The sequence below is a fragment of the Pseudomonas sp. CFBP 8771 genome, assembly GCF_014841695.1.
Classification (GTDB): Bacteria; Pseudomonadota; Gammaproteobacteria; order Pseudomonadales; family Pseudomonadaceae; genus Aquipseudomonas; species Aquipseudomonas baltica.
In genome coordinates this window covers 170,803-227,381 of the sequence record NZ_JACYUJ010000008.1, presented here as the reverse complement: position 1 = coordinate 227,381, position 56,579 = coordinate 170,803, and the positions used below count along the sequence as shown (strand labels likewise).

The 56,579-nt window shown below is 62.4% G+C and carries 54 protein-coding genes (2 of these 54 only partly in view); 41 read left to right on the top strand and 13 right to left on the bottom strand.

Features of this window, described 5'->3' with window-relative positions:
* Together IFT80_RS19375 and IFT80_RS19370 are read left to right on the top strand one after the other, a co-directional pair.
* On the top strand, positions 1-371 hold the 3' portion of the coding sequence (locus tag IFT80_RS19375; RefSeq protein ID WP_192102497.1) for a TIGR03364 family FAD-dependent oxidoreductase. Its footprint begins 769 nt before the window's first position; the window shows 371 of its 1,140 coding nt (coding positions 770-1,140); its start codon lies beyond the left edge, outside the window; its stop codon occupies positions 369-371.
* 107 nt (positions 372-478) lie between these two features.
* On the top strand, positions 479-808 hold the full coding sequence (locus tag IFT80_RS19370) for a hypothetical protein (RefSeq protein ID WP_185794259.1): 330 nt from the start codon (positions 479-481) through the stop codon (positions 806-808).
* On the opposite strand, the gene IFT80_RS19365 is transcribed toward IFT80_RS19370, so the two are convergent.
* The 4 genes from IFT80_RS19365 to map form a co-directional block, all read right to left on the bottom strand.
* Positions 805-1,539 (bottom strand): M12 family metallopeptidase, encoded by a 735-nt coding sequence (locus tag IFT80_RS19365; RefSeq protein WP_244652488.1) that lies wholly within the window; start codon positions 1,537-1,539, stop codon positions 805-807. The genes IFT80_RS19370 and IFT80_RS19365 overlap by 4 nt on opposite strands.
* A gap of 66 nt (positions 1,540-1,605) precedes the next feature.
* Positions 1,606-2,802, bottom strand: coding sequence for a succinyldiaminopimelate transaminase (dapC, locus tag IFT80_RS19360; protein ID WP_185794261.1), 1,197 nt, complete (start codon positions 2,800-2,802; stop codon positions 1,606-1,608).
* A 1-nt stretch (position 2,803) separates the two neighbouring features.
* Entirely contained in the window at positions 2,804-5,506 is a 2,703-nt protein-coding gene (locus IFT80_RS19355) for a [protein-PII] uridylyltransferase (RefSeq protein WP_122476591.1), read from the bottom strand.
* Positions 5,507-5,559: 53 nt separating this feature from the next.
* Positions 5,560-6,342: a type I methionyl aminopeptidase gene (gene map, locus IFT80_RS19350; protein WP_122476589.1), complete on the bottom strand. Its 783-nt coding sequence runs from the start codon at positions 6,340-6,342 to the stop codon at positions 5,560-5,562.
* Positions 6,343-6,688: 346 nt separating this feature from the next.
* Here map and rpsB point away from each other — a divergent pair, with 346 nt between their 5' ends.
* The 23 genes from rpsB (at position 6,689) to ispD (ending at position 32,672) form a co-directional block, all read left to right on the top strand.
* The gene (rpsB, locus tag IFT80_RS19345) at positions 6,689-7,429 is read left to right on the top strand and encodes a 30S ribosomal protein S2 (RefSeq protein ID WP_049862289.1); all 741 of its coding nucleotides are present in this window, start codon (positions 6,689-6,691) and stop codon (positions 7,427-7,429) included.
* A gap of 179 nt (positions 7,430-7,608) precedes the next feature.
* Complete coding sequence (gene tsf, locus IFT80_RS19340) at positions 7,609-8,481, top strand: translation elongation factor Ts (RefSeq protein WP_122476588.1); 873 nt, start codon at positions 7,609-7,611, stop codon at positions 8,479-8,481.
* A gap of 192 nt (positions 8,482-8,673) precedes the next feature.
* Complete coding sequence (gene pyrH, locus IFT80_RS19335; RefSeq protein ID WP_049862287.1) at positions 8,674-9,417, top strand: UMP kinase; 744 nt, start codon at positions 8,674-8,676, stop codon at positions 9,415-9,417.
* Positions 9,414-9,971, top strand: coding sequence for a ribosome recycling factor (gene frr / locus IFT80_RS19330; protein WP_122476572.1), 558 nt, complete (start codon positions 9,414-9,416; stop codon positions 9,969-9,971). Before pyrH ends, frr begins: the two co-directional genes overlap by 4 nt.
* Positions 9,972-9,987: 16 nt before the next feature.
* On the top strand, positions 9,988-10,743 hold the full coding sequence (uppS, locus tag IFT80_RS19325) for a polyprenyl diphosphate synthase (protein WP_122476571.1): 756 nt from the start codon (positions 9,988-9,990) through the stop codon (positions 10,741-10,743).
* Complete coding sequence (locus IFT80_RS19320; protein WP_192052794.1) at positions 10,743-11,558, top strand: phosphatidate cytidylyltransferase; 816 nt, start codon at positions 10,743-10,745, stop codon at positions 11,556-11,558. The genes uppS and IFT80_RS19320 overlap by 1 nt, the downstream gene beginning before the upstream one ends.
* Positions 11,555-12,745, top strand: coding sequence for a 1-deoxy-D-xylulose-5-phosphate reductoisomerase (gene ispC, locus IFT80_RS19315; RefSeq protein ID WP_192102496.1), 1,191 nt, complete (start codon positions 11,555-11,557; stop codon positions 12,743-12,745). The genes IFT80_RS19320 and ispC overlap by 4 nt, the downstream gene beginning before the upstream one ends.
* Before the next feature lie 30 nt (positions 12,746-12,775).
* The gene (gene rseP / locus IFT80_RS19310) at positions 12,776-14,125 is read left to right on the top strand and encodes a sigma E protease regulator RseP (protein WP_122795109.1); all 1,350 of its coding nucleotides are present in this window, start codon (positions 12,776-12,778) and stop codon (positions 14,123-14,125) included.
* Positions 14,126-14,198: 73 nt separating this feature from the next.
* Positions 14,199-16,574: an outer membrane protein assembly factor BamA gene (gene bamA, locus IFT80_RS19305; RefSeq protein ID WP_192138109.1), complete on the top strand. Its 2,376-nt coding sequence runs from the start codon at positions 14,199-14,201 to the stop codon at positions 16,572-16,574.
* Positions 16,575-16,618: 44 nt separating this feature from the next.
* A complete protein-coding gene (locus tag IFT80_RS19300; protein ID WP_049862282.1) occupies positions 16,619-17,134 on the top strand; it encodes an OmpH family outer membrane protein in 516 nt (171 codons plus the stop codon).
* A gap of 1 nt (position 17,135) precedes the next feature.
* Positions 17,136-18,191 (top strand): UDP-3-O-(3-hydroxymyristoyl)glucosamine N-acyltransferase, encoded by a 1,056-nt coding sequence (gene lpxD / locus IFT80_RS19295; RefSeq protein WP_122476563.1) that lies wholly within the window; start codon positions 17,136-17,138, stop codon positions 18,189-18,191.
* Between the two features lie 111 nt (positions 18,192-18,302).
* On the top strand, positions 18,303-18,743 hold the full coding sequence (gene fabZ, locus IFT80_RS19290; protein ID WP_043185101.1) for a 3-hydroxyacyl-ACP dehydratase FabZ: 441 nt from the start codon (positions 18,303-18,305) through the stop codon (positions 18,741-18,743).
* A complete protein-coding gene (gene lpxA / locus IFT80_RS19285; RefSeq protein ID WP_122476561.1) occupies positions 18,740-19,516 on the top strand; it encodes an acyl-ACP--UDP-N-acetylglucosamine O-acyltransferase in 777 nt (258 codons plus the stop codon). Before fabZ ends, lpxA begins: the two co-directional genes overlap by 4 nt.
* Positions 19,516-20,661, top strand: coding sequence for a lipid-A-disaccharide synthase (gene lpxB / locus IFT80_RS19280; RefSeq protein ID WP_185794265.1), 1,146 nt, complete (start codon positions 19,516-19,518; stop codon positions 20,659-20,661). The genes lpxA and lpxB overlap by 1 nt, the downstream gene beginning before the upstream one ends.
* A gap of 22 nt (positions 20,662-20,683) precedes the next feature.
* Entirely contained in the window at positions 20,684-21,313 is a 630-nt protein-coding gene (gene rnhB, locus IFT80_RS19275) for a ribonuclease HII (RefSeq protein ID WP_163007437.1), read from the top strand.
* 71 nt (positions 21,314-21,384) lie between these two features.
* A complete protein-coding gene (gene dnaE, locus IFT80_RS19270; RefSeq protein WP_122476557.1) occupies positions 21,385-24,906 on the top strand; it encodes a DNA polymerase III subunit alpha in 3,522 nt (1,173 codons plus the stop codon).
* A gap of 127 nt (positions 24,907-25,033) precedes the next feature.
* Positions 25,034-25,981 carry an acetyl-CoA carboxylase carboxyltransferase subunit alpha gene (locus tag IFT80_RS19265; RefSeq protein WP_122476555.1) on the top strand — a complete coding sequence of 316 codons (948 nt, stop codon included), beginning with the start codon at positions 25,034-25,036 and terminating at the stop codon, positions 25,979-25,981.
* A 210-nt stretch (positions 25,982-26,191) separates the two neighbouring features.
* Positions 26,192-27,496 carry a tRNA lysidine(34) synthetase TilS gene (gene tilS, locus IFT80_RS19260; RefSeq protein WP_192138108.1) on the top strand — a complete coding sequence of 435 codons (1,305 nt, stop codon included), beginning with the start codon at positions 26,192-26,194 and terminating at the stop codon, positions 27,494-27,496.
* A gap of 169 nt (positions 27,497-27,665) precedes the next feature.
* Positions 27,666-29,297 (top strand): CTP synthase, encoded by a 1,632-nt coding sequence (locus IFT80_RS19255; RefSeq protein WP_122476552.1) that lies wholly within the window; start codon positions 27,666-27,668, stop codon positions 29,295-29,297.
* Positions 29,298-29,302: 5 nt separating this feature from the next.
* Complete coding sequence (gene kdsA, locus IFT80_RS19250) at positions 29,303-30,148, top strand: 3-deoxy-8-phosphooctulonate synthase (RefSeq protein WP_192138107.1); 846 nt, start codon at positions 29,303-29,305, stop codon at positions 30,146-30,148.
* Positions 30,149-30,301: 153 nt separating this feature from the next.
* Complete coding sequence (gene eno / locus IFT80_RS19245; protein ID WP_192138106.1) at positions 30,302-31,591, top strand: phosphopyruvate hydratase; 1,290 nt, start codon at positions 30,302-30,304, stop codon at positions 31,589-31,591.
* A 98-nt stretch (positions 31,592-31,689) separates the two neighbouring features.
* The gene (gene ftsB / locus IFT80_RS19240; protein ID WP_043185120.1) at positions 31,690-31,968 is read left to right on the top strand and encodes a cell division protein FtsB; all 279 of its coding nucleotides are present in this window, start codon (positions 31,690-31,692) and stop codon (positions 31,966-31,968) included.
* The gene (ispD, locus tag IFT80_RS19235; RefSeq protein ID WP_122476547.1) at positions 31,965-32,672 is read left to right on the top strand and encodes a 2-C-methyl-D-erythritol 4-phosphate cytidylyltransferase; all 708 of its coding nucleotides are present in this window, start codon (positions 31,965-31,967) and stop codon (positions 32,670-32,672) included. Before ftsB ends, ispD begins: the two co-directional genes overlap by 4 nt.
* Before the next feature lie 38 nt (positions 32,673-32,710).
* Here the strand turns inward: ispD and IFT80_RS19230 are convergent, their stop codons facing one another.
* Positions 32,711-33,604 carry a LysR family transcriptional regulator gene (locus tag IFT80_RS19230; RefSeq protein WP_342214299.1) on the bottom strand — a complete coding sequence of 298 codons (894 nt, stop codon included), beginning with the start codon at positions 33,602-33,604 and terminating at the stop codon, positions 32,711-32,713.
* A 107-nt stretch (positions 33,605-33,711) separates the two neighbouring features.
* On the opposite strand from IFT80_RS19230, the gene IFT80_RS19225 reads away from it, so the two are divergent.
* From IFT80_RS19225 to rpoS, 8 genes are all read left to right on the top strand, one after another.
* A complete protein-coding gene (locus tag IFT80_RS19225; protein WP_192138105.1) occupies positions 33,712-34,824 on the top strand; it encodes an S-(hydroxymethyl)glutathione dehydrogenase/class III alcohol dehydrogenase in 1,113 nt (370 codons plus the stop codon).
* Between the two features lie 8 nt (positions 34,825-34,832).
* On the top strand, positions 34,833-35,675 hold the full coding sequence (gene fghA, locus IFT80_RS19220) for an S-formylglutathione hydrolase (protein ID WP_122476543.1): 843 nt from the start codon (positions 34,833-34,835) through the stop codon (positions 35,673-35,675).
* Positions 35,676-35,796: 121 nt separating this feature from the next.
* Positions 35,797-36,270 (top strand): 2-C-methyl-D-erythritol 2,4-cyclodiphosphate synthase, encoded by a 474-nt coding sequence (gene ispF, locus IFT80_RS19215; RefSeq protein WP_122476541.1) that lies wholly within the window; start codon positions 35,797-35,799, stop codon positions 36,268-36,270.
* Positions 36,267-37,325: a tRNA pseudouridine(13) synthase TruD gene (gene truD, locus IFT80_RS19210; RefSeq protein ID WP_122476540.1), complete on the top strand. Its 1,059-nt coding sequence runs from the start codon at positions 36,267-36,269 to the stop codon at positions 37,323-37,325. Before ispF ends, truD begins: the two co-directional genes overlap by 4 nt.
* The gene (surE, locus tag IFT80_RS19205; RefSeq protein WP_122476538.1) at positions 37,313-38,062 is read left to right on the top strand and encodes a 5'/3'-nucleotidase SurE; all 750 of its coding nucleotides are present in this window, start codon (positions 37,313-37,315) and stop codon (positions 38,060-38,062) included. Before truD ends, surE begins: the two co-directional genes overlap by 13 nt.
* A gap of 35 nt (positions 38,063-38,097) precedes the next feature.
* Positions 38,098-38,733 (top strand): protein-L-isoaspartate(D-aspartate) O-methyltransferase, encoded by a 636-nt coding sequence (locus IFT80_RS19200; protein ID WP_163007435.1) that lies wholly within the window; start codon positions 38,098-38,100, stop codon positions 38,731-38,733.
* A 150-nt stretch (positions 38,734-38,883) separates the two neighbouring features.
* Positions 38,884-39,738 carry a peptidoglycan DD-metalloendopeptidase family protein gene (locus IFT80_RS19195; protein WP_192138104.1) on the top strand — a complete coding sequence of 285 codons (855 nt, stop codon included), beginning with the start codon at positions 38,884-38,886 and terminating at the stop codon, positions 39,736-39,738.
* Positions 39,739-39,845: 107 nt separating this feature from the next.
* On the top strand, positions 39,846-40,850 hold the full coding sequence (gene rpoS / locus IFT80_RS19190; protein ID WP_122476535.1) for an RNA polymerase sigma factor RpoS: 1,005 nt from the start codon (positions 39,846-39,848) through the stop codon (positions 40,848-40,850).
* Positions 40,851-41,357: 507 nt separating this feature from the next.
* On the opposite strand, the gene fdxA is transcribed toward rpoS, so the two are convergent.
* Both fdxA and mutS read right to left on the bottom strand, forming a co-directional pair.
* Entirely contained in the window at positions 41,358-41,681 is a 324-nt protein-coding gene (gene fdxA, locus IFT80_RS19185; RefSeq protein WP_122476533.1) for a ferredoxin FdxA, read from the bottom strand.
* A gap of 138 nt (positions 41,682-41,819) precedes the next feature.
* The gene (mutS, locus tag IFT80_RS19180) at positions 41,820-44,387 is read right to left on the bottom strand and encodes a DNA mismatch repair protein MutS (protein ID WP_192138103.1); all 2,568 of its coding nucleotides are present in this window, start codon (positions 44,385-44,387) and stop codon (positions 41,820-41,822) included.
* A gap of 204 nt (positions 44,388-44,591) precedes the next feature.
* Between mutS and IFT80_RS19175 the strand changes: the two genes are divergently transcribed.
* From IFT80_RS19175 to recX, 3 genes are all read left to right on the top strand, one after another.
* On the top strand, positions 44,592-45,092 hold the full coding sequence (locus IFT80_RS19175) for a CinA family protein (RefSeq protein ID WP_122476529.1): 501 nt from the start codon (positions 44,592-44,594) through the stop codon (positions 45,090-45,092).
* A gap of 85 nt (positions 45,093-45,177) precedes the next feature.
* Complete coding sequence (recA, locus tag IFT80_RS19170; RefSeq protein ID WP_122476527.1) at positions 45,178-46,245, top strand: recombinase RecA; 1,068 nt, start codon at positions 45,178-45,180, stop codon at positions 46,243-46,245.
* Between the two features lie 8 nt (positions 46,246-46,253).
* Positions 46,254-46,721, top strand: coding sequence for a recombination regulator RecX (gene recX, locus IFT80_RS19165; protein WP_122476525.1), 468 nt, complete (start codon positions 46,254-46,256; stop codon positions 46,719-46,721).
* A 60-nt stretch (positions 46,722-46,781) separates the two neighbouring features.
* Here recX and IFT80_RS19160 read toward each other — a convergent pair whose 3' ends face one another.
* Positions 46,782-47,186 carry a PA3611 family quorum-sensing-regulated virulence factor gene (locus tag IFT80_RS19160; protein ID WP_122476523.1) on the bottom strand — a complete coding sequence of 135 codons (405 nt, stop codon included), beginning with the start codon at positions 47,184-47,186 and terminating at the stop codon, positions 46,782-46,784.
* A 181-nt stretch (positions 47,187-47,367) separates the two neighbouring features.
* On the opposite strand from IFT80_RS19160, the gene IFT80_RS19155 reads away from it, so the two are divergent.
* The 3 genes from IFT80_RS19155 (at position 47,368) to IFT80_RS19145 (ending at position 49,287) form a co-directional block, all read left to right on the top strand.
* Complete coding sequence (locus IFT80_RS19155; RefSeq protein WP_122476522.1) at positions 47,368-48,078, top strand: tRNA-uridine aminocarboxypropyltransferase; 711 nt, start codon at positions 47,368-47,370, stop codon at positions 48,076-48,078.
* A gap of 124 nt (positions 48,079-48,202) precedes the next feature.
* A complete protein-coding gene (erdR, locus tag IFT80_RS19150) occupies positions 48,203-48,853 on the top strand; it encodes a response regulator transcription factor ErdR (RefSeq protein WP_122476520.1) in 651 nt (216 codons plus the stop codon).
* A 71-nt stretch (positions 48,854-48,924) separates the two neighbouring features.
* Positions 48,925-49,287, top strand: coding sequence for a diacylglycerol kinase (locus IFT80_RS19145; RefSeq protein WP_122476519.1), 363 nt, complete (start codon positions 48,925-48,927; stop codon positions 49,285-49,287).
* A gap of 12 nt (positions 49,288-49,299) precedes the next feature.
* On the opposite strand, the gene IFT80_RS19140 is transcribed toward IFT80_RS19145, so the two are convergent.
* The gene (locus IFT80_RS19140; RefSeq protein WP_122476517.1) at positions 49,300-50,226 is read right to left on the bottom strand and encodes a LysR family transcriptional regulator; all 927 of its coding nucleotides are present in this window, start codon (positions 50,224-50,226) and stop codon (positions 49,300-49,302) included.
* Positions 50,227-50,344: 118 nt separating this feature from the next.
* On the opposite strand from IFT80_RS19140, the gene fpr reads away from it, so the two are divergent.
* Positions 50,345-51,124, top strand: a complete 780-nt coding sequence (gene fpr, locus IFT80_RS19135; RefSeq protein ID WP_122476516.1) for a ferredoxin-NADP reductase — start codon at positions 50,345-50,347, stop codon at positions 51,122-51,124.
* Between the two features lie 63 nt (positions 51,125-51,187).
* Here the strand turns inward: fpr and tsaA are convergent, their stop codons facing one another.
* The 4 genes from tsaA to rimO all read right to left on the bottom strand — a co-directional run bounded on the left by tsaA (position 51,188) and on the right by rimO (position 54,603).
* Positions 51,188-51,880, bottom strand: coding sequence for a tRNA (N6-threonylcarbamoyladenosine(37)-N6)-methyltransferase TrmO (gene tsaA / locus IFT80_RS19130; RefSeq protein ID WP_192057856.1), 693 nt, complete (start codon positions 51,878-51,880; stop codon positions 51,188-51,190).
* A 5-nt stretch (positions 51,881-51,885) separates the two neighbouring features.
* Positions 51,886-52,347 (bottom strand): DUF1456 family protein, encoded by a 462-nt coding sequence (locus tag IFT80_RS19125; RefSeq protein ID WP_122476512.1) that lies wholly within the window; start codon positions 52,345-52,347, stop codon positions 51,886-51,888.
* A 55-nt stretch (positions 52,348-52,402) separates the two neighbouring features.
* Positions 52,403-53,113 (bottom strand): rRNA pseudouridine synthase, encoded by a 711-nt coding sequence (locus IFT80_RS19120; protein ID WP_192138102.1) that lies wholly within the window; start codon positions 53,111-53,113, stop codon positions 52,403-52,405.
* A 152-nt stretch (positions 53,114-53,265) separates the two neighbouring features.
* A complete protein-coding gene (rimO, locus tag IFT80_RS19115) occupies positions 53,266-54,603 on the bottom strand; it encodes a 30S ribosomal protein S12 methylthiotransferase RimO (protein ID WP_122476509.1) in 1,338 nt (445 codons plus the stop codon).
* 196 nt (positions 54,604-54,799) lie between these two features.
* Here rimO and IFT80_RS19110 point away from each other — a divergent pair, with 196 nt between their 5' ends.
* A protein-coding gene (locus IFT80_RS19110; protein ID WP_122476508.1) for a potassium transporter Kup crosses the window boundary here: on the top strand, positions 54,800-56,579 show its 5' portion. Its footprint extends 119 nt past the window's final position; 1,780 of the gene's 1,899 nt are visible here — the first part of the coding sequence; its start codon is at positions 54,800-54,802; its stop codon lies beyond the right edge, outside the window.

The following is a 56,579-nucleotide window of genomic DNA, read 5'->3' as shown; positions in this document are numbered from 1 at the left end:
CCATCCGTCGCGAGATCGAGCGCGACAGTCCGCACCTCGAAACGCACGGCATTCACTTGCTGATCAGTCCGACACCCTACGGTGACCTGATCATCGGCGATTCCCATGAATACGGTGTGGACGCTTCGCCGTTCAATGCCGAGCAGGTCGACCAGTGGATGCTGGAGCTGGCACAGGACACCCTGGGCTGCAACATTCAGGTAATGGAGCGCTGGCAAGGTGTCTATGGTGCCAAGGGGCCCCAGCCGTTTTCCCGCTTGGACATCGCGCCAGGCTTGAGTGCGACGCTGATGCACAGCGGGGTGGGCATGAGCGTCGGACCGGCCCTGGGCGAGCAGGCGGTGGCGGACATGTTTGGGGCGTTCGCCTGATCTGATGCAGCCGTTGGACGGGTTATCGATGCGCTTTCAGGGATTGAACACGCGACTGGTTCTGTGTACTGTATATGCATACAGTAACTCATGCGAGGTCACATCCCATGCGCCGATTATCCAAACTGTGGACTGCCGTTGGTAGCGCTGTACCCGTGGTCGTTGGCTCGGCGCTGGGCGGGCTGGGCCTGGTTGACTTCAATACCCTGCTGGCTATCGCGCTGGTACCGCAGGTGGTTTTTCTGGTGATTGGCGAGTGGCCCGATTTCCAGCGCACCGGCCACCAGCAGGCGTGGGCGCAAGAGGAGTTCGCGCATCTACCGCGTTATACGGTGCGCCCGGTAGTGCGTCGACACCGGCTGATGGACAGTGCGGCCATGAATGAGGCGCTGGCCGAGTTCGACATCAACCAAGCCAGCCTCGGCCACGCGCGCTAGGCCACGACCTTGGGGTAGATGCGCCGAGCGAATTTCCGGTCGAGGCGGCTCAAGGTGTGATTGATGCCCACTTCCCAGTTGCCCACCGTCTGCTCCTGCAGCACCGAGTAATGCATGATCGACGCGCGGTCATAGGCCGTGCCCTTGGCCAGCGCCTTGTCGGTCTTGTCCAGCAGGTTGATGTCGACGGTCTGTTGATCAACGCCCTTGGCGGCGAAGTACGCATACAGCTTGGGGATGTCCCAAGGGATGTTTGCCTTGGGGTGCTGATGCTCGTGCAGCAGCCCCAGCACGTGGCCGAACTCGTGCAAGACGGTACGCCCGAACAACGGATCGTCCGGTTTGACGCCCAGGGCCATGGTTGCATCCATTGGGCTGGCCAGCAGCGCATCGGTGCCGACCTGACTGTAGTTGTCGTCGCCGTCGGTATAGATGCGGATATCGGCAAGCATGCCGTCGACGAAATCGAACTTCAGGTTGGCCGACCGCAGCCACTGCCGCGCCACTTTCTCGATGGCTGCCTTGTGCACAATAGGGGTGTCGTTGAAGAAACCAATGGTCAGCGTGCGGCCGGGCGCCCAGAATTTCGAGAACTGGCCCAGGGCGCGCTTGGAGCGTCCGTTCGGCGAAGCACTCAGCGCATTGGTCGGGCGTTCGGCCATGGCAACGCGGCGTGATGCCTCGGCATCCAGTTCAGGAAGGGTCTTGCAGAACAGGGGATTGCACATCATCGATGACTCCTTGAAAAGAGCCACCGATGATGTCGTTCAAACGCCATGCAAAAGCGTAGCTATGTGTTATCGACGCTCGAGAAAGCGACGAATGCGCTGGGCGGCTTCGACACACTCACCCAGCGGTGCGACCAGCGCCATGCGCACGCGGCCGGCGCCTGGGTTGAGCCCATCGACGTCGCGCGACAGGTAGGAGCCGGGCACCACGGTGACGTGCTCCTGCTCGAACAGCTCGCGGCAGAACTGCGCGTCGTCCATGGGCACCTTGGCCCACAGGTAGAAGCTGCCGTCGGGGCGCTTGACGTCCATTACCGGGGTAAGGATATCCAGCACGGCATCGAATTTCTCCCGGTACAGGTCGCGGTTGGCCAGTACGTGGGCTTCGTCTTCCCAGGCGGCGATGCTGGCCAGTTGGGTCTGCACGGGCATCGCACAGCCGTGATAGGTGCGGTACAGCAGAAAGGCCTTGAGAATATCGGCGTCGCCGGCCACGAAGCCCGAGCGCAAGCCCGGCAGGTTGGAGCGCTTGGACAGGCTGTGGAACACCACGCACCGCTTGAAATCGCTGCGCCCCAGCTCGGCACAGGCGGTCAGCAGGCCGGGCGGTGGCGCGTCTTCGTCGAAGTACAGCTCGCTGTAGCACTCGTCCGCGGCGATCACGAAGTCATGCTCGTCGGCCAGGGCGATGAGTTTCTTCAAGGTCGGCATCGGTACCAGGGCACCGGTTGGATTGCCGGGCGAGCACAGGAACAGGATCTGGCAGCGCTGCCAGACCTCGGCCGGTACCGCGTCGAAATCCGGGTTGAAGCCGTTCTGGTCCAGGCAAGGCAGGTAGTGCGGTGTGGTACCGGCGAGCAGGGCGGCGCCTTCGTAGATCTGGTAGAACGGGTTGGGGCTGACCACCAGCCCGTCGACGTCACGCTGTGCAACGGTCTGGGTGAAGGCAAACAGCGCTTCGCGGGTGCCGTTGACCGGCAATACGTGGCGCGCCGGATCCAGCCAGCCCGCCGGGACCTGGAAGCGTCGTTCGCACCACGCGGCGATGGCTTCGCGCAGTGCTGGAATGCCCTGGGTGGTCGGATACACCGCCATCTGGTCGAGGTTGTCGGCCAGTGCCTGCTTCACGAAGGCTGGCGAGGCGTGCTTGGGTTCGCCAATGGACAGGGCGATCGGACGTTTGTCCGCAGCGGCCGTGACGCCCGCCAGCAAGGCGCGCAGTTTCTCGAAAGGGTAGGGCTGCAGCTGGTTCAACGCGTGGTTCATATCAAATGCTCAAACGGGACAGCTCGACGCCGGGCGCCTGGCTGACACTGAGTTGGTCGATGATGGTGGCCTGCAGCCGACTGCACAGTTGCGGGTCGGACAGGGGCAGATTGTTCGCATCGGTAATGAAGAACACGTCTTCCACGCGTTCGCCCAGCGTGGAAACCTTGGCGTTCTGCAACGACAGGTCGAACTCCAGGAAGATCTTGCCGATGCGTGCCAGCAGGCCGGGCCTGTCGGGCGCGCTCAGCTCCAGGATGGTGACCGGACGCTGGGCATCGTTCTGGATGGTGACCTGCGGGGGGAACGCGAAATGCTTGAGCTGACGCGGCACGCGGCGATGAATGATGTTGGGGTAGTCATCGGGGTTGCGCAGCGCATCGCTGAGGCCCTGGCGAATCTGCGCGATGCGGCGCGGGTCGTTGCCGATCGAGCCGCCGTCGTTGTCCAGCACGATGTAGGTATCGAGCGTGAACTGGCTGCTGGAGGTGATGATGCGGGCGTCGTGGATGTTCAGGTTGAGCTGGTCCATGGCCGCCACCGTCACCGCGAAGAAATCGTGCTGGTCGGGCGCGTAGATGAAGATCTGCGTGCCGCCCTCGAAGTCGCGCTGGGTGGTTTCCTTGATCAGCACCAGCGGATCGCCATTGGCGGGCTGCTGCAGGATAGCATCGGTATGCCAGGCCACGTCGCCGGCGTTGTGGCGCAGAAAATAGTCGTCGCCCAGCTGCGACCAGAGCTGCTCGATGTCGTCCTGATCGGTGCCGCCGCGTACCAGTATCTCCAGCGCCGCGCTCTGCGTGCGGCGGATCTGCTCTTCGCGATCCAGCGGGTTCTCCAGGCCGCGACGCAATGCGCGCTTGGTTTCGGTGTACAACTGGCGCAGCAAGCTGGCACGCCAGGAGTTCCACAGGCTGGGATTGGTCGCGTTGATGTCGGCCACGGTGAGCACGTAGAGGTAGTCCAGGTGCACCTCGTCGCCCACCTGCTGGGCGAAGTCATGGATGACCTGCGGGTCGGACAGGTCCTTGCGCTGCGCGGTGGTCGACATCACCAGATGGTTCTGCACCAGCCAGACGATCAGACGGCTGTCCCAGGCGGGCAACTGGTGGCGCTGGCAGAACTGCGCGGCATCCACTGCGCCAAGCTCGGAATGGTCGCCGTTGCGACCTTTGCCGATGTCATGGTACAGCCCGGCGAGGTAGATCAGCTCCGGCTTGGGCAGGCGCTCCATGACCTTGCTGGCCAGCGGGAATTTCTCCGAAACCTGGGTGTACTGCAGCTTGCGCAGGTGCTTGATCAGGTTGAGCGTGTGCGCATCCACTGTATAGATGTGGAACAGGTCGTGTTGCATCTGGCCGATGATATCGCCGAACTCGGGCAGGTAGCGGCCCAGGATGCCGTAGCGATTCATGCGGCGCAGGTTGCGGTGAATGCCGACTTCGCACTTGAACAGCTCGATGAACAGGCTGGTGTTGCGGATATCGTTGCGGAAGCTGTCGTCGATCAGGTGGCGATGCTCGCGCAGCAGGCGGATGGTGTCCGCGCGCACGCCCTTGATCTCCGGGTTCTGCGCCATCAGCACGAAGATTTCCAGCATGGCGAACGGTGTGCGCTTGAAGACCTGGGTGTGGGTGGCCTCGATGTAGCCATCGTGCAGCTGGAAGCGCGAATTGATCGGCACCGTGGAGCCGGCTTCGGGGTCGCCGAGAATCACTTCCTCGAAATGCTGGATGATCAGGTCGCTGAGTTCGGCGATGCTCATCACCACGCGGTAGTACTTCTGCATGAACCGCTCGATGGCCAGTTTCGCATCGCTGTCCTTGTAGCCCAGCAAGCCGGCGATGGAGCGTTGGTGATCGAACAGCAGGCGATCCTCCGCACGCCCGGCAAGCATGTGCAGGGCGTAGCGCACTTTCCAGAGGAATTCCTGGGAAGAGGCCAGCAGGTTGTTCTCGCTCTCTACCAGGAAGCCTTCCCCGGCCAGCGCGTGCAGGTTCAGCGTGCCGAACTGGCGGCGCGCCACCCACAGCAGGGTCTGGATGTCGCGCAGGCCACCGGGCGAGCCCTTGACGTTGGGTTCCAGGTTGTACTCGGTGTCGTTGTACTTGTGGTGGCGGGCGTTCTGCTCGGCGCGCTTGGCCAGGAAGAACTCGCGGCTGGGCCACATCCGCTCGGTGCTGGTGACCTCGAGCATGCGCTTGCGCAGCCGTTCCGGGCCGGCGATGGTGCGGCTTTCCATCAGGTTGGTGATGACCGTGATGTCAGCGCGCGCCTGCTCGGCGCATTCATCTATGGAGCGCACGCTCTGGCCCACTTCCAGGCCGATGTCCCACAGCAGCGTGAGAAAACGCTCGATCGAATCGCGGAACACCTCGTAGTCGGCGCTCTCGAGCAGGATCATCAGGTCGATGTCGGAGTAGGGGTGCAGTTCGCCGCGACCGTAGCCGCCCACGGCGACCAGGGCGATGTCGGCATCCTCGTCCCAGTCGAACTGGCTCCACGCCCGCTCCAGAATGTTGTCGACGAACCAGGCACGGTCTTCGATCAGCCGACGAATGTCACGACCGTTGCGAAAACGCTCGTCGAGCACATCGTGTGCCTGGCGAATCGCCTTCTTGAAGGCTGCGATAGGGCTGGCCTTGAGCGCCAGTTCGGCCTGGAACTGGCCGCGATCGAACAACTCCGGATCCACCTGCGGCATGTCGTATTCCTGAAGAGATTAGTGGCCTGAACGGGTTGCCCGCACGCGTGGCTTCACGCCGAGACGCGGGGAATGGTGTCGTCGCTGCGCAAGGTGAAGATTTCGTAGCCGCTGGCGGTCACCACCAGGGTGTGCTCCCACTGCGCGGACAGCTTGCGGTCCTTGGTAATGGCCGTCCAGCCATCGCCCAGCACCTTGGTGTCGGCCTTGCCCTGGTTGATCATCGGCTCGATGGTGAAGGTCATGCCTTCCTTGAGCTCCATGCCAGTGCCGGCACGCCCGTAGTGCAGCACCTGCGGTTCTTCGTGAAACACCTTGCCGATGCCGTGGCCGCAGAATTCGCGTACCACGGAAAAACCGTTCTTCTCGGCGTGCTTCTGGATGACTTCGCCGATGTCGCCCAGGCGGCATCCGGGCTTGACCAGTTCGATGGCCTTGTACAGGCATTCCTGGGTCACCTGCGACAGGCGCTCGGCCCATACCGGCACGCTGCCGACGTGGAACATGCGGCTGGTGTCGCCGTGGTAGCCGTCCTTGATCACGGTGACGTCGATGTTCAGCACGTCGCCATTCTTCAGCGGCTTGTCATTGGGAATGCCGTGGCAGACCACATGGTTGATCGAGGTGCAGATCGACTTGGGGTAACCCTTGTAGTTGAGCGGGGCAGGGATGGCCTGCTGCTCGTTGACGATGTAGTCATGGCACAGGCGGTCGAGCTCTTCGGTAGTGACACCGGGCTTGACGTGAGGCGCGATCATCTCCAGCACATCGGCCGCCAGGCGGCCGGCAATTCGCATCTTCTCGATGTCTTCGGGGGTCTTGATGGTAACGGTCATTCGGGGCTCTCTGAGCGCTTGCGCGCGTTCGCAGGCTGGAAATCGAGGCGATTCTACCAGAGCCGCCGCGGACTGCCGCGCGGCGCTGGCGGCGCCTCTATATAAGAGGTGATGGCGCGCATTGTCGCGCGAATCAGGCAGCGGCGCAAAAGCCGTTGTGCATCGACGCTATTTCAGGTTTCTATATCGGGGCGGCTATGGTATAAAATGCGCCGCTTTCCGGGGATGCCCTGGAAGCAACCAAACCCACACACGTGTCGACACGATGACCTGGGTGCCGGAGGTTATGCCGCCGGTTGGTCATTGGGATACGTGGAGGCTTAACCCGACTTATCAAGGAACTATCATGTCCCAAGTCAACATGCGCGATATGCTGAAGGCCGGTGTGCACTTCGGTCACCAAACCCGTTACTGGAATCCGAAAATGGGTAAGTACATTTTCGGCGCGCGTAACAAGATCCACATCATCAACCTCGAAAAAACCCTGCCGATGTTCAACGAAGCACTGACCTTCGTAGAGCGCCTGGCCCAGGGCAAGAACAAGATCCTGTTCGTCGGCACCAAGCGTTCCGCCGGCAAGATCGTGGCCGAGGAAGCAGCACGTTGCGGCTCGCCGTACGTCGACCATCGCTGGTTGGGCGGCATGCTGACCAACTTCAAGACCATCCGCGCTTCGATCAAGCGTCTGCGTGACCTGGAAACCCAGGCCGAAGATGGCACGTTCACCAAGCTGACCAAGAAAGAAGCGCTGATGCGCACTCGTGATCTGGAAAAACTGGATCGCAGCCTGGGTGGTATCAAGGACATGGGCGGCCTGCCTGACGCACTGTTCGTCATCGACGTCGACCACGAGCGCATCGCGATCACCGAAGCCAACAAGCTGGGTATCCCGGTCATCGGCGTCGTCGACACCAACAGCAGCCCTGAAGGCGTCGACTACATCATCCCAGGCAACGATGACGCCATTCGCGCCATCCAGCTGTACATGGGTTCGATGGCCGACGCGGTCATCCGTGGTCGCAACCACGTGGCTGGCGGTACTGAAGAATACGTTCAGGACGCACCTGCCGCAGCGGTAGAAGGCTGAGTCTAGACGCCCAGCGTTTACTCGGTACGCAAAAAGGGGGCTAGGCCCCCTTTTTGCCACCTCGAGAACCATTGCCGGCATCGTCATCGCTCCAATTGTAAAGAGCCGCTGGCAAGGTCAAGAATTGAGCGCCCGTTAACGGGTGGAATGGTTAGACACCTATCCAAGAGGAATTTGAAATGGCAGAGATTACTGCAGCGTTGGTCAAAGAACTGCGCGAGCGTACCGGCGAAGGCATGATGGATTGCAAAAAGGCCTTGACCAAGGCCGGCGGCGACATCGAAAAAGCCATCGACGACATGCGTGCTTCCGGCGCCATCAAGGCCGCCAAGAAAGCAGGCAACGTTGCTGCCGAAGGCGCCATCGCCGTCAAGGTTGCTGCCGACAACAAGTCCGCAGTCATTCTGGAAGTCAACTCGCAGACCGACTTCCTGGCTCTGCAGGACGACTTCAAGAACTTCGTCGCCGCCAGCGTGGAAAAGGCTTTCGCCGACCAGCTGACCGACGCCGCTCCGCTGATCGCCGCTCAAGAGCCAGCGCGTGAAGCCCTGGTCGGCAAGGTTGGCGAAAACGTCAACATCCGCCGCCTGGTGCGCGTGGAAGGCGACGTTGTCGATGCCTACCTGCACGGCAACAAGATCGGTGTCATCGTTGCCCTGAACGGCGGCAACGCCGAACTGGCTCGCGACATCGCCATGCACGTTGCAGCCAGCAACCCGGAATTCCTGCTGCCATCGCAGGTTTCGGCCGAGGCCATCGAGCGCGAGAAGGGCGTCTTCATGAGCCTCAACGAAGACAAGATCAAGGGCAAGCCAGCCGAGATCGTCGAGAAGATGGTTGCCGGTCGCATCAGCAAGTTCCTTGCCGAAGCCAGCCTGGTCGAGCAGGCGTTCGTCAAGAACCCTGAAGTCAAGGTCGGTGACCTGGCCAAGAAAGCCGGTGCCGAAATCGTTTCGTTCACCTACTTCAAGGTAGGCGAAGGCATCGAGAAGCCTGTCGACAACTTCGCTGACGAAGTTGCCGCACAAGTGGCCGCTGCCAGCAAGCAATAAGACGGATTCGTCCTGTTGCCCCAAAGAGGCTGCCCGCTTACGCGCGCAGCCTCTTTTTCAAAGTTGGCACCCGGATTTAGCCGCTTACAAGGCGCAGGTCCGGTGGTACTGTCGCAGTGCCGCAAGCTAGAGTTAGGCGCGCCGTACACCGGCCCGTCCAGAATTTATTAAACGCCGCAGGAGAGACACGCAATGGCTCAGCAGGTGAGTGGTCGTCAACCTCGCTATAAACGCATTTTGCTCAAACTTAGCGGCGAGGCCCTGATGGGGTCCGAAGATTTCGGGATCGACCCGAAAGTGCTGGACCGCATGGCCCTCGAAGTGGGCCAGTTGGTAGGCATCGGCGTCCAGGTGGGTCTGGTCATCGGCGGTGGCAATCTGTTCCGCGGTGCCGCCCTGAGCGCAGCCGGCATGGACCGTGTCACCGGCGACCACATGGGCATGCTGGCGACCGTGATGAACGCCCTGGCCATGCGCGATGCGCTGGAACGCTCCAACATCGCCGCCATCGTCATGTCGGCCATCTCGATGGTCGGCGTGACCGATCATTACGATCGCCGCAAGGGTATTCGTCACCTCAATTCCGGCGATGTGGTAATTTTCGCCGCCGGCACCGGCAACCCGTTCTTCACCACCGACTCCGCAGCCTGCCTGCGCGCCATCGAGATCGATGCCGACGTGGTGCTCAAGGCGACCAAGGTCGACGGTGTCTACACGGCCGATCCGTTCAAGGATCCCCATGCTGAGAAATTCGACCGCCTGACGTACGATGAAGTACTGGATCGCAAGCTGGGCGTGATGGACCTGACCGCCATCTGCCTGTGCCGCGATCACAAGATGCCGTTGCGGGTATTCAACATGAACAAGCCTGGCGCTCTGCTGAACATCGTAGTGGGCGGCGCCGAAGGAACTCTGATCGAGGAAGGCGAAGTATGATCAACGAAATCAAGAAAGATGCGCAGGCGCGCATGCAGAAATCCCTGGAGTCGCTGCAGCACGCGTTCGGTCGTATCCGTACCGGCAAGGCGCACCCCAGCATTCTGGAAGGCGTTCAGGTCCCTTACTACGGTGCCGACACCCCTATCAACCAGGTCGCCAGCATCAGCGTGAAGGATTCGCGCACCCTGCAGGTTGTCGCGTTCGAGCGCAACATGCTCGGCGCGGTCGACAAGGCCATCGGTGCCGCCGGCCTCAACCTCAACCCGACCAACCTGGGCGAGCTGCTGCTGATCTCCATGCCTGCGCTGACCGAAGAAACCCGCAAGGGCTTCACCAAGCAGGCGCGTGACGCTGCCGAAGACGCCCGCGTGGCCGTGCGCAACATTCGCCGTGACGCACTGAGCCAGTACAAGGATCTGGTCAAGGAAAAGGAAATCAGCGAAGACGAAGAACGTCGCGCCGCCGATGACATCCAGAAGCTGACCGACAAGTTCGTCGCGGACATCGAAACGGCCGTGAAGCAGAAAGAAGCGGACCTGATGGCCGTTTAAGGAATTAGTCCGTCTCATGGAAAAGACCAAGTTGGCTGTACCTTCCACGGTACCGCGGCATGTTGCGATCATCATGGATGGCAACAATCGCTGGGCCAAGAAACGTTTGCTGCCCGGTGTCGCTGGGCACAAGGCCGGTGTGGATGCTGTGCGCGCGGTCATCGAGGTGTGTGCCGAGGCCAAGGTCGAGGTACTGACCTTGTTCGCCTTTTCCAGCGAGAACTGGCAGCGCCCGGCCGACGAGGTCGGGGCATTGATGGAGCTGTTCTTCAGTGCACTGCGCCGCGAGGCACGGCGGCTGAACGACAACCGCATCAGCCTGCGGATCATCGGTGATCGCTCGCGGTTCCACCCCGACCTGCAGGCCGCCATGCGCGAAGCCGAAGCGGCCACCGCCGGTAACGACCGTTTTGTGCTGCAAATCGCCGCCAACTACGGTGGCCAGTGGGACATTGCCCAGGCGGCGCAGCGTCTTGCCCGGGAAGTCCAGGCCGGTCACCTCAAGCCGGAGGAGATCACTCCCGATCTGCTGCAGACCTGCCTGGCCACCGGTGACCTGCCTTTGCCGGATCTGTGCATCCGAACCGGCGGCGAGCATCGCATCAGCAACTTCCTGCTGTGGCAACTGGCCTACGCCGAGCTGTATTTTTCCGACCTGTTCTGGCCGGATTTCAAACACGAGGCCATGCGCACGGCGCTGGCCGATTTCGCTTCGCGCCAGCGCCGGTTCGGTAAAACGAGCGAGCAGGTCGAAGCCGGAGCCCGTGCTTAATGCTTAAACAACGCATCATCACTGCGCTGATTCTCCTGCCGATTGCCCTGTGCGGTTTCTTCCTGCTCGAAGGCGCAGGGTTCGCCCTGTTCATCGGCCTGGTGGTTACCTTGGGCGCGTGGGAGTGGGCGCGGCTGGCCGGGTTCGAAAAACAGTCGGCGCGCATTGCCTTCGCCGCCGTGGTAGCGGGTCTGTTGTTCTTCCTCTACCTGACGCCGGGCCTGGCGCCGTTCGTGCTCGGCGCGGCGGTGCTGTGGTGGTGCCTGGCCACGTTCCTGGTGCTGACCTACCCGCGCACCAGCGAACATTGGGCCAGCCTTGCCTGCAAGCTGCTCATTGGCCTGCTGATCCTGCTGCCGGCCTGGCAAGGGCTGGTGCTGCTCAAGGGCTGGCCGCTGGGCAACTGGCTGATCATGACCGTCATGGTGCTGGTATGGGGTGCCGACATCGGCGCCTACTTCACCGGCAAGGCCCTGGGCAAGCGCAAGCTGGCGCCCCAGGTCAGCCCCGGCAAGAGCTGGGAAGGTTTCTACGGCGGGCTGGTGACCAGCCTGCTGATCACCCTGGCGATCGGCCTGGTGCGCGACTGGGGAATCGGCCAGATGCTCGCGGGCCTGATCGGCGCGGCGATCGTGGTGGCCCTCTCGGTCGTCGGTGACCTGACCGAAAGCATGTTCAAGCGTCGCTCCGGCATCAAGGACAGCAGCAACCTGTTGCCGGGCCATGGCGGTGTGCTCGATCGCATCGACAGTCTGACCGCGGCGGTACCGGTGTTTGCCGTGCTGCTGTGGGCTGCCGGCTGGGGCGTGATGTGAGCGGCGTGCAGCGCATTACCGTGCTGGGCGCGACCGGCTCCATCGGCCTGAGCACGCTCGACGTCATCGCCCGGCATCCGGACCGCTACAGCGCATTTGCCCTGAGCGGCTTCTCGCGCATGGACGAACTGTTGGCACTGTGCCTCGTGCATCGCCCGGTGTTTGCCGTGGTGCCCAGCCAGGAGCGTGCCACCGCCTTGCAGCAGGCATTGCGCCAGGCCGGCTCGCGCACCGAAGTGCTGGTGGGTGAAGAAGGGCTGTGCCAGGTGGCCGCTGCGCCGGAAGTGGATGCGGTGATGGCGGCCATCGTCGGCGCAGCCGGGCTGCGCCCGACCCTGGCCGCGGTCCATGCCGGCAAGAAAGTGCTGCTCGCCAACAAGGAAGCGCTGGTCATGTCCGGGGCACTGTTCATGCAGGCCGTGCGCGACAGCGGGGCCGTGGTGCTGCCTATCGACAGCGAACACAACGCGATTTTCCAGTGCATGCCCGGTGATTTCGAGCGCGGCCTGGGCAATGTCGGCGTGCGGCGCATATTGCTGACTGCATCGGGTGGTCCGTTTCGGCAGACGCCGCTGGAAGCGTTGGAACAGGTCACGCCGGAGCAGGCGTGCGCTCATCCCAACTGGTCGATGGGACGCAAGATTTCCGTCGACTCGGCCAGCATGATGAACAAGGGCCTGGAGCTGATCGAGGCGTGCTGGCTGTTCGACGCGCGACCCGCGCAGATCGAAGTGGTCGTGCATCCGCAGAGCGTGATCCATTCCCTGGTCGACTATGTCGACGGCTCGGTGCTGGCTCAGCTGGGCAACCCTGATATGCGCACGCCGATCGCCCATGCCATGGCCTGGCCGCAGCGTGTCGATTCGGGTGTGGCACCCCTGGACCTGTTCGCCATTGCGCGGCTCGATTTCGAAGCGCCCGATGAACAACGCTTTCCTTGCCTGCGCCTGGCTCGGCAGGCAGCGGAGGCGGGCGACAGCGCCCCGGCCATGCTCAACGCGGCGAACGAAATCGCGGTAGCGGCGTTCCTCGAGCGTCGCATACGCTACCCGCAGATCCCGCGTATGATCGAGGACGTCCTCAATCGGGAACCGGTGGTGGCGCTGGATACGCTCGACACCGTCTTCGCCGCGGATGCTCGCGCGCGGTACCTGGCCCAGCAATGGTTGAACCAGCACGGGTGCTGACCCCTGCATGGCCGTAGTTCGGAGAGAGTTATGAGTGCGCTCTACATGATTATCGGCACCCTGGTGGCATTGGGTGTGCTGGTTACCTTTCACGAGTTCGGCCATTTCTGGGTCGCACGGCGTTGTGGCGTCAAAGTGCTGCGTTTTTCGGTGGGCTTCGGCACGCCTCTGTTGCGCTGGCATGACCGCCAGGGCACGGAATTCGTCGTCGCGGCGATTCCGCTGGGTGGCTACGTCAAGATGCTCGACGAGCGCGAGGGCGACGTGCCGGCCGACCAGGTCGAACAGTCGTTCAATCGCAAGAGCGTGCGTCAGCGCATCGCCATCGTCGCCGCCGGGCCTGCGGCCAACTTTCTGCTCGCCCTGGTGTTCTTCTGGCTGCTGGCGATGCTCGGCACTCAGCAGCTCAAGCCGGTGGTCGGTTCGGTCGAGCCGGGCAGCATCGCGGCAACCGCCGGTCTGATGGCAGGTGAGGAAATCGTCGCGGTGGATGGCGAAAGCACCTCCGGCTGGGCTGCGGTGAACCTGCAAATGGTAAGGCGCCTGGGCGAAACCGGTGCCTTGCAGTTGACCGTGCGCGAACCTGGCTCCAGCAATGAAGCCACTCGCTCGCTGGCCTTGAACCAGTGGCTGCAGGGCTCCGACGAACCCGACCCGATCCGCTCGCTGGGCATCCGTCCATGGCGTCCGGCGCTGGCGCCGATACTCGCCGAGCTGGATCCCAACGGCCCGGCGCAGGCCGCCGGTTTGCGTACCGGGGACCGCCTGCTGGCGCTGGACGGCCAGCCCCTGGGCGATTGGCAGCAGGTCGTGGACCTGGTCCGAGAACGTCCGGACAGCCGGATCGTGTTGCGCGTAGAGCGCGACAACGCTCCACTGGATGTCCCGGTCAACCTGGTTTCCAAGGGTGAAGGCAAGGCCGCCGGGTACCTCGGCGCCGGGGTGAAACCGGTCGAGTGGCCACCGCAGATGCTGCGCGAAGTCAGCTACGGGCCGCTCGATGCCGTGGTCGAGGGCGCCAGGCGTACCTGGACCATGAGCGTGCTGACCCTTGATTCCCTGAAGAAAATGCTGTTCGGCGAGCTCTCGGTAAAAAACTTGAGTGGACCGATAACCATTGCTAAAGTGGCGGGCGCTTCGGCCCAGTCGGGTTTTGGGGATTTCCTGAATTTCCTCGCCTACCTGAGCATAAGCCTCGGAGTTCTCAATTTGCTGCCCATTCCAGTACTGGATGGGGGGCATCTGTTGTTCTACCTGATCGAGTGGGTGCGTGGTCGCCCAGTCTCCGATCGGGTACAGGGTTGGGGAATCCAGATCGGCATCAGTCTGGTGGTTGGCGTCATGCTGCTTGCCCTGATAAACGATCTGGGTCGACTGTAACGCTTCGCTCGTTTGCGAACCTGCCGCTTCTGCGGCAGTTTGTTTATTGCCAGTTGGAATAAGAAAGGACTTCATGAAACGTCTGCTGCTAACTGCGGTTCTTGCCGTACTGATGATCGCTGAAGTTCACGCCGCGTCCTTCACCATCTCCGATATCCGTGTCAACGGGCTGCAGCGGGTTTCCGCCGGCAGCGTGTTTGGCGCGTTGCCGTTGAACGTAGGTGACCAGGCCGACGACGGTCGCCTGGTGGAATCGACCCGTGCACTCTTTAAAACCGGGTTCTTCCAGGATATCCAGCTGGGCCGGGACGGTAACGTCCTGGTGATCACCGTGGTCGAACGACCCTCGGTGGCCAGTATCGACATCGAAGGCAACAAGGCCATCTCCACCGAAGACCTGATGAAGGGCCTCAAGCAGTCCGGACTGGCCGAAGGCGAGATCTTCCAGCGCGCCACTCTCGAAGGCGTGCGCAACGAGCTGCAGCGCCAGTACGTCGCCCAGGGTCGCTACTCGGCCTCGGTCGATACCGAAGTGGTCACCCAGCCACGCAACCGCGTCGCCCTGAAGATTAACATCAACGAAGGTACGGTTGCGGCCATCCAGCACATCAACGTGGTGGGCAACTCGGTATTCCCCGAAGAAGACCTGACCGACCTGTTCGAACTCAAGACGTCCAACTGGCTGTCGTTCTTCCGCAACGATGACAAGTACGCACGGGAAAAGCTGTCCGGTGACCTGGAGCGTCTGCGTTCCTACTACCTGGACCGCGGTTACATCAACATGGACATCGCGTCCACCCAGGTGTCGATCACCCCGGACAAGAAGCACGTCTACATCACCGTCAACGTCAACGAAGGCGAAAAGTACACGGTTCGCGACGTCAAGCTCAGCGGCGACCTCAAGGTCCCCGAAGATCAGGTCCAGCAGCTGATGCTGGTGAAGAAGGGCCAGGTGTTCTCGCGCAAGGTCATGACCTCCACGTCCGAGCTGATCACCCGCCGCCTGGGTAACGACGGCTACACCTTTGCCAACGTCAACGGCGTGCCTCAGCCGGACGACGAGGACCACACGGTCGATATTACCTTCGTGGTCGATCCGGGCAAGCGTGCCTACGTCAACCGCATCAACTTCCGTGGCAACACCAAGTCGGAAGACGAAGTGCTGCGTCGCGAAATGCGCCAGATGGAAGGCGGCTGGGCCTCGACCTACCTGATCGACCAATCCAAGACCCGCCTCGAGCGCCTTGGCTTCTTCAAGGAAGTGAACGTCGAGACGCCGGCCGTGCCAGGCACCGACGACCAGGTCGACGTCAACTACGCCGTGGAAGAGCAAGCCTCCGGTTCGATCACCGCCAGCGTTGGCTTCGCCCAGAGCGCCGGCCTGATCCTCGGTGGTTCGATCAGTCAGAACAACTTCCTGGGTACCGGTAACCGTGTGTCCATCGGCCTGACCCGCAGTGAATACCAGAGCCGTTACAACTTCAGCTACACCGATCCGTACTACACGCCGGACGGCGTCAGCCTGGGCTACAACGCGTTCTACCGCACCACCGACTACGACGACCTCGACGTCGACGTGGCCAGCTACGCCGTGGACAGCCTCGGCGCCGGCATGAACTTCGGCTACCCGATCAGCGAGACCTCGCGCCTGACCTTCGGCTTGAGCGTTCAGCAGGACGAAATCAAGACGGGTAACTACACCGTCGAAGAGATCTTCGATTTCACCGAGAAGGAAGGCGACAAGTTCCTCAACTTCAAGGCGTCGGCCGGCTGGTCGTCGTCCACCTTGAACAAGGGCGTACTGCCAACCCGCGGTGCTTCGCAAAGCTTGACCGGTGAAGTGACCATTCCTGGCAGCGACCTGTCATTCTTCAAGATCGACTACCGCAACCAGGCGTTCGTGCCGATCACCGAAAACTACACCATGCGCTTCCACACCGAACTGGGCTACGGCGATGGCTACGGTTCCACCGACGGCCTGCCGTTCTACGAGAACTACTATGCCGGTGGCTTCAACTCGGTCCGAGGTTTCAAGGACAGCACGTTGGGTCCGCGTAGTACGCCAAGTCAGGAAAACCCTGGACGCGGCACGTTGGAGGACCCGGATCAGGATCCACTGGCCTTTGGTGGTAACGTACAGATCACCGGTGGTGCCGAGATCCTCTTCCCACTGCCATTCGTCAAGGATCAGCGCTCGCTGCGAACGTCTCTGTTTGTGGATGTGGGTAACGTTTTCGATACCAATTGCAACGTTAAGCGTGACTCGGCTGGTACCAAGCTTAACGAATGCAACGACATCGACATCGCTAACATGGCCGTCTCCGCCGGCTTGGGCGTGACCTGGATCACCGCCCTGGGCCCACTGAGCTTCAGCCTGGCGATGCCGGTCAAGAAGCCTGACAATGCCGAAACCCAGGTCTTCCAATTCTCTCTGGGCCAGACCTTCTAAGGTCTGCTCCTTGGCAACAACAACGGATTTTGTAGGAGTTTATTGTGCGCAAGTTGACTCAAATGGTTGTTCTGGCCGCGACCCTCGCCGCCTCGTTGGGTGCCACTCCGGCTTTCGCCGACATGAAAATCGCCGTTCTGAACTATCAGATGGCGCTGCTCGAGTCTGACGCTGCCAAGAAATACGCGGTCGATGCCGAGAAGAAATTCGGCCCGCAACTGAGCAAGCTGAAAACCCTGGAAAGCAGCGCCAAGAGCATTCAGGACCGTCTGGTCGCCGGTGGCGACAAGATGGCCCAGCCCGAGCGCGAGCGTCTGGAGCTGGAATTCAAGCAGAAAGCCCGCGACTTCCAGTTCCAGTCCAAGGAGCTGAACGAAGCCAAGGCCGTTGCCGACCGCGAAATGCTCAAGCAGCTCAAGCCCAAGCTCGACGGCGCCGTCGAAGAAGTCATCAAGAAGGGCGCCTTCGACCTGGTTCTGGAGCGCGGTGCGGTGATTGATGTCAAGCCTCAGTTCGACATCACGCGCCAGGTCATCGAGCGCATGAATCAGTCGCGCTGATATGACAGCGACCATGAAGCTCGGCCAGTTGGCCGAGTTCCTGGGGGCCACGGTCAGTGGCGACCCGGAGAAGATCATCACTGGGCTGGCCACCTTGCAGGAGGCCGGCCCAGCTCAGCTGAGCTTTCTGGCCAACCCGCAGTACCGCAAGTTCCTCCCCGACAGCCATGCCGGCGCCGTACTGCTCAAGGCCGCCGATGCCGAAGGCTTTCAAGGCGATGCATTGATCGTTCCCGATCCCTACCTTGCCTATGCGCGCATCTCCCACCTGTTCGATCCCAAGCCCCGCGCCAGCGCCGGTGTTCATCCGACGGCCGTCATTGCAGATGACGCCCAGGTCGATGCCGCCGCCAGTGTCGGGCCGTTCGCCGTGATCGAAAGCGGTGCCAGGATCGCTGCCGGGGTAACCGTCGGCGCGCATTGCTTCATCGGTGCGCGCTGCGAGATCGGTGAAGGTGGCTGGTTGGCGCCGCGCGTGACCCTCTATCACGACGTGCGCATCGGCAAGCGCGTGGTCATACAGTCCGGTGCGGTGCTGGGTGGCGAAGGCTTCGGTTTTGCCAACGAGAAAGGCGTCTGGCAGAAGATCGCCCAGATCGGCGGAGTCAGCATCGGTGACGACTGCGAGATTGGCGTGAACACCGCCGTGGACCGCGGCGCGTTGGCCGATACCTTGATCGGCAACGGTGTGAAGCTCGACAATCAGATCCAGATTGCCCACAACGTGCAGATTGGCGACAACACCGCCATGGCCGCCTGTGTCGGCATTTCGGGAAGCAGCAAGATCGGCAAGAATTGCATGCTCGCAGGCGGTGTAGGCCTGGTCGGGCACATCGAGATCTGCGATGGGGTATTCATCACCGGCATGACCATGGTGACCCATTCGATCACCGAACCCGGTGCCTATTCCTCGGGTACGGCGATGCAGCCAGCGGCCGAGTGGCGCAAGAGCGCCGCGCGACTGCGGCAGTTGGACGACATGGCGCGCCGCCTCAAGCAGGTGGAAAAGCGTGTCGAGGCAGTGACCCAAGGCGGTAAAGCGTCATCTGATGGCTGATACCCTTTCCATATCAAGTGTGCCCAGCCGCTAGACTGCCCCTTGATTTGCAATAGGAGTGTCGCGCGTCAGCCGCGCGCTCCCTATCTTTACTACAGGCTTCCCCCCGAAATGATGGACATCAACGAGATTCGCGAATACCTGCCGCACCGCTATCCCTTTCTGCTGGTGGATCGCGTAGTGGAGCTGGACGTCGAAAGCCAGAGCATTCGCGCCTACAAGAATGTCAGCATCAACGAGCCGTTCTTCAATGGTCACTTTCCCGCGCACCCGATCATGCCGGGCGTGCTGATCATCGAGGCCATGGCCCAGGCCGCCGGCATCCTTGGTTTCAAGATGCTCGATGTCAAACCGGCCGACGGTACGCTCTACTACTTCGTGGGTTCGGACAAGCTGCGTTTCCGCCAGCCCGTGCTGCCCGGCGACCAACTGATCCTGGAAGCCAAGTTCATCAGCTGCAAGCGGCAGATCTGGAAGTTCGACTGCAAGGCTTCGGTCGACGGCAAGCCGGTCTGCTCGGCCGAGATCATCTGTGCGGAACGCAAGCTATGAGTTTGATTGACCCTCGCGCCATCATCGACCCGTCCGCCGTTCTGGCAGATGGCGTCGAAGTCGGCCCTTGGTCGATCGTTGGTGCGGGCGTGGAAATCGGCGAGGGCACCGTGATCGGTCCCCATGTCATCCTCAAGGGGCCGACCCGCATCGGCAGGCACAACCGCATCTACCAGTTTTCCTCCATCGGGGAAGACACGCCGGACCTCAAGTACAAGGGCGAAGAAACCCGTCTGGTCATCGGTGACCACAACGTCATCCGTGAAGGTGTGACCATTCACCGTGGCACCGTGCAGGACCGCGCCGAAACCACGCTGGGCGATCACAACCTGATCATGGCTTACGCCCACATCGGGCACGACAGCGTGATCGGCAACCACTGCATCCTGGTCAACAACACGGCACTGGCCGGCCATGTGCACGTGCACGATTGGGCGATCCTTTCCGGCTTTACCCTGGTGCACCAGTATTGCCACATCGGTGCCCACAGCTTTTCGGGCATGGGCACGGCCATCGGCAAGGACGTGCCGGCCTATGTCACGGTGTTCGGCAACCCGGCCGAAGCCCGCAGCATGAATTTCGAAGGCATGCGCCGCCGCGGCTTCAGCGACGACGCCATCCACGCCCTGCGCCGTGCCTACAAGACGGTCTATCGCCGAGGCTTGACCGTCGAGCAGGCATTGCTCGATCTGGCCGAGCCAGCGCGTCTGTACCCCGAGGTCGACGTCTTCCTCAAGTCGATCCAGTCCTCGACCCGCGGCATCACCCGCTGATGTCGCACCCCGCAGCGCTGACCGTGGCATTGGTGGCAGGTGAAGCCAGCGGCGATATCCTGGGTTCGGGGCTGATGCGCGCGCTCAAGGCACGCCATCCGCACATCCAGTTCATCGGCGTCGGGGGGCCGCTGATGGAAGCCCAAGGGCTGGTCAGTCGCTTCCCCATGGAGCGTCTGTCGGTCATGGGCCTGGTCGAGGTGCTGGGTCGCCTGCGCGAACTGCTGGCCCGGCGCAAGCAGCTGGTTGCCGAGCTGATCGCGTGCAAGCCGGACGTGTTCATCGGTATCGACGCTCCTGACTTTACCCTCAACATCGAGCTCAAGCTGCGCCAGGCCGGGATCAAGACCGTGCACTACGTCAGCCCTTCGGTGTGGGCATGGCGGCAGAAGCGGGTGCTGAAGATTCGCCAGGGCTGCGACCTGATGCTGACGCTACTGCCCTTCGAGGCCAGGTTCTACGAAGAGCAGGGCGTGCCGGTGCGCTTCGTTGGCCATCCCTTGGCCGACACCATTGCGCTGCACGCCGATCGCGGTCAGGCCCGCGCACAGCTGGGCCTGGCGGGTGATTTTCCGGTCGTGGCGCTGATGCCGGGCAGCCGCGGCGGCGAAGTCGGGCGCCTGGGCGAGTTGTTCCTCGACAGCGCCCAGTTGCTGTTGCAGGCGCACCCGCAGATGCGTTTCGTCATTCCCTGCGCCAACCCACAGCGCCGCGCGCAACTGGAGCAGATGCTCGTCGGGCGGACGTTGCCGGTGACCTTGCTCGACGGTGACTCGCACACCGCGCTGGCCGCCTGTGATGCGGTACTCATCGCCTCCGGCACGGCCACCCTCGAAGCCTTGTTGTACAAGCGCCCGATGGTGGTCGCCTACCGGCTGGCGCCCCTGACGTACTGGATTCTCAAGCGTATGGTCAAAAGCCCCTACGTGTCGTTGCCCAATCTGCTGGCCCAGCGCATGCTGGTCCCCGAGCTGCTGCAGGATGAGGCCACGCCCCAGGCCCTGGCCGACCGGCTGCTGCCCCTGCTGGCGAGCGGCGAAGAACAGACCAGCGGCTTCGATGCGATTCACCGCACGCTGCGCCGTGATGCGTCCAACCAGGCGGCCGAGGCCGTGTTGCAACTGATAGGCAGGAACGATGGCTAAGCCTCCACAGACAAGCAGGCAACTGCAGATGGGGCTGGATTTCGATCTGGTCGAAGAGCTGGTTGCCGGTGTCGACGAAGTCGGCCGCGGGCCGCTGTGCGGCGCGGTGGTGACGGCAGCGGTGATTCTCGATCCGCGACGGCCGATCCTCGGGCTCAACGATTCGAAAAAGCTCACCGAAGCGCGTCGTGAACTGCTTTACGAAGAGATCTGCGAGAAAGCCCTGGCCTGGTGCATCGCGCGCGCCGAAGTCGAAGAGATCGACCGCCTGAACATTCTGCACGCAACCATGCTCGCCATGCAGCGGGCGGTGCAGGGCCTGAGCATCACGCCAAGGCTTGCACTGATCGACGGCAATCGCTGTCCGCAACTGGACGTGCCCAGCGCTCCGGTGATCCAGGGTGATGCCAAGGTCCCGGCGATCGCCGCCGCTTCGATCCTGGCCAAGGTCAGCCGCGACCGGGAAATGTCTGCATTCGAATTGATCTACCCCGGCTATGGCATGGGCGGGCACAAGGGCTACCCTACACCGGTGCACCTGGAAGCCTTGGCCCGGCTGGGCCCGACGCCCATTCACCGGCGATCGTTCGCACCGGTTCGTGCCGCATGGCAGGCGCGCGAAAGCAGCGATCAAGCGCCCGCCTGGGTCTAGCAGGCTGATGTTTTGATCAAGGCCCGGTACAATCCGGGCCTTGTCGTTCTACCGCAACCCATAGGATCAACATGTCGGTTTCCTTCGTTCATCTTCGCCTGCACACCGAATACTCGCTGGTCGACGGCCTGGTGCGGATCAAGCCGCTGGTCAAGGCGCTGGCCGGCATGAACATGCCGGCGGTGGCGGTGACCGACCAGAACAACATGTGTTCGCTGGTGAAGTTCTACAAGGCGGCCATGGGCGCCGGCATCAAGCCGATCTGCGGTGCCGACCTGTGGCTGGCCAACCGCGACCCCGATGGACAGTTGAGCCGCATCAGCCTGCTGGCGATGAACGCAGTCGGCTATCGCAACATTACCGAACTGATTTCCCGTGGCTTCATCGAGGGCCAGCGCAATGGCCAGGTGATCGTCGAACGGCAGTGGGTGGCCGAAGCCAGTGAAGGGGTGATCTGCCTGTCGGCGGGCAAGGAGGGCGAGATCGGCATGGCGCTGCTGGGCGGTTACCCGGGCGATGCCGACAACCTGTTGCGCGAATGGATGGCGATTTTCCCCGAGCGGTTCTATGTCGAGGTGCAGCGGACCAATCGCACCAACGACGAAGAATACCTGCACGCGGCTGTGGCCCTGGCCGACCGTCTGGGCGCGCCACTGGTGGCCACCAACGACGTGCGCTTCATCAAGCAGGAAGACTTCGAAGCCCACGAAACCCGCGTGTGCATCGGTGAAGGCCGGGCGCTCGACGACCCGCGCCGCAACAAGAACTACAGCGACCAGCAGTACCTCAAGAGCGCCGAGGAAATGGCCGAGCTGTTCAGCGACTTGCCCGAGGCGCTGGAAAACACGGTCGAGATCGCCAGGCGTTGCAACATCGACGTCAAGCTGGGCAAGCACTTCCTGCCCGACTATCCGATTCCCGATGGCATGACCATTGACGAATATTTCCGCAAGGTCTCGTTCGACGGCCTGGAAGAACGCCTTGCCGTGCTGTTGCCCAGGGACACCACCGAGGATTACGAGGCGCGCCGCCAGGTCTATGTCGACCGGCTGAATTTCGAGCTCGACATCATCATCCAGATGGGCTTTCCCGGCTACTTCCTGATCGTGATGGACTTCATCCAGTGGGCCAAGAGCAACGGCGTGCCGGTCGGTCCGGGCCGCGGTTCGGGCGCAGGTTCGCTGGTGGCCTACGTGCAGAAGATCACCGACCTCGATCCGCTGGAGTACGACCTGCTGTTCGAGCGCTTTCTCAACCCCGAGCGGGTCTCCATGCCCGACTTCGACGTCGACTTCTGCATGGATGGCCGCGACCGGGTCATCGACTACGTGGCCGACAAATATGGCCGCAATGCGGTGAGCCAGATCATCACCTTCGGTTCCATGGCGGCCAAGGCGGTGGTGCGCGACGTGGCGCGGGTGCAGGGCAAGTCCTATGGCCTGGCCGACCGGCTGTCCAAGATGATTCCGTTCGAAGTCGGCATGACCTTGGAAAAAGCCTACGAACAGGAAGAAATTCTCCGCGATTTCATCAAGGTCGACGAAGAAGCCGCGGAAATCTGGGACATGGCGCGCAAGCTCGAGGGCGTGGTGCGTAACGTCGGCAAGCACGCCGGTGGTGTGGTGATCGCGCCGACCAAACTGACCGACTTCGCGCCGATCTACTGCGACGAGGCCGGCGACGGCCTGGTGACCCAGTTCGACAAGGATGACGTGGAAGCCGCCGGCCTGGTCAAGTTCGACTTCCTCGGCCTGCGCACCCTGACCATCATCGACTGGGCGTTGAAGACCATCAACCGCGACCGTGCCAAGGTCAACGAAGCGCCGCTGGACATCGCGTTCATTCCGCTCGACGACAAACCGACCTACCAGCTGCTGCAGAAGGCCGAGACCACGGCGGTGTTCCAGCTCGAGTCGCGCGGCATGAAGGAGCTGATCAAAAAGCTCAAGCCCGACTGCCTGGAAGACCTCATCGCCCTGGTGGCCCTGTTTCGACCGGGGCCGCTGCAGTCGGGCATGGTGGACGACTTCATCAACCGCAAGCACGGTCGCGCCGAGCTGGCCTATCCGCACTCGGATTACCAGTACGAAGGCCTGAAGCCGGTGCTGGCGCCGACCTACGGCATCATCCTGTATCAAGAGCAGGTGATGCAGATCGCGCAGGTCATGGCGGGCTACACCCTGGGTGGCGCCGACATGCTGCGCCGCGCCATGGGCAAGAAGAAACCCGAGGAGATGGCCAAGCAGCGCGGTGGCTTCATCGAAGGCTGCGCGAGCAACAATATCGACCCGGACCTGGCCGGGAACATTTTTGACCTGGTGGAAAAATTCGCCGGCTACGGTTTCAACAAGTCCCACTCTGCCGCCTATGGCCTGGTGTCCTACCAGACCGCCTGGCTCAAGACCCACTACCCGGCGCCGTTCATGGCTGCGGTGCTCTCGGCAGACATGCACAACACCGACAAGGTCGTGACCCTGATCGAAGAAGTGCGCACCATGAAGCTGCGCCTGGACGCGCCGGACGTGAACAATTCCGAGTTCAAGTTCACGGTCAACGACGACGGTCGCATCGTCTATGGGCTGGGCGCGATCAAGGGTGTCGGCGAAGGCCCGGTGGAGGCGATCATCGAGGCGCGTCAGGCCGGCCCGTTCAAGGACCTGTTCGATTTCTGCGAGCGCGTCGACCTCAAGCGCATCAACAAGCGCACCCTCGACGGCCTGATCCGCAGTGGCGCAATCGACCGGCTGGGCCCGCATTTCCATGATGAAACCAAGGCCTACCAGGCCAACATCGATCGCAACCGCGCAGTCTTGCTGTCAGCCATGGAAGGGGCGATCAAGGCGGCGGAACAGACCGCACGCACCCACGACAGCGGCCACGACGACCTGTTTGGCGGGGTGTTCGTCGAAGCCGACGCCGATGTCTATGCCAGCCACCGCAAGGCCAAGGAACTCACGCTCAAGGAGCGGCTGCGCGGCGAGAAGGAAACCCTGGGTCTGTACCTGACCGGGCACCCGATCGACGAATACGAAGGCGAGATCCGCCGCTTCGCACGCCAGCGCATCATCGACCTCAAGCCTTCGCGCGAAACCCAGACAGTGGCGGGCATGGTCATCGCCCTGCGGGTGATGAAGAACAAGAAGGGCGACAAGATGGGTTTCATCACCCTCGACGACCGTTCGGCTCGTATCGAGGCGTCGTTGTTCGCCGATGCCTTCATGTCCGCTCAGTCGCTGCTGCAGACCGATGCGATGGTGGTGGTGGAAGGGGAGGTCAGCAACGACGATTTCTCCGGGGGGCTGCGCCTGCGCGTCAAGCGCGTGATGAGCATGGAGGATGCGCGCACCAACCTGGCCGAAAGCCTGCGCCTCAAGGTGCACGCCGACGGGCTGGGCGGCGACCGGCTGGGCTGGCTCGGTGAACTGTGCCGCCAGCACCGTGGCGCCTGCCCGATCACCATGGAATACACCAGCAGCGATGCCAAGGCCACGCTGCAGTTTGGCGAAGGCTGGCGGATCGACCCGGCCGACAGCTTGATTCAAGCGCTGCGTGACCAGTTCGGCCGCGAGAACGTCTTTCTGCAATATCGTTGAACTGGCCCTGCGGGGCGGGTTCGACCACAATTAATAAACTCGACCTGAACGCGCCGTTTCCTTTAAGGTATGGCGCCAAACGGATCAACCGGCCGGCCGCTTGGCCGTCGACCCAAGACGGATGCCTATGAACCCGAATTTTCTTGATTTCGAACAGCCGATCGCTGACCTGCAAGCCAAGATCGAAGAGCTGCGCCTGGTAGGCAACGACAATTCGTTGAACATCGGCGACGAGATCTCTCGTCTGCAAGACAAAAGCCGCACGCTGACCGAAAGCATCTTCGGCAACCTGACCAGTTGGCAGATTGCCCGGCTCGCGCGTCACCCGCGCCGCCCGTACACCCTGGACTACATCCAGCACATTTTTACCGAATTCGATGAACTGCACGGTGATCGGCATTTCTCCGACGACGCCGCCATCGTCGGTGGTGTCGCCCGCCTCGACGACCAGCCGGTGATGATCATTGGCCACCAGAAAGGCCGTGAAGTGCGCGAGAAGGTCCGTCGCAACTTCGGCATGCCGCGCCCTGAAGGCTATCGCAAGGCCTGCCGCCTGATGGAAATGGCCGAGCGCTTCAAGATGCCGATCCTCACCTTCATCGACACGCCGGGCGCCTATCCGGGCATCGATGCCGAAGAGCGCAACCAGAGCGAAGCGATCGCCTGGAACCTGCGGGTGATGGCGCGGCTGAAGACGCCGATCATCGCCACCGTCATCGGCGAAGGGGGTTCCGGTGGTGCGCTGGCCATCGGCGTCTGCGACCAGCTGAACATGTTGCAGTATTCGACCTATGCGGTGATTTCGCCCGAAGGCTGCGCGTCGATTCTGTGGAAGACTGCCGAGAAGGCGCCGGACGCTGCGGAAGCCATGGGCATCACCGCCGAACGCTTGAATCACCTGGGCATCGTCGACAAGGTGATCGATGAGCCCCTGGGTGGCGCCCATCGCGATCCGGCCGCTGCCTCGGCCCTTATTCGCGCCGAGCTGACCAGCCAGCTGGACATGCTCAAGGGTTTCGACACCGAGACCTTGCTCGGCCGCCGCTATGACCGGTTGATGAGCTACGGGTTGTAAGGGCCGAGACCGCGGCGCGCCCTTCGCGGGCAGAGCCCGCTCCCACCTTCGTCCATTGTGGGAGCGGGGCGGGCGGCTGAGCCCTCTGCCCGCGAAGGCAGCACCGCGCTCTCATATGCCTGAAACGTACTTCGTTCCTTGTGGGAGCGGGTTCTACCCGCGAAGGCAGCACCGCCGATCCTGATTCATGCACCAGAAAGGGGTCGCCCCATGCGTGAACCCTCCGCCCTGGCCCAGCGCCTGAGCAACAGGCTGCAGCCTTTTCTGCAAGCCCCCGCCTGGCACCTCGCCCTCTCCGGTGGCCTCGATTCCACCGTCCTGCTGCACCTGTTGGCCAGCGTGCCCAACCGTCCAGCCCTGACCGCCATTCATATCCATCACGGCCTGCAAGCGGTTGCCGACACCTGGCCTGCCCACTGCCAGGCACTCTGCGATCAGCTCGATGTGCCCTTGCAGGTGATCAAGGTTCGGGTGCAGGACGGTGCCAGCCTGGAGCAGGCCGCACGCCAGGCGCGCTATCGCGCTTTCGATGCGCTGCTCGGCGCCGCTGATGTGCTGTTCGCAGCCCAGCATCAGGACGATCAGGCCGAAACCGTACTGTTTCGTCTGCTGCGCGGCGCCGGTGTGCGAGGGCTTGCGGCAATGCCCAGGCAGCGACCGCAAGGGCAGGGGATACTGGTGAGGCCGTTGCTCGACGAGCCTCGCGCCGAGTTGCTTGCCTACGCTCGCAACCATGGCCTGCAGTGGATCGAAGACCCCTCGAACACCGACACGCGTTTCTCTCGCAACTATCTGCGTGGCGAGGTCCTGCCCGTGATCACGGCGCGCTGGCCCCAGGCTGCCGGCAGTATCGCCAGGGCCGCCGCGCACCTGAGCGAGGCGGCGCAGCTGCTGGATGAACTGGCCGCCGCGGACCTTGCGCCTGCGCACGCAGCTGGCGAACCTTCCTGGCTGGCATTGCCCAGCCTGACCCTGGCGCCGCTTCGTACCCTGTCCGAAAGCCGCCAGCGCAATGCCCTGCAATACTGGCTTGCGGCTCTGACGCGCTTGCCCGATACCCAGCACTGGGTTGGCTGGACGTCCCTGCGCGACGCGGATCCCGCCGCTACACCGGTCTGGCGCCTGGCCGACGGCGAGCTGCACAGGGCCCACGGGCGGATCTGGTGGGTCAGTGGCCAATGGTCGCAGGCCCAGCCCCCGTCTCAGGGTTGGCCAGACACCCGACAAGCCCTGCAGTTGGTCGGCAACGGCGAGGTGCATTGGCAGGGCGGCCCGTTGCCGGGGCACGCGCAGATCCGCTACCGCCAGGGCGGCGAGCGCCTGCGCCTGCCCGTTCGCGGCGAGCGTGACCTCAAGCGCTTGCTCAATGAAAGCCGGCTGCCAGGGTTCGTGCGCGATCGTTTGCCGCTGCTGTTCATCCACGACCGCTTGGTTGCCGTGGCCAACCTGCCGCTGTCTGCCATCGAAGGACGACTGCTCTGGTCGCCGACAACCGGCGAGCAGAGTTTGAGATGAAAGGGGGAATCCGGTAGACTACGCTCCCTTCTTGATACAACTTCTGTGAACCCACCGGATTCACGGACGTTGCCGATTGCCAAACCGTTTTTGGCCGTCGGGGGCTTCGGCCTTCCTTCGCTTTCCCCGGCGGCTTCTGCCGCTTTAACGCAGACTTCTAGGGTTTTTCATGACGCGCTACATCTTCGTCACGGGCGGTGTTGTTTCTTCATTGGGGAAAGGCATTGCCTCGGCTTCATTGGCGGCCATCCTGGAGGCGCGGGGGCTCAAAGTCACCATGCTCAAGCTGGACCCGTACATCAACGTCGACCCGGGCACCATGAGCCCGTTCCAGCACGGGGAAGTGTTCGTCACCCACGACGGCGCCGAGACCGACCTGGACCTGGGGCACTACGAGCGGTTCATCCGCACGACCATGACCCAGAACAACAACTTCACCACCGGCCGGGTGTACGAGCACGTGCTGCGCAAGGAGCGCCGTGGTGATTACCTGGGCGCGACCATCCAGGTCATCCCGCACATCACCGACGAGATCAAGCGGCGCATCATCAAGGGCGCCGGCGATGCCGACGTGGCCATGGTCGAAATCGGCGGCACCGTTGGCGACATCGAATCCCAGCCGTTCCTGGAAGCGATCCGCCAGCTGCGTTTCGAGGTCGGTGCCAAGCGCGCCATGCTGATGCACCTGACGCTGGTCCCCTACATCGCCACCGCGGGTGAGACCAAGACCAAGCCGACCCAGCATTCGGTCAAGGAACTGCGCTCCATCGGCTTGCAGCCTGACGTGCTGGTGTGCCGTTCCGATCACCCGATCGACACGTCGTCGCGCCGCAAGATCGCTCAGTTCACCAACGTCGAAGAGCGTGCGGTGATTGCCCTGGAAGACGCCGACACCATCTACAAGATCCCGGGCATCCTGCACTCCCAGGGCCTGGACGATTTCGTCGTCGAGCGCTTCGGTCTGCAGTGCGGCGGCGCCGACCTGTCCGAATGGGAAGCGGTGGTCGATGCCAAGCTGAACCCCGAACACGAAGTGACCATCGCCATGGTCGGCAAGTACATGGAGCTGCTCGATGCCTACAAGTCGCTGATCGAAGCGATGAGCCATGCCGGCATCAGCAACCGCACCAAGGTCAACCTGCGCTACATCGATTCCGAAGACATCGAGAACCAGGGCACCGCCCTGCTCGAAGGGGTCGACGCCATTCTGGTCCCCGGCGGCTTTGGCCTGCGTGGCGTGGAAGGCAAGATCACCGCCGTGCAGTACGCTCGCGAGAACAAGGTGCCGTACCTGGGTATCTGCCTGGGCATGCAGGTGGCGGTCATCGAGTTCGCCCGTAACGTCATGGGCTGGAAAGACGCCAACTCCACCGAATTCGATCGCGCCAGCGGCCATCCGGTCGTCGGTCTGATCACCGAGTGGGAAGACGCCACCGGCGCCGTGGAAACCCGCACCGAAGCCTCCGACCTGGGCGGCACCATGCGTCTGGGCGCGCAGGACTGCCAGCTGGTTGGCGGCTCCAAGGTCCACGACTGCTACGCCCGCGACGTGATCGTCGAGCGTCATCGTCATCGCTACGAAGTGAACAACAACCTGCTGCCGCAACTGGTCGAAGCTGGGCTGGTCGTCTCCGGGCGCTCGGGTGACGGCGCGCTGGTCGAAGTGGTCGAGTCCAAGGACCATCCATGGTTCGTGGCCTGCCAGTTCCACCCCGAGTTCACCTCGACGCCGCGTGACGGTCATCCGTTGTTCACCGGCTTCGTCAAGGCCGCATTGGCTCAACATCAGAAGAAGGCCTGATCACCATGGCGCAGAAGATCATCCGCGTTGGCGATATAGAGATCGCCAACGACAAGCCGTTCGTGTTGTTCGGTGGCATGAACGTGCTGGAATCACGCGACATGGCCCTCAAGGTCTGTGAAGAATACGTGCGGGTGACCGACAAGCTCGGCATCCCCTACGTGTTCAAGGCCAGCTTCGACAAGGCCAACCGTTCTTCGGTGACCTCCTACCGCGGCCCCGGCCTGGAGGAGGGCATGCGCATCTTCGAAGAGATCAAGAAGACCTTCAACGTGCCGCTGATCACCGACGTGCACGAGCCTGAACAAGCTGCCGTGGTCGCCGAAGTCTGCGACATCATTCAGCTGCCCGCCTTCCTGTCGCGCCAGACCGACCTGGTGGTGGCCATGGCCAAGACCGGCGCGGTCATCAACATCAAGAAAGCCCAGTTCCTTGCGCCGCAGGAAATGAAACACATCCTGACCAAGTGCGAGGAAGCCGGTAACGACCAGTTGATCCTCTGCGAGCGGGGTTCGAGCTTCGGCTACAACAACCTGGTAGTGGACATGCTCGGCTTCGGCATCATGAAGTCGTTCGAGTACCCGGTGTTCTTCGACGTGACCCACGCCCTGCAGATGCCGGGCGGTCGCGGCGACTCGGCCGGTGGCCGCCGCGCCCAGGTCACCGACCTGGCCAAGGCTGGCCTGAGCCAGGGCCTGGCCGGTCTGTTCCTGGAAGCCCACCCGGACCCGGACAACGCCAAGTGCGATGGCCCGTGCGCGCTGCGCCTGGACAAGCTGGAACCGTTTCTTGCCCAGCTCAAGGCGCTGGATGAATTGGTCAAAGGTTTCCCGGCGATCGAAACGGCCTGATTGCGGTAAAGTAGTGCCCGATTTGTTGCGGTGACCCTTTCGCGGGCAGAGACCCGCTCCCACATCGAGCCCAGTGGGAGCGGGTCTATGCCCGCGAGGGGATCGCTAAAGCCCAAGCTGCGTCGTCTCGTCTACTTTGGAGTGTTCATAACAATGGCAAAAATCGTCGACATCAAAGGTCGTGAAGTTCTCGACTCCCGTGGCAACCCTACCGTAGAAGCCGACGTGCTTCTGGAAAACGGCATCATCGGCAGCGCCTGTGCACCGTCGGGCGCTTCCACCGGCTCGCGCGAAGCGCTGGAGCTGCGTGACGGCGACAAGAGCCGCTACATGGGCAAGGGCGTTCTGAAGGCTGTGGCCAACATCAATGGCCCGATTCGCGATGCGCTGCTGGGCAAGGATCCGGTCGACCAGAAGGGTCTGGATCACGCCATGATTGCCCTGGACGGTACCGAGAACAAGGCTTCGCTGGGCGCCAACGCCATCCTCGCCGTGTCCCTGGCCGCTGCCAAGGCCGCCGCACAGGATCAGGACCTGCCGCTGTACGCGCACATCGCCAACCTCAACGGCACGCCGGGCATCTACTCCATGCCCGTGCCGATGATGAACATCATCAACGGTGGCGAGCACGCCGACAACAACGTCGACATTCAGGAATTCATGGTCCAGCCGGTTGGCGCCAAGACCTTTTCCGACGGCCTGCGCATGGGCACCGAGATCTTCCACCACCTCAAGGCGGTATTGAAAGCTCGCGGCCTGAGCACTGCTGTCGGTGACGAAGGTGGTTTCGCGCCGGACCTGGCGTCCAACGAAGATGCCTTGAGCGCCATTGCCGAAGCCGTCGAGAAAGCCGGCTACAAACTGGGCACCGACGTGACCCTGGCACTGGACTGCGCTGCCAGCGAATTCTTCGAAAACGGCACCTACGACCTGGCCGGCGAAGGCCACAAGTTCGACGCCGAAGGTTTCGCCGAATACCTCAAGGGCCTGACCGAGCGCTACCCGATCATCTCGATCGAAGACGGCCTGGACGAATCCGACTGGGCTGGCTGGAAGATTCTCACCGACAAGATCGGCGAAAAAGTCCAGCTGGTGGGTGACGACCTGTTCGTGACCAATACCAAGATCCTCAAGGAAGGCATCGACAAGAAGATCGCCAACTCCATCCTGATCAAGTTCAACCAGATCGGTACCTTGACCGAAACCCTGGAAGCCATCCAGATGGCCAAGGCTGCCGGCTACACCGCGGTGATCTCGCACCGTTCCGGTGAAACCGAAGATTCGACCATTGCCGACCTGGCCGTGGGCACCGCTGCAGGCCAGATCAAGACCGGCTCGCTGTGCCGCTCGGACCGTGTTTCCAAGTACAACCAACTGCTGCGTATCGAAGAGCAGTTGGGTTCCAAGGCGATCTATCGTGGTCGCGACGAGTTTCGCGGCTAAGCAATAGATGGTAGAAAGACGACATGCGGAGCCTGGCGGATGCCAGGCTTCGTGCTATCTGGTCGCAGAGTTGAAGTTTTTTACCACTGGGTAACGTGATGCGCAGTCCTTATTGGTTGTTTCTTGTCTTGCTTCTGCTCCTGGGTGGTTTGCAGTATCGCCTGTGGGTCGGAAACGGAAGTCTCAAGCAGGTAGCCGAGCTGAAACAGCAGATCGCCGAACAGCATGCCGAGAACGAACGGCTGCTGGAGCGCAATCGCGTGATGGACGCCGAAGTACTCGAATTGAAAAAGGGCATGGAGACCGTCGAAGAACGCGCTCGCCATGAACTGGGCATGGTCAAGGAGGGTGAAACCCTCTACCAGTTGGCCCAATGAATACCTCGCTGCCAGCCTTCTGGGCAGTGATTCCCGCTGCGGGCGTGGGTGCGCGCATGGCAGCGGACCGCCCCAAGCAGTACCTGACCTTGGGCGGTCGCACGATCCTGGAACACAGCATCGACTGTTTCCTCGGCCATCCACAGCTCAAGGGCGTGGTCGTCAGCATCGCCGCCGATGACCCGTTCTGGCCCGACCTGCCCAGTGCCAGCAACGAGCTGATCCAGCGCGTGGCCGGTGGTCGCGAGCGTGCCGACTCGGTGCTCAACGCCTTGCTGCATTTACACGCCCAGGGCGCCGACGGCAGTGATTGGGTGCTGGTGCACGATGCGGCGCGGCCCAACCTTTCTCGCACCGACCTCGACAAACTGCTTGCCGAGCTGGCTGATGACAGCGTCGGCGGTCTGTTGGCCGTGCCCGCGCGCGACACGCTCAAGCGTGCCGATGCGACTGGGCGGGTTCAGCATACGGTGGATCGCAGCACGATCTGGCAGGCGTTCACGCCACAGATGTTTCGTCTGGGCGCCCTGCATCGGGCTCTGGCCGACAGCCTGGTGGCCGGAGTGGCGATTACCGACGAGGCCTCGGCCATCGAGTGGGCCGGTTTTGCGCCGAAGCTGGTGGAGGGCCGGGCGGACAACCTCAAGGTGACCCGGCCTGAAGATCTGGAGTGGCTGCGCCAGCGTTGGGCGATGCGTGGCTGAGGGGGGGCGGTGGCGTCGTTCGCGGCCGATGACCGCTCCTACAGATACTCGGGCCTCTCGGCCAACCCTTCTCTGAGATAATCGACCAGCTTCCTGATCTTCGGCGACAAGTGCCGTTGTTGCGGATAAAGCCCCCACACCGCCGTGTTGGGCGGCTGGTGGGCCTCCAGCAGCGACACCAGTGCGCCGCTGCGCAAGTGTTCCAGCACGTAGTAATCAGGCAGCTGACACAGCCCGACGCCCTGCAACGCCGCGTCGAGGACCGCCTGGCCACTGTTGCAGCGCCAGTTGCCCTGTACGCGTTGCGCCTGTTCCTTGCCATCGACCTGCAGCGGCCAGATATCCGAACTGCCCACCAGGCAGTTGTGCCGCGTCAATTCCGACACACTGTGGGGCCGGCCATAGCGCGCCAGGTAGTGCGGTGAAGCGCACAGGAACATCCGCCGCGGCGCCAGCCTGGTTGCCACCAGTCGCGAGTCCTGCAAGCGTCCCAGGCGGATGGCCAGGTCCAGGCCTTCGTGAAGCAGGTCGAGGGTGCGGTTGCTCAGCTCGATCTCCACGCGCAGTTGCGGGTACAGCCCCATGAAGCGCGTGACCAGCGGCACGATGAAGCGCTCGCCATAGGCCACGGCGCAGGTCAGGCGCAGCAGCCCCTTGGGTTCACCGGTCAGGTCGCTCATGGCTCGCCAGGCTTCGTCGCGACCGTCCTGCAGGCGTTGGCAATGCTGGAGGAATGTCTGCCCTGCCTCGGTCAGCGCTACCCGTCGCGTGCTGCGATAGAGCAGGCGGGTCTGCAGGCGTTCTTCCAATCGGGCGATCTGGCGACTGACGTGGGACGACGACACGCCCAGCCGCTGCGCTGCGGCGGTGAAGTGCGCGCACTCGGCCACTGCGACGAACTCGTCGATACCCTCCCAGCGGTTATCATTCACTCGATTATCCCTGTACGGCATCAATGTTTTGCGCAAGGGGCGATTATTCCGCATCCTCCCATGAATTACACTGTTGGCAGTCCCGTTCATTTCAGGAGCAAGCATTGATGATCAAGTCCCGCGCCGCGGTTGCATTCGAAGCCAACAAGCCATTGGAAATCGTCGAGATCGACGTGGCCATGCCCAAGGCAGGCGAAGTCCTGTTGCGCGTGGTCGCTTCCGGGGTCTGCCATACCGATGCCTACACCCTGTCGGGTGCGGATCCTGAAGGCATCTTCCCGTCGGTACTGGGCCACGAAGGCGGCGCCATCGTCGAAGCGGTAGGCGAGGGGGTCACTTCGGTTGCGGTGGGCGATCACGTCATTCCGCTGTACACGCCAGAGTGCCGCCAGTGCAAGTTCTGCAAATCGGGCAAGACCAACCTGTGCCAGGCCATCCGCGCCACTCAGGGCAAGGGCTTGATGCCGGACGGCACCACGCGGTTCTCGTACAACGGCAAGGAACTGTTCCATTACATGGGCACCTCGACGTTCTCCGAGTACACCGTGTTGCCGGAGATCTCGGTAGCGAAGATCGACAAGCAGGCGCCGCTGGAAAAGGTCTGCCTGTTGGGTTGTGGCGTCACCACCGGTATCGGCGCCGTGCTCAACACGGCCAAGGTCAAGCCGGGCGATACCGTGGCCGTGTTCGGCCTGGGCGGTATCGGTCTGTCGGCCATCATCGGTGCGGTGAAGGCCAAGGCCGGTCGCATCATCGCCGTCGACATCAACCCAAGCAAATTCGAGATCGCCCGCCAGCTGGGTGCAACCGACTGCATCAATCCCAAGGGATATGACCGGCCGATCCAGGAAGTCATCGTCGACCTTACCGATGGCGGCGTGGACTTCTCGTTCGAGTGCATCGGCAATGTGCAACTGATGCGTGCGGCGCTCGAATGCTGCCACAAGGGCTGGGGTGAGTCGGTGATCATCGGCGTGGCCGGCGCTGGCCAGGAAATTGCCACGCGCCCGTTCCAACTGGTTACCGGACGGGTCTGGCGCGGTTCGGCATTCGGTGGCGTGCGCGGGCGTACCGAGTTGCCCAGCTACGTCGAAATGGCCGAAACCGGCGAGATCCCGCTGGATACCTTCATCACCCACACCATGGGTCTGGAAGACATCAACAAAGCGTTCGACCTGATGCATGAAGGCAAGAGCATTCGTTCGGTCATCCACTTCTGAGGTCTGCCATGAGCCTGGAAAACCTGTCCTGCCAGAAGAGCTTCGGCGGCTGGCACAAACGCTACAAGCACCGCTCCAAGGAGCTGGGTTGCGACATGACCTTCGCCGTGTACCTGCCGCCGCAAGCGGAGCAGGGCGGCAAGTTGCCGGTGCTGTACTGGCTGTCGGGGCTGACCTGTACCGACGAGAACTTCATGCAGAAGGCCGGTGGCCTGGAGCTGGCCGCCGAGTTGGGCTTGATCATCGTTGCGCCCGACACCAGCCCGCGCGGGGCGGGAGTGCCGGATGATCCGGACCAGGCATGGGATTTCGGTCTGGGTGCCGGGTTTTATCTGAACGCCACCGAGCAGCCGTGGGCGCAGCATTACCGCATGCATGACTATGTGGTGCATGAATTGCCAGCCATCGTGGAAGCGCATTTCCCCGCGTCGGACAAGCGCTCCATCAGTGGCCATTCCATGGGTGGCCACGGAGCGCTGGTCTGCGCGCTGCGCAATCCGGGGCGGTATCGGTCGATCTCGGCGTTCTCGCCCATCAGCAATCCGATGGATTGCCCCTGGGGCCAGAAAGCGTTTTCCCATTACCTGGGCGAGGAGCGCTCGCGTTGGCGCGAATGGGATGCCAGCGTGCTGATCGCCGATGCGGCGGAACATCTGCCGCTGCTGGTGGATCAAGGCGATCGCGATGATTTCCTCGAGAGCCAGCTCAAGCCCCAGGCTCTGAGTCAGGCGGCCAAGTCGGCCGGCTATGAACTGACCCTGCGCATGCAACCGGGCTATGACCACAGCTATTACTTCATCGCCAGCTTCATCGATGACCATTTGCGCCATCATGCAAAGGCCTTGAAGTGACGGCGCTGGCGCTCTCTGCCCGCGAAGGCGCCAGCACAGTCACCTGCAGATGTTTTGATCCGCCCAACCTGCGCCAAAGCAGGTAGAATCACGCCCTGACTCAATCGGGGCGTTTTTTTCTATGCGTATTGGCCACGGCTACGACGTGCACCGTTTCGCCGAGGGTGACTTCATTACCCTGGGTGGCGTGCGAATCCCACACAAGTTCGGCCTGCTGGCTCATTCCGACGGCGACGTCGTACTGCATGCCTTGAGCGATGCCTTGCTCGGCGCAGCTGCCTTGGGCGACATCGGCAAGCATTTTCCCGACACCGATCCGCAGTTCAAGGGCGCGGACAGCCGCGTGCTGTTGCGCCACGTGCTTGCGGTCGTGGCGAGCAAAGGCTGGAAGGTCGGCAATGTCGACGCCACCATCGTCGCCCAGGCGCCGAAAATGGCGCCCCACATAGAAACCATGCGTGAACGGATCGCCGCCGACCTGGGCGTGGAGCTGGATCAAGTCAACGTCAAGGCGACCACTACCGAAAAGCTCGGGTTCGCCGGGCGCGAGGAAGGTATCGCCGTGCATGCGGTCGCCTTGTTGCTGCGCGCATGACCGAATTCGAATTGCTGGGTCCGCGGGCCACGGGCGACAGCCTGGGCAGCGCCGTACTCAAGGCCAGCGCCGAAGACTTCCAGGTCGACGAAGTGCTGGACATTCCCTTGGCCGGCCAGGGCGAGCACCTCTGGCTCTGGGTCGAGAAACGCAACCTCAATACCGAAGAGGCAGCCCGCCGTCTGGCCAAGGCCGCTGGCGTGCCGTTGCGCACGGTCAGCTATGCAGGCCTCAAGGATCGCCAGGCGCTGACCCGGCAGTGGTTCAGCCTGCATCTGCCAGGCAAGGCCGATCCGGACCTGAGCGCGGCGCAGGGCGACACCCTGGCCATCCTCAAGCAGGCCCGGCACTCGCGCAAACTGCAACGCGGTGCGCACTCGGCCAACGGCTTCACCGTGCGCCTGACCGCGCTCAAGGCCGACCGGGCCGCGCTCGATGCGCGCCTTGGAGAAATCCAGCAGACCGGCGTACCGAATTATTTCGGCACCCAGCGCTTCGGTTTCCAGGGCGGCAACGTGTTCGACGCTCAGCAGTATGCCGAACGCCAGGCGCTGCCCGAGCAGCGCAATGTGCGTTCGCGGCTGCTCTCCACGGCGCGCAGTTTCCTGTTCAACCAGATACTTGCCGCGCGCGTCGCCGACGGTACCTGGAACCGCGCCCGGATCGGTGATCTGCTGGCGTTCACCGACAGCCGCAGCTTCTTTCCCGCCGGTGAAGCCGAATGCAGTGATCCACGCCTGGACATCCTCGACCTGCACCCTACCGGAGCGCTGTGGGGCGAGGGCGCATCGGTCGCCGCCGGTCGCTGCGCCGAGCTGGAAAATGCCATCGGCGACCAGCACCCGGCGCTGTGTGCCTGGCTTGCAAAAGCGGGCCTGGCACAGGAGCGACGCATCCTGCGGCTGCCCATCGGCGAGCTGACGTGGCATTATCCCGAGCCTGACATCCTGCAGTTGCACTTCGTCCTGCCGGCCGGTTGCTTCGCCACTGTCGTGGTGCGCGAACTCGTCGATCTGGTGCCGACAGGGCAGACGGAAAGTCCATGCGTATTCTGATTTCCAACGATGATGGGGTCACCGCCCCCGGCCTGGCCGCGCTTCACGACGTGTTGCAGGACTATGCCCAGTGCACGGTGATCGCCCCCGATCAGGACCGTAGCGGCGCCAGCAGTTCGCTCACGCTGGACCGGCCGCTGCATCCGCAGACCTTGCCCAACGGCTTCATCAGCGTCAACGGCACACCCACCGACTGCGTGCACCTGGGCCTGAACGGCCTGCTGCCTTTCGAGCCCGACCTGGTGGTTTCAGGTATAAACCTGGGGGCCAACCTGGGCGACGACGTGCTGTATTCGGGCACGGTGGCTGCTGCCCTCGAGGGGCGTTTTCTGGGGCATACCTCGTTTGCGTTCTCGTTGTTGTCTCGCCAGCCCGAGCACCTGCCGACGGCAGCCTACTACGCGCGCAAGTTGATCGAGGCCCGAGACCGGTTGAACCTGCCGCCTCGTACCGTGCTCAACGTGAACATCCCCAACCTGCCGATCGAGCGTATCCGCGGCATGGTGCTGACTCGCCTGGGCCATCGGGCACGGGCTGCGGCGCCGATCCGCATGGTCGACCCGCGGGGCAAGCCGGGCTACTGGATCGCCGTGGCCGGCGACGCCGAAGATGGCGGCCCGGGCACCGATTTCCATGCTGTCATGCAGGGCTACGTGTCGGTCACGCCACTGCAACTGGATCGCACCTTCAACGAGGCCTTCGGCCACGTTCAAGGTTGGCTGGAGGAGCTTGGCTGATGCGCCAGAGAGACAATCAGCACCATGGCATCGGCATGACTTCGCAGCGCACGCGCGAACGCTTGATTCAGCGCCTGTGCGACGAAGGCCTGGCCAATACCCAGGTGCTCGAGGTACTGCGTCGCACACCGCGCCATCTGTTCGTCGACGAAGCACTGGCGCACCGCGCCTACGAAGACACCGCACTGCCGATCGGCCACAACCAGACCATTTCCCAGCCCTACATGGTTGCACGCATGAGCGAGCTGCTGCTGGCGGCGGGGCCACTGGACAAGGTCATGGAGATCGGCACCGGCTCGGGCTACCAGACCGCCGTGCTGTCGCAGCTGGTCGAGCGGGTGTTCTCGGTCGAGCGGATCAAGGTCCTGCAGGATCGCGCCAAGGAGCGCCTGCAGACGCTCGAGCGGCGCAACGTGGTCTTTCGCTGGGGCGATGGCTGGGAAGGCTGGCCGGCCCTGGCACCCTACAACGGCATCATCGTTACCGCAGTGGCGACCGATGTGCCCCAGGCCCTGCTTGATCAGCTTGCGCCCGGTGGGCGACTGGTGATTCCGGTGGGCGCCGGCGACGTCCAGCAACTGATGTTGATCGTGCGCGAAGAGCATGGGTTCTCCCGGCATGTTCTGGAAGCCGTGCGCTTCGTGCCGTTGCTCAATGGTCCGCTGGCTTGACCGGTGTGAGTTCGCGGAGTGAATTCTGCGCGGCGCCGTCTGTCTGACAGCGGGTCGTGGCGCAGGTACGGCCGCAGCTTGCACCCATGCGCCTTGAAGTCGAGTAGTGAAGTTGGATATTTTCTTGTCACCACAACAAAGGAGCGGCGGGTGAGCCTCACAATCATTGGGCAGCGTGCAGGTAGTTCGAGCGTCAAGCTCCTGATGCTCGGGGTTGCGATCGCAGCCTTTCTGTCCGGCTGTTCCAGCACCTCCAGCCAGGTCAGCGTGGTCGATCGCAACAACGCGGCCAAAGCGGCGCAGCGCCAGCCGGTGACCACAGGCCAATACGCAGTCAGGCGAGGCGACACGCTGTTCTCCATCGCCTTTCGCTACGGTTGGGACTACAAGGCCCTGGCTGCGCGCAACAATATTCCCGTGCCCTATACCATCCGCCCAGGCCAGGTGATCCGCTTCGACGGCAACTCGGGCGCGCCAGCCACCACCGTGGTGACCACCCAGAGCGGCGCCTCTGCGTCTTCCTCGAGCCGCACCACAGTCACCCGCCGTCCGCTCATCCCGGCACCGACCGCCATCAGCAGCGTCGCCATTCCCGTCCCTTCGCCTACCCCGGTACCCGCGGGCGAGCGCACCCAAGGCGGCTGGGCATGGCCGGCAAACGGTGTTTTGATCGGGAAATTCGCTTCAAACGGCAGTTTGAATAAAGGAATTGATATCGCCGGTGATTTGGGACAGCCTGTTTTTGCTGCGTCTGATGGTGCGGTGGTCTACGCCGGGAGTGGTTTGAGGGGCTACGGCGAATTGGTCATCATCAAACACAGCGATACCTACGTCAGTGCCTACGGTCATAACCGCAGGTTGTTGGTTCGGGAGGGTCAGCAGGTCAAGGTCGGTCAGACAATTGCCGAAATGGGTTCAACGGGGACGGACCGGGTGAAGCTGCACTTCGAGATTCGCCGCCAAGGCAAGCCCGTAGATCCGCTGCAATTCCTGCCACGTCGTTGATTTGCACTACCAGCCTGTTCCTCCACGTAGTGGGGACGGGCTCACGCGCTGCCATGGAGATTGGCGCCGCTGGAGCTTGAGGTCGAACTCAGCAAAGGACTATAACAATGGCTCTCAGCAAAGAAGCGCCGGAGTTTGACATCGACGATGAGGTGCTCCTTATGGAACCCGGCGTCGTATTGGATGTGATGTCGAACGAAGAACCTGCTGCACCTGCGGTTCGCACCAAGGCACGCAATTCCACATCGCTCAAACAGCACAAATACATCGACTACACGCGGGCGCTCGATGCGACCCAGCTGTATTTGAATGAAATCGGTTTTTCGCCTCTGCTTTCTCCCGAAGAAGAGGTGCACTTCGCACGACTTTCCCAGAGCGGCTGCCCGGCCGGTCGCAAACGCATGATCGAGAGCAACCTGCGCCTGGTGGTCAAGATCGCCCGCCGGTATGTCAATCGCGGCCTGTCCTTGCTCGACCTCATTGAGGAGGGCAACCTGGGGCTGATTCGTGCGGTCGAGAAATTCGATCCCGAGCGCGGTTTCCGGTTCTCAACCTATGCCACCTGGTGGATCCGACAGACCATCGAACGGGCGATCATGAATCAGACCCGGACCATTCGCCTGCCCATTCACGTGGTCAAGGAGCTCAACGTCTACCTGCGCGCCGCGCGCGAACTGACCCAGAAACTGGATCACGAACCATCCCCCGAAGAAATCGCCAACCTGCTCGAAAAGCCGGTGGGCGAGGTCAAGCGCATGCTTGGGCTCAACGAGCGGGTATCCTCGGTGGATGTCTCGCTCGGGCCGGATTCGGACAAGACCTTGCTCGACACCCTGACCGATGACCGACCCACCGACCCCTTGCAGCTGCTGCAGGACGACGATCTCTCGCAGAGCATAGACCAGTGGCTGTCCGAGCTGACCGACAAGCAGCGCGAGGTGGTGGTACGCCGTTTTGGCCTGCGTGGCCACGAGAGCAGCACGCTGGAAGACGTTGGCCTGGAAATCGGCTTGACCCGCGAGCGCGTGCGACAGATCCAGGTGGAAGGCCTCAAGCGACTACGCGAGATACTCGAAAAGAATGGGCTGTCCAGCGAGTCATTGTTTCAATAGCCGCCGTTACCGCACGACTTGAACGCCCCTTTTTCAAGGGGCGTTTTTATTGTTGGCCTAGTCGCAGTGCGATGTTGTCAGTGTTCACTGTGACCTTGTGTAAGCCTTTGGCTATTTATCCAGTCAAAGTTTTGTAAGTTGGAACTCTTGTCTATCTAACTGCACGTTCTTGAACACATTATCGAATAAGCTGACACCCAAGTCAGATTATGATGGGAATTATTCAAGGTTGTCCTACGCACCGGATGCGTTAATATCAAGGCGTGTTCAGGGACGACACAGGTGCTCAGGATCGAGCGCCCAAAAGGGATATCGCAGTGACGCGATTCATCAGGACGATGACAGGGATAAAAGGGACAGGGAAAGGTGGGCGGCTCATTACCGCCCCTTTTTTTGACTTTTTTTTGAGGTCGAGAGCGAGTGGCCAGCCGCGCCGTCCGGTGTCACGCACGCCTGCGCGGCAGGCGTGGCGGTCGCTATCAGCTGGCACGAGGCAACGAGCGTGCCCTAGCGCTCCAGGTCCTTGATCTTGCCTTTCACGCCGTCGAACGCTTCAGCCTCGGGCAGCGCATCCTTCTTCTCGGTAATGTTCGGCCAGACTTCGGCCAAGTCCACGTTCAGCTGGATGAATTCCTGCATGTCCTCGGGCACTTCATCTTCGGAGAAGATGGCTTGGGCCGGGCATTCAGGCTCGCACAGTGCGCAGTCGATGCACTCATCCGGGTGAATCACCAGGAAGTTCGGGCCTTCGTAGAAGCAGTCCACCGGACAGACTTCCACGCAGTCGGTGTATTTGCACTTGATGCAGTTGTCGGTGACGACGAAGGTCATTTCTATTTCTCTCCTCAGGCGGCGGCAGCGAAGCCCTTCACAGGGCCGCTTGGTTTGGGCAGGTCAGCCGCAGACCAGGCTAAAAGCCATTGGCATTCCCAAACCGCGCGGGATTCTATCAGCTTGTAGGAATAAGCGTTAGACCCGGTTCTTCAGTGCATAGAGCAATTCGATCGCTTGCCGCGGGGTCAGTCCATCGATGTCGGTCTTGGCAATCTGTTCCAGCACCGGGTGCGGCAGGCTGGCAAACAGGTCAGCCTGATGGGGCTTCGCTGTCTTGCCGGGCATGGGCGTTGGCGCCTCATGGGGCAGGCTGGTGGTTTCCAGACGGCTCAGGTGTTCCTTGGCGCGCAGGATGACTGCGGCCGGTACCCCGGCCAATTGCGCGACCGCCAACCCGTAGCTCTGGCTGGCAGGGCCAGCCAGCACATGGTGTAGAAAAACGATGCGCTCGTTGTGTTCGGTGGCGCTCAGGTGCACGTTGGCCACCAGTGGCTGGCTTTCCGGCAGCACGGTCAGCTCGAAGTAGTGAGTGGCGAACAAGGTGTAGGCGCGCAGTCCGGCCAGGCATTCGGCGGCAGCCCAGGCCAGCGACAAGCCATCGAACGTGCTGGTGCCGCGGCCCACTTCGTCCATCAGCACCAGGCTGCGCTCGGTGGCATTGTGCAGGATGTTCGCGGTTTCGCTCATCTCCACCATGAACGTCGAGCGGCCGCCAGCCAGGTCATCACTGGAGCCGATTCGGGTGAAAATACGGTCCACCAGCGATAACTCGCAACTGGCTGCTGGCACGAAACTGCCGATGTGCGCCAGCAACACGATCAAGGCAGTCTGGCGCATGTAGGTGGATTTACCGCCCATGTTCGGACCGGTGATCACCAGCATGCGGGTGCTGTCGTCCAGGCTCAGGTCGTTGGCCACGAAGGGTGTGGTGAGCACTTGTTCCACGACCGGGTGGCGACCCTGGTTGATACGCAGGCACGGCTCGTCGACGAAGCGGGGGCAATTGAGGTCCAGGTTCAGCGCTCGCTCGGCGAGGTTGCTCAGCACGTCCAGTTCAGCCAGCGCCGCGGCGGTGTCCTGCAGGGGCGGCAGATGGCCGATGAGGTTTTCCAGCAACGCTTCGTACAGCGACTTCTCACGGGCCAGGGCACGGCTCTTGGCCGACAGCGCCTTGTCTTCGAAGGCCTTGAGTTCAGGGGTGATGAAGCGCTCGGCACCTTTGAGCGTCTGCCGCCGGATGTAGTCCGCGGGGGCTTGTTCGGCCTGTTTGCTGGGCAGTTCGATGAAGTAGCCGTGGACGCGGTTGTAGCCCACTTTCAAGTGGGACAAGCCCGTACGGGCCTTCTCCCTGGCCTCCAGGTCGATCAGAAACTGGCCGGCGTTCTCGCTCAGCGACAGCAGTTCGTCCAGCTCGCTGTCGTAGCCGGTTTTCAGTACGCCGCCGTCGCGGATGACGGCGGGCGGATTGTCGACGATGGCCTTGGCCAGCAGATCGGCCAGTTCCGGGTAGGTCCCGGCAATGGCCGCCAGCTGCGCCAGGTGCGGCGCTTCGAGCTCGGCCATTGCCACCTGCAGTTCGGGCAGGGCGGCCAGCGCATCGCGCAGTCGCGCCAGGTCCCGCGGTCGGGCATTGCGCAGCCCGATCCTTGCGAGAATCCGCTCGATGTCGCCGATTTCCTTGAGCTGCGGTTGCAGGCTTTCGAAGCGGTAGCCCTCGAGCAGGCAGCCGATGGAGCCCTGACGCGCCTGCAACACCTTGAGGTCACGCAGTGGTCGATTGAGCCAGCGGGTCAGCAGTCGGCTGCCCATGGCGGTCTGGCAGCGGTCGATGACCGATTGCAGGGTGTTGTCGCGTCCGCCGGCAAGGTTGGTGTCCAGCTCCAGGTTGCGGCGACTGGCGCCGTCCAGCACCACCGTGTCGTCCAGCCGTTCGTGACGCAGGCTGCGCAGATGGGGCAGGGCGGTGCGCTGGGTTTCCTTGGCGTAGCCGAGCAGGCAGCCCGCGGCGCCGATGGCCAGCGTCAGCTTCTCGCAGCCGAAGCCCTTGAGGTCCTGGGTTGCGAACTGCTGGCACAGGCTCTTGTGCGCAGTGTCCCGTTCGAAGTCCCAAGGCGCCCGGCGGCGCGAGCCCTTGCGCTTTTCCGCCGGCAACCCTTGCGGCCAGTCATCGGGAATCAGCAGTTCGACCGGGTTGATCCGCTCGAGCTCCGCCAGCAGGTTTTCCCATCCCGCCAACTCCATGACCATGAAGTTGCCGCTGGTGATGTCCAGCACCGCCAGGCCAAACAGGCGCTCGTCGCCCAGCACGGCCGCGATCAGGTTGTCGCGGCGCTCGTCGAGCAACGCTTCGTCGCTGACCGTGCCGGGCGTGATGATCCGTACCACTTGCCGATCGACCGGCCCCTTGCTGGTGGCCGGGTCGCCGATCTGCTCGCAGATCACCACCGACTCGCCCAGCTTGACCAGTTTGGCCAGGTAGCCCTCGGCTGCATGGTAAGGAATACCGCACATGGGGATCGACTGCCCCGCCGACTGTCCACGGGCGGTCAGGGTGATGTCGAGCAATTTGGCAGCCTTCTTCGCATCCTCGTAGAAGATTTCGTAGAAGTCGCCCATGCGGTAGAACATCAACTGGTCGGGATGCTGATTCTTCAGCTTCCAGTACTGCTGCATCATCGGGGTGTGGTTAGAAAAATCGGACATTCAAGGACTTAGCTCGCGGGTGTCTTGGGGACGTAAGGCAGGCGCCAATAGTACAGGGATTTTTTTCACCATGTAGGACGTTGGCACCGGTTACGCGGTGGCACGATTGCCCTTCGGGCCGGTCATACCCAGGCATGCCATGGCGACTTTGACCTGCATGGCAGGAGGGCGTAGCCTCATCGGCCGCCTGATCAAGGAGCTGTTATGGACGCCTCGACCTCACTCTCTGCCGAACTCGGCCAGCGCCTGCTTGCCCTGGGCGCCCAAGCCACCACGGCGGAGTCCTGCACGGGAGGCGGTATCGCCGAGGCGATCACTCGCATCGCCGGCAGTTCGGCCTGGTTCGAGGCCGGCTACGTCACTTATTCCAACGCGCAGAAAACCGCTCAGCTGCAGGTTCCGAGCGAGCTGTTCGAGCAGGTCGGGGCAGTCAGCCGCGAAGTGGTCGAAGCCATGGTGCGCGGTGCTCAGGGGCACAGCAAAGCGCGCTTTGCGGTGGCGGTCAGCGGCGTTGCCGGCCCCGGCGGCGGCTCCGCTGAAAAGCCTGTCGGCACGGTATGGCTGGCCTGGGCTGACGGTGCGCAGACGTTTTGTCGACGCGAGCAGTTTGCCGGCGATCGCGAGGCCGTGCGCCGGCAAACCGTCGTGGCAGCCCTGCAGGGTTTGTTACACCTTGCCACTGGAGAAAAACCATTTCAGGGGTAGGCGAGGGGCATGGTGTGTGGAATAATACTGGCTACTTATACAGGTGTTATGGCCGTCAGGCCTTATTGATTACGTGAGGACTTCAATGGACGACAACAAGAAGCGTGCCTTGGCTGCGGCCCTGGGTCAGATCGAACGTCAATTCGGTAAAGGCGCTGTCATGCGCATGGGTGACCACGAGCGTCAAGCGATCCCGGCCATCTCTACCGGTTCGCTCGGCCTGGATATCGCGCTGGGTATCGGTGGTCTGCCAAAAGGCCGGATCGTCGAGATCTATGGCCCGGAATCGTCGGGTAAAACCACGTTGACGCTGTCGGTCATCGCCCAGGCCCAGAAGGCCGGTGCAACCTGCGCCTTCGTCGACGCCGAGCACGCGCTGGATCCCGAGTACGCCGGCAAGCTGGGCGTCAATGTCGATGACCTGCTGGTATCCCAGCCGGACACTGGTGAGCAGGCGCTGGAAATCACCGACATGCTGGTGCGCTCCAATGCGGTTGACGTCATCATCGTCGACTCCGTCGCTGCACTGGTACCCAAGGCCGAGATCGAAGGCGAGATGGGCGACATGCACGTGGGTCTGCAGGCACGCCTGATGTCGCAGGCACTGCGCAAGATCACCGGTAACATCAAGAACGCCAATTGCCTGGTCATCTTCATCAACCAGATCCGCATGAAGATCGGTGTGATGTTCGGCAGCCCGGAAACCACCACCGGTGGTAACGCGCTGAAGTTCTACGCATCGGTTCGTCTGGACATTCGCCGGACCGGCGCGGTCAAGGAAGGCGACGAAGTGGTGGGCAGCGAAACCCGCGTCAAGGTCGTCAAGAACAAGGTGGCACCGCCATTCCGTCAGGCTGAATTCCAGATCCTGTACGGCAAGGGCATCTACCTCAACGGTGAAATCGTCGACCTGGGTGTGGCCAACGGCCTGTTGGAGAAATCGGGCGCCTGGTACAGCTATCAAGGCAGCAAGATCGGTCAGGGCAAGGCCAACTCGGCCAAGTTCCTGCAAGACAACCCCGAGATCAAGGCCACCCTGGAAAAGCAGATCCGCGACAAGCTGCTGACCGGCGGTACCGACAAGGCTGCAGCCGACAAGGCTTCCGCGACTGCACCGGCAGCCGATACGGCTGAAGCTGAAGCCGATTTCTGATCAGCCTCATGCCACCTGTCGTATTGGATACACCCGTCGCCGTGCGACGGTCTGCCATGGACCTGCTCGCACGTCGCGAGCATGGTCGAGTCGAGCTGACGCGCAAATTGCGTCAGCGCGGCGCTCCTCCCGAAATGATCGATACCGAGCTTGATCGTCTGACCGACGAAGGCTTGTTGTCGGAAGCACGCTACCTGGAAAGCTTCATTCGCTATCGGGCCAACTCCGGCTACGGGCCCGCACGAATACGCGAAGACCTGACCCAACGCGGTTTGCAGCGCGCCGATGTCGAGCAGGCACTTCGTCAAAGCGGATTCGATTGGGCGGTGCAGCTACGCGAGCTCTGGGAGCGCAAATTCGCTGCCAGGCTTCCCGTTGAACTCAAGGAGCGCGCCCAGCAGACGCGTTTTCTGGCCTATCGGGGCTACCCGATGGAGCTGATTTCTCGCCTGCTCAACGGCAAGGATCTGGACTGATCCCTTCTGCCGATGAGGCAGCGGTGTTCGTCGAGTAGCACCGCCACATTTCCTGGAGTATTACTTGCCGCAGTCCTTGGCAGTGTAGGACTGGCTGCCGATGGCGCGATTGGTCTTGTATTCGGTGAAGTCATAGCGCATCACGGCGCCCTGTGCCATCAGATCACGAAAACCCTTGTTGCGACATACGCTTGCGCCCAGTTGCAGGTAAACGGTTTTGGGGTCGCGGCGCATCTCGTAGGCCTGGCTTTCGCGAACGCTCAGGTGATTGACCAGTTGGTTGCCTTCGACGGTGAAACCCTGATCGAGGATGTCTTCATTGATTGCGCGCGGTGTACCCACACTGCTTTGCTGAGCCACTTTCTGCAGGTTTTTCGACAGCTCCAGTTCCTTCAGCGATGCAGCGTGGGCGGCCAGCGGCAAGGCAAGCAGCAAGGCGAGGGACGGGGCGATAAAGCGCAGCATGAAACACTCCTGGGCAAAAAGCCGGGCAAGACAAGTGGGCGTAAGACCCGCCAATGGCGCAGGCGTTCACCCACCTCTGAGGGTAGCCGATTATACGGCGCGGCACGTCGGCTCACCATCGACATCGTTCCGGAGCCAGCTCTGTTAGAATCCGCGCCCCCAGACTCTACCGTGATCCGCAATGAGCCATGCCGTTTCCCGTCTGCGCGCCGAGCGCCTGGCGCGCAGTACCCAGCCATTTACCGCACGGGGTTCACGCGCGCCTCGATGCCCGCGTTGCCGAGTCATTCCGCAGTACTGCCTGTGCGCGTGGCGTCCCAACGTCGACGCACGGTCGGCCATGTGCCTGCTGATGCATGACGTGGAACCCATGAAGCCGAGCAACACCGGCTGGCTGATTGCCGACGTGATCGCCGACACCCACGCCTTCATGTGGTCGCGCGTAGCCGTCGACCCGCGGTTGCTGGCACTTTTGGCGGATCCGCAGTGGCAGCCCTATCTGGTCTTTCCCGGAGAGTTCGTCGAGCCGCAGCGGGTAACCAGCAGCGTGGCGCCGCAGCTCGGTCGACGGCCTTTGTTCATACTGTTGGACGCTACCTGGACCGAAGCGCGAAAGATGTTCCGCAAGAGTCCGTACCTGGCCTCGCTGCCGGTGTTGAGCCTGGCGCCCGAACAACTGTCGCGCTACACCTTGCGCCGCTCCAAGCGCGACGATCACTTCTGCACCGCCGAGGTGGCGGCGCTGTGTCTGGAGCTGGCCGGCGACGAGCAGGCGGCGCGCGTACTGGATGCCTACCTCGATGTGTTCAGTGCGCATTACCTGGCAGCGAAATTCCAGGAGCCAGTGGACGAGACCGATGCGGCGCATCGGTTTCTGGCCGACTATCTATAATCCTGGCGGCGACGCGGGCTCTGGCCATGGAGTCGCTTGACCACCATGGCCGGGGTCGGCATTCTTGGCGCCGAATCGGGCGGATACTGTCCGAACGGCTTCATTTCCTGGAATCCTGTGATCGATGGCCACTTACGAAATCCTGATCGCCGACGACCATCCGCTGTTTCGCAGCGCGCTGCATCAAGCCTTGACCATGGGTCTGGGCGCAGAAGTGCGTCTGGTAGAGGTGGCGAGTATTGCCGAGCTCGAAGGGCGCCTCGACGAAAAGGCCGACTGGGACCTGGTGCTGCTGGACCTGAATATGCCCGGCGCCTACGGTTTTTCCGGATTGGTATTGCTGCGCGGCCAGTATCCGCACATACCCGTGGTGATGGTTTCGGCTCAGGAAGACGCCTGGGTCATGGTGCGCTCGCGTGAATTCGGCGCCAGTGGCTTCATTCCAAAGTCCAGTTCGCTCGAAACCATTCAAGCGGCCGTACGCGAGGTGCTGGACGGGGAAGTCTGGTGGCCGCCGCAGGCATTCGAGGCGGTCAGCGTTTCGGCGGAAGCCAAGGCCGCCAGCGAAGGGCTTGCCAGCCTGACGCCCCAACAGTTCAGGGTACTGACCATGGTGTGCGAAGGTTTGTTGAACAAGCAGATCGCCTATGAGTTGAGCGTGTCGGAAGCCACCATCAAGGCCCATGTAACAGCGATCTTTCGCAAGCTCGGCGTGCGCACTCGCACCCAGGCTGCCTTGCTGTTGCAACAACTGGAGTCAACCTCCGCCAACTGACCTGCACCGTCACGCCTTTTTCACGCCGAACGTTTCATCGTCGGCCGTCTTCCTTTCCTGGATCGTCGCGCATGTCACCTTTCAAGGGCCAGACCGGCCTCAAACGTATTCTCAATGCTACGGGTTACTCCTTCGATGGTCTGCGTGCAGCCTTCACCGGCGAAGCGGCGTTTCGCCAGTTGGTGCTGCTCAACGTCGTGCTGGTGCCGCTGAGCTTTTTGTTGCAGGTCAGCCGCGTGGAGCGCGCGGTGCTCATCGCGGTGTGCCTGCTGGCGTTGATCGTTGAATTGCTCAACTCGGCGATCGAGGCGGCTATCGATCGCATCTCGCTGGAGCGTCACCCATTGTCGAAGAATGCCAAGGACATGGGCAGCGCAGCTCAGTTCGTTGCCTTGAGCATGATCGTGCTGGTGTGGGCGGTGATTCTGCTTTGACCGATGCCTGGCTCAGGCGATGTCGGGCAGGACGATCTCGTCACTGCGTTGCGCGCCGGCGGTGAATGCGCGGCACAGGTCGAGGAACTCGCGCATGGCCGAGGTCTGGTACTTGCGTTTGTGCCAAATGAAATAGAACTGCCGCGCCAGATCCAGCTCGGGCGTGTGCACCGGCACCAGGCTGCCGCGCCGAAAGGCATCGCGCAGTGCCAGCCGGGAAATGCACCCAATGCCCAGCCCGGACTCCACGGCGCGCTTGATCGCTTCGGTGTGTTCCAGTTCCAGACGGATGTTGAGTGCCAGGCGATGGTGACGCATGGCCTGGTCGAATGTCAGGCGCGTGCCCGAGCCCTGTTCGCGCAGAATCCACGCTTCCTGGGTCAGCAAGGCCAGGCTGGCACTGGGCACCGAAGCCAATGGATGCCGTGGCGCACAGAACACCACCAACTCGTCTTCTACCCAGGGTTGCACCTCGATGTCTGGATGGCTGCAGTCGCCCTCGATCAGCCCCAGGTCGATTTCATAGTGCGCCACCTGCTGAACGATGTTCGCAGTGTTCTGGACATGCAGCTTGACCTGGCTTTCCGGGTGCACCTGCATGAAACGGCCGATCAGCAGAGTGGCCAGATAGTTGCCGATGGTCAAAGTCGCGCCTACTGCCAATGAACCGAATCCTGACTTGCCGTTGAGCAGGTCTTCGATTTCCTTGGCCTGGTCGAGCAGGGCCACGGCCTGGGGCAGCAGTTGATGACCCAGGGCGTTGAGACTCAGGCGCTTGCCGGCGCGATCGAACAACTGACAGCTCGATTGCCGTTCGAGCTCGGTAATCGAGGTGCTGGTCGCCGACTGCGACAGCGACAGCAGGTTGGCGGCGCGTGACACGCTTTCCTGCTGGGCCACGGCGACGAATACCTGCAATTGACGAAGTGTGAATCGCATATCTATATAACCGATTACCCATATCTTAATAATCCATTTAACAGATATTGTTGAGCCCCGTAAACTATTGCGCAATCGCGCCCCTGTCAGGCGTACGCTTTTTCTAGGAGCCCCGTACATGAGCAACATGAACCACGAACGTGTACTCAGTGTTCATCACTGGAATGACACCCTGTTCAGCTTCAAGTGCACCCGCGATCCGGGCCTGCGCTTCGAGAACGGGCAGTTCGTGATGATCGGCCTGCAACAACCCACCGGCCGCCCGCTTATGCGCGCCTATTCGATCGCCAGCCCGAACTGGGAAGAGCATCTGGAGTTCTTCAGCATCAAGGTGCCCGATGGCCCGCTGACCTCGCAGCTGCAGCACCTGAAGGAAGGCGACGAGATCATCATCAGCAAGAAGCCCACCGGCACGCTGGTTCTCGATGACCTCAAGCCGGGCAAGCACCTGTACCTGCTGAGCACCGGCACCGGCCTGGCGCCGTTCATGAGCGTCATCCAGGATCCGGAAACCTACGAGCGTTTCGAAAAGGTCATTCTTTGCCATGGCGTGCGCTACGTGAACGAGGTCGCCTACCGCGAGTTCATCACCGAGCACCTGCCGCAGAACGAATTCTTCGGCGAGGCACTGCGCGACAAGCTGATCTACTACCCCACCGTGACGCGTGAGCCGTTCGAGAACGAAGGCCGCCTGACCGATCTGATGCGCAGTGGCAAGCTGTTCAGCGACATCGGCCTGCCGCCGATCAACCCGCAGGACGACCGTGCCATGCTGTGCGGCAGCCCGAGCATGCTCGACGAAACCAGCGAAGTGCTCAACAGCTTCGGCCTGACCGTCTCGCCGCGCATGCGCGAGCCGGGTGACTACCTGATCGAGCGCGCCTTCGTCGAGAAGTAAGCGGCTAGCCGGCACCATGAAAAAACCGCCCTCGGGCGGTTTTTTTGTGGGCGACGCGCAGGCTCAGGAGAGCACCACTTCCAGCACGCAAATGCGGTCTGGGCTCGGGTAGTGCCAGCGCACGTCCACATCCCAGAACCGGGCGCCGTATTCGCGCTCGGGGGCAGGCTTCTGGTAGGCCGGGCGCGGATCCTGGGCCAGGCATTGCTCGATCAACGCCACCAACGGCTCACCCAGGCGCATGGCATGCGTCCTGGCTTGCGCCAGTCCCGCGTCCAGCCACTGCACGGCAATGGGCTCGGGCGCGGCGCTGGCGATGGCGTTGACGGCAGCAGGCACGTTGTCGGCATAGGGCACGTAGGGTTTGATGTCCAGCACCGGCGTGCCGTCGAGCAAATCGATGCCGGAGAGGTGCAGGCGCGCGCCTTCGACCTTGTCCAGGCGGACCACCGATTGACCGATGCCATTGGGCCGATGGGTGGCCCGCGTGGCGAAAACGCCGATCGACTTGTTGCCGCCCAGGCGCGGCGGACGGACCTTCAAACGCGGCTTGTCTTCCAGGGCCTCATGGAACAGGAACAGCAGCCATACATGGCTGACCTGTTCCAGGCCCTGCACGGCCTCGCCCTGATCGAACGGTGGCAGCAGCTCCAGCACGCCGCGCGCGGCCGGCGCCAGTTGCGGCTGGCGCGGAATGGCGAATTTTTCCTTGAAGCAGGAGCGGATAAAACCGATCGGTTCGACGCTATAGACCATGGGGCTCAGCCGCGGACTCGCAGGGTCAGGCCCTTGAGGAAGTTGCGCAGCAACTGGTCGCCGCACGCACGGTAGTTGTTGTGGCCAAACTTGCGAAACAAGGCGCTCAGTTCAGGTTTGGACACCGGAAAGTCGACCGACTTGAGCACGGCGTGCATGTCGTCTTCCTTGAGTTCGAAGGCCACGCGCAGTTTCTTCAGGACAATGTTGTTGGTGACCGGCAGCTCGACCGCCTGGGCGGGGCGGCTCTCGTCGCGACCGCGGCGATAGATCACCAGGCCATCGAGAAAATGCGCCAGGACAGCATCCGGACAATGCACGAAGCCTTCTTCTTCGTCCTTCTTGGTGTAGCTGATGACGTCGGCCTTGCTGATTTCCAGTCCGCCCAAAGCGGTGATGTCGGCAACCTTGCCGTCGCTGATGTCGAGCATGTAGCGCACGCTGCGCAGTACATCGTTGTGGATCATGGTGTGTATCCTGGTTGAACGACGCTGCCCAGGCAGCGCCGGAAAAAGAGAGGGTTCAGAATTTTTCCTTGGTCGTCAGGTAGCGCCACTGGCCCAGGGGCAGCTTGCCCATCGACACACCGCCCACGCGAATGCGGCGGATCGAGACGATCGTCAGACCGACACTGGCGCACAGTTGCTGCAGCACCCCGGGTGCCGGGTTCTTCAAGGCGAAGCGCAGGCGTGTCTCGTTCTGCCAGCTGGCTTTCACCGCCGGCAGCGCCTTGCCCTTGTACATCGCGCCATGATTGAGGCGGTTGAGGCCGTGGGGGCTCATCTCGCCGGTGATTTCCACCACGTATTCCTGTTCGATCTTGGCCGCATCGGCGGTCAGCTTGCGCAGGGTCTTCCAGTCCTGGGTGAAGATCTGCAGGCCGCTGGCATTGGCAGGCAGCTCGGCCGCGCAGCTCAGGCGCAGGAAGTGGCCCTTGAGCGGACGCTTGCCGAAGCCGTGCTCGCTGGACAGGGTCTGGGCGTTGAGCGTAGCCAGCGCGTCTTCGGCACTCTGTCCCGGTGCCTGGTGCAGCAACAGGGTCACCGGCTCCGGTGCTTCGGCCTTGGCCTGAGGATCGAGCTCGACCTTCTGTGCGTCCACCTTGAACTGCGGTTCGTCGACCACCACGCCGTCAACGGACACCCAGCCGCCTTCGATGAAGAGTTCGGCCTCGCGGCGGGAACACCCGACCAGTTCGATGAGGCGTTTGGAAAGACGAGTGGGTTCAGACATGACTGCGGCCGTAGCAAGGAAAGGGCGCTAGTGTAACTGCCTGGAGGCGGTTAAGCCCGCGCAGATTGCCCGGCGTCTGGCGCCTGCGGCTGGCGTGGCGGCGAACCGGGCCGGTCGCCGCCGTCTTGCCTGTCGAGCCAGGGCAGCTCGAATCAGGCCAGTTCGGCCCACAGATCGTATTCGTCGGCATCGACGATGGTGCACCAGACCTTGTCGCCCGGCTTGAGATGGGTGGCATCGTCGATGAATACGTTGCCGTCGATTTCCGGGGCGTCGAAGAAGCAACGGCCCACCGCACCCTGTTCCTCGACTTCATCGATCAGCACTTCCACGCGCTTGCCGATGCGCATCTGCAGGCGTGCGGCACTGATGGCCTGCTGGTGCGCCATGAAGCGGTCCCAACGGTCCTGCTTCACGTCGTCGGGGACGATGGCAGCGTCCAGCAGGTTGGCAGGCGCGCCCTCGACCGGCGAATACTGGAAGCAGCCAACGCGGTCCAGTTGCGCCTCGCTCAGCCAGTCCAGCAGGTACTGGAAATCTTCTTCGGTCTCGCCGGGGAAGCCGACGATGAAGGTCGAACGGATGATCAGGTCCGGGCACTGCTCGCGCCACTTCTTGATCCGCGCCAGGGTCTTGTCTTCGAAGGCCGGGCGTTTCATGGCCTTGAGCACTTTCGGGCTGGCGTGCTGGAAGGGGATGTCCAGGTACGGGAGGATCTTGCCGGCGGCCATCAGCGGGATGATGTCGTCGACGTTGGGGTAGGGGTACACGTAGTGCAGGCGGACCCAGACGCCCAGGGTGCTCAGGGCTTCGCACAATTCGAGCATGCGTGTCTTGACCGGGCGACCGTTCCAGAAGTCGGTCTTGTACTTGACGTCCACCCCATAGGCACTGGTGTCCTGGGAGATGACCAGCACTTCCTTGACCCCGGCCTTGACCAGGCGCTCGGCCTCGCTCAGCACATCGCCCACCGGACGGCTGACCAGCTTGCCGCGCATCGAGGGGATGATGCAGAAGCTGCAGCTGTGGTTGCAGCCCTCTGAAATCTTCAGGTAGGCGTAGTGACGCGGCGTCAGCTTGATGCCCTGTGGCGGTACCAGGTCGATCAGCGGGTTGTGGTCATGCCGAGGCGGCACCACCTGGTGCACCGCGTTGACCACCTGCTCGTACTGCTGCGGGCCGGTGACCGACAGCACGCTGGGGTGCACCTTGCGAATGGCATTCTCTTCCACGCCCATGCAGCCGGTGACGATGACCTTGCCGTTCTCCTTGAGCGCTTCGCCGATCACTTCCAGGGACTCGGCCTTGGCGGTGTCGATGAAACCACAGGTGTTGACGACCACCACGTCGGCGTCCTCGTAGGTGGACACCACCTGGTAACCTTCCATGCGCAACTGAGTCAGGATTCGCTCGGAATCGACCAGGGCCTTGGGGCAACCCAGCGAGACGAAGCCGACCTTTGGAGCGGCCGACGAAGGAGTGGTGGACATGGCTAACCTCGGTATCGATAGGGCCTCGTGGGCCGCACAGGTGGGCGCTGGGTACGCCTCTGATCAAAAAGTGCGCAATTCTAGCGATGGCCGGGTCGCTTGACCAGCATTATGCGAGGAATTGCGACGAGTGCTGCGCTATGCTTCGCCGCATCTCGCCACATGGCGTTACAAATCACGGGTGCGGGAGTGGTCGATGGTTCAGGCAAGCAGTAACGGCAATGGCGGACATTCGGCAGCCCGACCGATCGGCATGCTGGTGGCAGCGGTCGGTGTCGTTTATGGCGACATCGGCACCAGCCCGTTGTACACGCTCAAGGAAGTCTTTTCCGGGGGCTATGGCGTGCCCATTTCCCACGACGGGGTGCTGGGCATCCTCTCGCTGATTTTCTGGTCGCTGATCTGGGTCGTCTCGATCAAGTACATGCTGTTCGTGTTGCGCGCCGACAACCAGGGCGAGGGCGGCATCATGGCCCTGACGGCGTTGGCAACCCGTGCCACCGCCTCGCTGCCCAGGCTGCGTGCCTTGATGGTGGTGTGCGGGCTGGCCGGTGCCGCGCTGTTCTACGGCGACAGCATGATCACCCCGGCGGTGTCGGTGCTTTCGGCCATCGAGGGCATGGAACTGGCGTTCGATGGCCTGGAACGTTGGGTGGTGCCGATGGCGCTGGTGGTACTGGTGGCGCTGTTCCTGATCCAGAAGCACGGTACACAACGCATCGGCAAGCTGTTCGGGCCGGTGATGGTGGTGTGGTTCCTGGTGCTGGGGCTGCTGGGTGCCTACGGGGTATACCAGCACCCCGAAGTGCTCAAGGCGTTCAATCCGGTCTGGGCAGTGCGCTTCTTCATTGTTCACCCCGGCATGGGTGTGGCGATCCTCGGCGCCGTGGTGCTCGCGCTGACCGGTGCCGAGGCGTTGTATGCCGACATGGGGCATTTTGGCCGCAAACCGATTGCCCGTGCCTGGTTCATTCTGGTGCTGCCAGCCCTGGTGCTGAACTACTTCGGCCAGGGTGGCCTGCTGCTGGAAAACCCCGAGGCGGCGCGCAATCCGTTCTTCCTGCTGGCGCCAGGCTGGGCCCTGGTGCCGCTGGTGGCACTGTCCACCCTGGCCACCGTGATCGCATCGCAGGCGGTGATCTCCGGCGCGTTCTCCCTGACCCAGCAGGCCATCCAGCTGGGCTACATCCCGCGCATGCACATCCAGCACACGTCGAGCAGCGAGCAGGGGCAGATCTATATCGGCGCGGTGAACTGGGCGTTGATGGTTGGCGTGGTGCTGCTGGTGATCGGTTTCGAATCCTCCGGTGCGCTGGCGTCGGCCTATGGCGTGGCGGTCACCGGAACCATGTTGATGACCACCATCCTGGTGTCTGCCGTGATGCTGCTGCTGTGGAAGTGGCCGCCGGTGCTGGCGGTGCCGGTCCTGCTGGGTTGCCTTCTGGTCGATGGCCTGTTCTTCGCCGCCAACGTGCCGAAGATCATTCAGGGCGGTGCGTTCCCGGTGCTGGCGGGAACCGTGTTGTTCATCCTCATGACCACCTGGAAGCGCGGCAAGCAACTGCTGGTCGAACGGATCGACGAGGGCGGGTTGCCGCTGCCGATCTTCATCGGCAGCATCAGCGTACAGCCGCCGCATCGCGTCCAGGGCACGGCGGTGTTCCTTACTGCACGTTCCGATGCCGTGCCCCATGCGTTGTTGCACAACCTGCTGCACAACCAGGTGTTGCATGAGCAGGTGGTGCTGTTGACGGTGGTCAACGAAGACACACCGAGGGTGCCCATTGCACGGCGGTTCGAGGTGCAGAGCTATGGCGAAGGGTTCTTCCGGGTCATTCTGCATTACGGCTTCATGGACGAACCGGACGTGCCCGGCGCCCTGGCCCTGTGCGATCTGCCGGAGCTGGACTTCAGCCCGATGCGCACCACCTATTTCCTCAGCCGCGAGACAGTGATCGCCTCCAAGCTGGCCGGCA

Bases quoted from the DNA above. Each gene is read 5' to 3' on its own strand.
- IFT80_RS19140 (WP_122476517.1), bottom strand. From the start codon at position 50,226: ATGCGATTCACACTTCGTCAATTGCAGGTATTCGTCGCCGTGGCCCAG.
- kdsA (WP_192138107.1), top strand. From the start codon at position 29,303: ATGGCGCAGAAGATCATCCGCGTTGGCGATATAGAGATCGCCAACGAC.
- ispD (WP_122476547.1), top strand. From the start codon at position 31,965: ATGAATACCTCGCTGCCAGCCTTCTGGGCAGTGATTCCCGCTGCGGGC.
- rseP (WP_122795109.1), top strand. From the start codon at position 12,776: ATGAGTGCGCTCTACATGATTATCGGCACCCTGGTGGCATTGGGTGTG.
- IFT80_RS19200 (WP_163007435.1), top strand. From the start codon at position 38,098: ATGACTTCGCAGCGCACGCGCGAACGCTTGATTCAGCGCCTGTGCGAC.
- IFT80_RS19355 (WP_122476591.1), bottom strand. From the start codon at position 5,506: ATGCCGCAGGTGGATCCGGAGTTGTTCGATCGCGGCCAGTTCCAGGCC.
- IFT80_RS19265 (WP_122476555.1), top strand. From the start codon at position 25,034: ATGAACCCGAATTTTCTTGATTTCGAACAGCCGATCGCTGACCTGCAA.
- IFT80_RS19120 (WP_192138102.1), bottom strand. From the start codon at position 53,113: ATGTCTGAACCCACTCGTCTTTCCAAACGCCTCATCGAACTGGTCGGG.
- eno (WP_192138106.1), top strand. From the start codon at position 30,302: ATGGCAAAAATCGTCGACATCAAAGGTCGTGAAGTTCTCGACTCCCGT.
- lpxA (WP_122476561.1), top strand. From the start codon at position 18,740: ATGAGTTTGATTGACCCTCGCGCCATCATCGACCCGTCCGCCGTTCTG.
- IFT80_RS19365 (WP_244652488.1), bottom strand. From the start codon at position 1,539: ATGATGTGCAATCCCCTGTTCTGCAAGACCCTTCCTGAACTGGATGCC.
- rpoS (WP_122476535.1), top strand. From the start codon at position 39,846: ATGGCTCTCAGCAAAGAAGCGCCGGAGTTTGACATCGACGATGAGGTG.
- ftsB (WP_043185120.1), top strand. From the start codon at position 31,690: ATGCGCAGTCCTTATTGGTTGTTTCTTGTCTTGCTTCTGCTCCTGGGT.
- IFT80_RS19160 (WP_122476523.1), bottom strand. From the start codon at position 47,186: ATGCTGCGCTTTATCGCCCCGTCCCTCGCCTTGCTGCTTGCCTTGCCG.
- IFT80_RS19225 (WP_192138105.1), top strand. From the start codon at position 33,712: ATGATCAAGTCCCGCGCCGCGGTTGCATTCGAAGCCAACAAGCCATTG.
- IFT80_RS19125 (WP_122476512.1), bottom strand. From the start codon at position 52,347: ATGATCCACAACGATGTACTGCGCAGCGTGCGCTACATGCTCGACATC.
- truD (WP_122476540.1), top strand. From the start codon at position 36,267: ATGACCGAATTCGAATTGCTGGGTCCGCGGGCCACGGGCGACAGCCTG.
- lpxB (WP_185794265.1), top strand. From the start codon at position 19,516: ATGTCGCACCCCGCAGCGCTGACCGTGGCATTGGTGGCAGGTGAAGCC.
- lpxD (WP_122476563.1), top strand. From the start codon at position 17,136: ATGACAGCGACCATGAAGCTCGGCCAGTTGGCCGAGTTCCTGGGGGCC.
- fghA (WP_122476543.1), top strand. From the start codon at position 34,833: ATGAGCCTGGAAAACCTGTCCTGCCAGAAGAGCTTCGGCGGCTGGCAC.
- recA (WP_122476527.1), top strand. From the start codon at position 45,178: ATGGACGACAACAAGAAGCGTGCCTTGGCTGCGGCCCTGGGTCAGATC.
- IFT80_RS19320 (WP_192052794.1), top strand. From the start codon at position 10,743: ATGCTTAAACAACGCATCATCACTGCGCTGATTCTCCTGCCGATTGCC.
- bamA (WP_192138109.1), top strand. From the start codon at position 14,199: ATGAAACGTCTGCTGCTAACTGCGGTTCTTGCCGTACTGATGATCGCT.
- tilS (WP_192138108.1), top strand. From the start codon at position 26,192: ATGCGTGAACCCTCCGCCCTGGCCCAGCGCCTGAGCAACAGGCTGCAG.
- mutS (WP_192138103.1), bottom strand. From the start codon at position 44,387: ATGTCCGATTTTTCTAACCACACCCCGATGATGCAGCAGTACTGGAAG.
- fabZ (WP_043185101.1), top strand. From the start codon at position 18,303: ATGATGGACATCAACGAGATTCGCGAATACCTGCCGCACCGCTATCCC.
- surE (WP_122476538.1), top strand. From the start codon at position 37,313: ATGCGTATTCTGATTTCCAACGATGATGGGGTCACCGCCCCCGGCCTG.
- dnaE (WP_122476557.1), top strand. From the start codon at position 21,385: ATGTCGGTTTCCTTCGTTCATCTTCGCCTGCACACCGAATACTCGCTG.
- recX (WP_122476525.1), top strand. From the start codon at position 46,254: ATGCCACCTGTCGTATTGGATACACCCGTCGCCGTGCGACGGTCTGCC.
- tsaA (WP_192057856.1), bottom strand. From the start codon at position 51,880: ATGGTCTATAGCGTCGAACCGATCGGTTTTATCCGCTCCTGCTTCAAG.
- ispF (WP_122476541.1), top strand. From the start codon at position 35,797: ATGCGTATTGGCCACGGCTACGACGTGCACCGTTTCGCCGAGGGTGAC.
- fdxA (WP_122476533.1), bottom strand. From the start codon at position 41,681: ATGACCTTCGTCGTCACCGACAACTGCATCAAGTGCAAATACACCGAC.
- IFT80_RS19175 (WP_122476529.1), top strand. From the start codon at position 44,592: ATGGACGCCTCGACCTCACTCTCTGCCGAACTCGGCCAGCGCCTGCTT.
- rimO (WP_122476509.1), bottom strand. From the start codon at position 54,603: ATGTCCACCACTCCTTCGTCGGCCGCTCCAAAGGTCGGCTTCGTCTCG.
- rpsB (WP_049862289.1), top strand. From the start codon at position 6,689: ATGTCCCAAGTCAACATGCGCGATATGCTGAAGGCCGGTGTGCACTTC.
- tsf (WP_122476588.1), top strand. From the start codon at position 7,609: ATGGCAGAGATTACTGCAGCGTTGGTCAAAGAACTGCGCGAGCGTACC.
- map (WP_122476589.1), bottom strand. From the start codon at position 6,342: ATGACCGTTACCATCAAGACCCCCGAAGACATCGAGAAGATGCGAATT.
- IFT80_RS19370 (WP_185794259.1), top strand. From the start codon at position 479: ATGCGCCGATTATCCAAACTGTGGACTGCCGTTGGTAGCGCTGTACCC.
- erdR (WP_122476520.1), top strand. From the start codon at position 48,203: ATGGCCACTTACGAAATCCTGATCGCCGACGACCATCCGCTGTTTCGC.
- uppS (WP_122476571.1), top strand. From the start codon at position 9,988: ATGGAAAAGACCAAGTTGGCTGTACCTTCCACGGTACCGCGGCATGTT.
- IFT80_RS19255 (WP_122476552.1), top strand. From the start codon at position 27,666: ATGACGCGCTACATCTTCGTCACGGGCGGTGTTGTTTCTTCATTGGGG.
- dapC (WP_185794261.1), bottom strand. From the start codon at position 2,802: ATGAACCACGCGTTGAACCAGCTGCAGCCCTACCCTTTCGAGAAACTG.
- frr (WP_122476572.1), top strand. From the start codon at position 9,414: ATGATCAACGAAATCAAGAAAGATGCGCAGGCGCGCATGCAGAAATCC.
- IFT80_RS19145 (WP_122476519.1), top strand. From the start codon at position 48,925: ATGTCACCTTTCAAGGGCCAGACCGGCCTCAAACGTATTCTCAATGCT.
- IFT80_RS19155 (WP_122476522.1), top strand. From the start codon at position 47,368: ATGAGCCATGCCGTTTCCCGTCTGCGCGCCGAGCGCCTGGCGCGCAGT.
- fpr (WP_122476516.1), top strand. From the start codon at position 50,345: ATGAGCAACATGAACCACGAACGTGTACTCAGTGTTCATCACTGGAAT.
- pyrH (WP_049862287.1), top strand. From the start codon at position 8,674: ATGGCTCAGCAGGTGAGTGGTCGTCAACCTCGCTATAAACGCATTTTG.